Here is a 55,701-nt window from a genome sequence, read left to right as displayed (position 1 = left end):
CTGCCGCTGCTCGACATCTTCACCATGGGCGACCCCGCGACCGACGACGGCGCGGTGCGCCGCTGGCTCCAGCTCATCGCCGGTTTCACCGGGTTGGCCGTCCTGCCGATGGTCGTGGCCGCCGCGATGAACGCCACCGAGGCGTTCCGCACGGCGGCCGTCGGGCATCCGCCGTCGGAGGAACTCACCGACCACATCGTCCTGGTGGGCCTCGGCAAGGTCGGCACCCGCGTCCTCGCCCGGCTGCACACCACCGATCACAAGGTCGTCGTGGTCGAACGCGACCCGCACGCACGCGGCGTGGCCCTCGCGCGCGAACTCGGTGTGCCGCTGCTCCTGGAGGACGCGGCGGCCCCCGGAGCACTGGCACGGGCCCGCGTCCGGCAGAGCAAGTCGCTGCTCGTCCTGACCCGCGACGACGGCGAGAACCTGGACATCGCGATGGCCGCCCGCGAGGCGAAGCCGGGCATACGCGTGGTGATGCGGCTGTACGACGACGACTTCGCCGCCACCGTCCAGCGCACCCTGCGCGCCTCCTACCCTGACGCCCTCACCCGCAGCCGCAGTGTCTCCGCGCTCGCGGCCACCTCCTTCGCCGCCGCCATGATGGGGCGCCACGTGCTGGGGGTGATGCCGGTCGAGCGGGGCTCCCTGCTGTTCACGGTGGTGGACGTCGCCGGGCACCCCGAACTGGAGGGACGCTCCGTCCACGAGGCGTTCCGCGAGCACCAGTGGCGGGTCCTCGCGGTGGGCGCGTCGAGCGCCCGGGCGGCGTCCGCGTCGACGGAGACGCTCGCCGGGCTGCGGCTCGACCGGCAGCCGGACTTCGACTGGCGTCCCCCGCACGGCAGGGTCCTGCGGGCGGGCGACCGCGTGGTGCTCGCGACGACGCGGCGTGGCCTGGACGTCCTCATGTCGGGGGTGCAGCCGCATCAGACGGACCGGCAGGGGTGAGGGGGACCTGGCGGACGCTCAGGACCCGCCGTCGGCCAGTTCCCGGGTGTCGAAGGGCAGCCGCAGGCTGATGCGGCGGTGCACGGAGGTGAGTTCGCTCTGCAGGGGCGAGGGCGGTACGGCGAGGACGGCACACGCGGCGTGCGCACAGCAGTACCGGGCGACCGAGGGGAACAGGGCGCGGCGCACCCTTCCGCGACAGCCCGCACCGACCACCAGCAGGTCACGGTCCCGGTCGGCGACTCGGAGCAGGGCGCGCCCCGGTGTGCCGCGCACGACAAGACCCCGCCACGGGACGCCCGGCCCCGCGGGGCCGAAGGCGGCGTCGAGCGCGGCGAGGAGCCGGTCCCTCGCCTCCCGGCGCGCGTCGGGAGCCGATGACGCGACCAGCGTGTGGCGTCGGCCGAGTTCACCGTCCGGTGGCTCCCAGGCCAGCACGGCCACCAGTTCGGCGCCGTCACGACGGGCTTCGTCCGCGGCCCGGTGCAGGGCGGCCAGGCTGCCCAGCGAACCGCTCACACCGACCACGACACGTCGCCCCTCGGCAGCACCCATCACCCGATCCCCCTTTGACCCGCATGCGCAGAAACTGTGGGTCATCGAACTGTGCCCGGTGCCGTGGGACGGGGCCGTTGGCGATTGCCTGACGCCCAGGAGGCCATTCCTGACAGCCCATTGACGCGGAGGCCCGCCGCGGGGCGGCGACGGGTCTCGGCCGCGGTCGGCCACGGGGGAGGCGACGGATCTCGGCCGTGGTCAGCCACGGGGGAGGCGACGGATCTCGGCCGTGCCCCGTCACCATCGCGTCAGCGTCGCCCTGATTCCCGTCAGCGTCGCGTCAGGAGGGGTCCGGCGGCCGGGGAGCACGGGCATAGCGTCCTGGTCTGAGGAGGAACGCCGCCATGACCACTGTTCACGAACCCGCCGTCACCGCCACGGCCACCGCCGAGGAGCTGTCGGTGTGGCCGGCCTCCACCGCCGAGCCCCGCCCGGGCGACCTGACCGTCGGCGGCGTCGCGCTCGCCGAGATCGCGGGGCGCTTCGGCACACCGGCGTACGTCCTCGACGAGGGCGAGGTCCGCCGCCGCTGCCGCACCTACCGGGACGCCTTCCCCGAGGCCGAGATCCACTACGCCGCCAAGGCGTTCCTGTGCCGGGCCATGGCCCACTGGGTGCACGAGGAGGGCCTCGGCCTCGACGTCTGCTCCGCGGGCGAGCTGGAACTCGCGGTCGCCGCGGGCTTCCCCGCCGAACGGATCGTGCTGCACGGCAACGCCAAGACACCGCAGGACCTGAGGAAGGCCCTGTGGTACGGCGTCGGCCGCATCGTCATCGACAGCCCCTCGGAGATCGCGCGGATCGCCGCGGCGGTCGGCCCCGACGGCCGCCAGAAGGTGATGGTCCGCGTGGTGCCCGGGATCAGCGCGGGCGGACACGAGAAGATCCGCACCGGCACCGAGGGACAGAAGTTCGGCCTGTCCGTCTCCGACGGCTACGCCGAGCAGGCCATCGCCCGCATCCTCGGCCAGCCGCACCTCGAACTGACCGGCCTGCACTGCCACTTGGGCTCGCAGATCACCGACGTACAGCCGTATCTGGCGGCCGTGCGCCGCATGGTGGACCTGATGGCCCGCCTGCACGCACAGCACGGCGTCGTCCTGCGCGAGCTGGACCTCGGCGGCGGCCACGGCGTCGCCTACCGCCCCGGCGAACCGGCCATGGACGTCACAGGACTTGCCCGCGAGGTCCGCGCCGAGCTGATCGAGGCGTGCGCGGCGGCCGGGCTCGCCGTGCCGCGCCTGATCATCGAACCGGGCCGGGCCATCGCGGGACCCGCGGGCGTCGCCCTCTACCGGGTGGTGTCCGTCAAGCACACGGGCGGGCACACCTTCGTCGCGGTGGACGGCGGGATGAGCGACAACCCCAGGCCCGCGCTGTACGGGGTGCGCTACGCGCCCCGCCTGGTCGGCCGACGAGGCAGCGCGACCACGGCCGCGGTCACGGTCACCGGACGGCACTGCGAGGCCGGTGACGTGCTGGCCGCCGATGTCCAGCTCCCCGACGACGTGCGCATCGGCGACCTGATCGCCGTGCCCGTCGCGGGCGCGTACCACCTGTCCATGGCCTCCAGCTACAACCTGGTCGGCCGCCCGCCGGTGGCCGCCGTACGCGACGGCCGCGCCCGGCTGCTCGTCCGCCGCGAGTCCCTGGAGGACATGCGCAGCCGCGACGTGGGCCTGTAGCCCGCGCCGCCCCACGATCCACCTCCGGGCGAGCAGTCCCTTTGCCCGGCCTCGCCCGGAGGTGTCCACCGTCTTAGTCCACCGAGTCCCTTGAAACCATGTGAGGTCCCTGTGACGGCCGAGAACATCGTCGGGCTGATCGTCGCGATCGCTCTGCTCGTCTACCTGGTGATGGCCCTGATCAAGCCCGACCGCTTCTGACCTCCGGGACGGGCAGGCACAATGGGTTGGTGGACGAGCACGAGTTCGAGGGCGCAGCCGAGGTCGAAGCGGTTCCGGTGACCCGGGACGTCGATCACGGCACCGCCAAGCTGATGCCCGACGTCGACCGGGCGCGGGCCTGGCTGCTCACGGTCGACGGGGCCCCGCAGTCGTACGTCGATCTGGACGCGCCCACCCACCTGGAGTTCGAGTACGCGCGGCGCCTCGCCCACGTCCTGGACACCGTCGGCGAGCCCGGCCTGCCGCTCGACGTCGTCCACCTCGGCGGCGGCGCCCTCACCCTGCCCCGCTATGTCGCCGCCACCCGGCCCGGCTCCCGGCAGGACGTCGTCGAGGCCGACCGCGGGCTGCTGGACCTGGTCACCGAGCACCTGCCGTTGGCCGAAGGGGCCGGGGTCACCGTGCACGGCGCGGATGCCAGGGCGTGGCTCGACGAGGCGCCGGACGACAGCGCGGACGTCCTCGTCGCCGATGTCTTCGGCGGCTCCCGCGTGCCCGCGCACCTGACCACCGTCGCCTACGCCAGGGAGGCGGCACGCGTCCTGCGGCCCGGCGGACGCTATGCCGCGAACCTCGCCGACGGCTCGCCCTTCACCTTCCTCCGCTCCCAACTGGCCACCTTCGCCGAGGTCTTCGAAGAGCTCGCGCTGATCGCCGAGCCCGCGGTGCTGCGCGGCCGCCGCTTCGGCAACGCGGTGCTCGTCGCCTCGCACGACCCCCTCGACATCGCGGCCCTGACCCGGCGCGCGGCCGCCGACGCCTTCCCCGCCCGCGTCGAGCACGGTGCCGCACTGGCGCGTCTCACCGGGGACGCGAAGCCCGTACGGGACGAGGACGCGGTCGCCTCACCCGAACCGCCCGACGGGGCCTTCAGCATCGGCTGAGGCTGAGACCGGCGCAGCGGCCGCGAAGTCGGCCTCCGTGGCCTCGGACCCGCCGGTCACCTCCTTCGTACGCCGGGTCAGATTGCGTACGTCGGGGACGAACAGGACGGCGGCCGTCACCAGGATCACGAGCGCCGCGCAGCCCCACAGCGACGTGGACCTGCCGAACGCGGATTCCGCGGGTCCGGCGAGCGCCGTGGCCAGCGGGACCATCGCGATCGACCCGAACCAGTCGTACGCCGAGACCCGCGACAGCTTCTCCTCAGGGATCTCCTGGTGCATGGCCGTCATCCAGGAGACGCCGAACACCTCGACCGCCACCCCGCTGACGAACATCACCGCGACAAGACCGGCCACCGGCAGCGGCACCGCGAGCGCCGCCGAAGGGGCGGCCAGCGGGAAGACGCAGAGCGTGCCCGCGAACAGCAGCCGCCGGGGCTTCCAGCGCATCATCAGGAACGCGCCGCCGACGGTCCCCGCGCCGAACGCGCCGAGTGCCAGGCCCCAGGGCCCCGCACCGCCCAGTTCGTCGCGGGCGACCAGCGGCCCGAAGACCGACTCCGCCGCGCCCACGACCGCCACCACGACCGAGAACTGCGCCACGATCGACCACAGCCAGGGCCGCCCGGTGAACTCCCGCCAGCCGTCGCGCAGATCGGCGAGCAGCCCGCCGCCGGGTGCGCGCGGCGGAATGTGACCGACGTCGAGGAACGAGCGCAGCGCCCCCGCGACCGCGAACGCCGCGGCGTCCACGGCGAGCACCCAGCCGGGGCCGAGCGCCGCGACGAGCAGACCGCCGAGCGCGGCGCCGCCGAGGCCCGCGCCCTGCATCGCCATCCGGTACAGCGCGAACGCCCTGCCGGCCTGCTCGCCGCTGACCGACGACATCAGCATGCCCTCGGCGGCGGGTCCGAAGAAGGCCTGGCCGACGCCGCCGAGGCCGGTGAGCAGCATCATCTGCCACAGCCGCGGCTCGCCCGTGATGACGAGGACGGCGAAGGCCGCCTGCGAAAGGCAGTTGAGGGCGTTGGCGGCGACCATCACGTGGTGGCGCGGCAGCCGGTCGGCGACCGCGCCGCCGATCAGCAGGAACAGCACGAGCGGCAGCGTCCGCGCGGCCGCCACGAGTCCGACGTCCCCGCCGTCGCCGCCCGCGTCGAGCACCGCGAACGCCGCCGCGATCAACGCCCCGTGGCTTCCCAGGTTCGTCACGATCGCGGCGGCGGTCAGCAGCGTGTAGTTGCGGCCCGCCCAGGAGGGGCGGCGGCGCGGCGCGGCGGCAGGATCTGTCACCCCGGGACTATCCCCGGCGGGTGACCGACTTGCCAAACGGTTTCTCCTTGTGGCTCAGGAACCTGCGGCCCGGAATCGGGGGTGCCGTGTTCCGGGGCTCAGCGCTCGTCCGACTCGTCGGAGGCGTCGCTCCACCGGACGGTGTTGAGGATCTTCTTCACCGTGGCGTCGGGGACCTCGTCCTTGACGTCCTTGGCGCCGTAGAGGGTCCAGGCCACGTACTCACCGGCCTCGTTCTTGAAGGCGAAGGTGGTGGCCTTGCCCTCCGAGTCGCACTTGCCGGAGCCCTTGGCGCCCTTGGTGACCGTGGTGACGAGGCTGCCCTTGATGCCGGCCTTGGTGGTGTAGTCCTCGATCTCGCCGATCTTGATCTTCTTCTTGTCGGCCTTCTTCTGGCCGGTGTAGCCGCCGAAGACCCACCAGGCCGAGTCGTTGCGCGCGACGTCCTTGGTGTTCTTCGCGCCGTTCTGGCCCTTGGTGCCGACGACCGCGAGCGAGGTGTCGTCGTCCTTGCCGTCCTTGTCCTCGTCGGACGTGCACCACTTCTCTTTGTAGACGGCGGGCGCGGACATGATGATCAGCGCGCTGCCGTCGCCCTTCTTGTCGTCCTCGAAGCCGATGAGGGTGTCGGGCGACTCCAGCTTCCAGTCGGCAGGGACGTCGAAGGCGGTGCCCCACTTGGGGTTCACCACGACCTGCCAGCCGGGGATGGTCGCCTTGGACCCGTCCTCCGAGCGCTCGTTCTCGTCGCTCGCGGTCGGGCTCGGCTTCTTGGCCACGGACTTCGACGGCTTCGCCGGTCCCGCGTTCTCGACCTTGTCGTCCCCGTCGTCACCGAGGACGAGGAAGGCCGTGACACCGGCCGCCGCGATCACGGCGAGCGAGGCGACGATCGCGGTGATCTTCGTCTTCTTGTCCCCGCCACCACCACCGCCCGCGCCGCCGAGCTGCTGCGTCGGCATGGGCGGCGGTGTCGGTGCCGCCCACTGCGACTGCTCGGGCTGCGAGAAGCCGCCCGAGTGCGGCTGCGCGGGAGGCGGCGGGTAGCCGCCCGGCTGCTGCTGGTATCCCGGCTGCTGATACGGGTTCGGCTGCTGGTACCCCGGCTGCTGGTACGGGTTCTGACTCTGGTCCTGCGGGTTCTGCTCGCCCCCGGGCGGCTGCTGTTCTGGCCACATGGCCAGTAACCATAGAGGGGTGCGGGGGCCCTGTGCCATGGGCGCCCCCGGTGGGGCGGGCACGGGGCCCCCGGGCGGGCCGGGACGGCGGGTACGAAGGGGTGGAAAAGGTCAGGATTCCGTCGGATCGCCCTGGGTGCGCACGGTGCTGAGGATCTTCATGACCGTCTCCTCCGGGATCTCGTCCTTGACCCCGGTGGCGCCGTAGAGGCTCCACGCGACGTATTCGCCCGCGGCGTTCTTGAAGCCGAAGGTGATCGCCTTGCCGTCCGTGGCGCACTTGCCCTTCATGGGCGTGTTCGTGGACTTGGCACGGGCGATGCTGCCCTTGATGCCGGACTTCGTGGTGTACGGCTCGGCCTTCTCCTCGGGGCCGAGGCTCTTCTTGTCGGGCTGGGTGTAGACGCCGTAGATCCACCACGCGACCTGATTGACCGCGACCTCGTCGGTGTTCTTCGCGCCGTTGGCGCCCTTGGTGCCCACGGCGGCGAGCTCGTGGTCCTCGGTCCTGCCGTCCTTGTCGTCGTCGGCGACGCACCACTTGGACTTCAGGTACGCCGGTGCTGACATGGTCATGAGCGGCTTGCCGGTCTTGTTGTCCTCGATGGCGATCGCCGAGCCGGAATTCTGGATCTCCCACTCCGGCGGTACGTCGAAGGCGGTGCCCCACTTGGGGTTCACCACCACGTGCCAGCCCTTGATGGTCGGCTTGAGGTCGTTGTCCGGGCCGCGCCCGCTGTCGCCGCCGTCGTGGTCGTCGGGCGTGGCGCTCGGCTCCTTCGAGGCGGTCCCGGCGGGGGAGTCGGCCTTGGTGTCCTTGTCGTCCTTGTCGCCGCCGAGCACCAGGAAGCCGGTGACGCCCGCGGCCACGACCACGGCGGCCGCCATGACGATGGAGACGATCTTGACCTTGTTGCTGCCGCCGCCGTCGCCCCGGCCACCGCCGTCACCCGCTCCGGGCACGCCCGGAGCCTGCGCCCATCCCGCGGGCACGGTCGGCGCGCTCCACTGACCGGGCTGTCCGGGCTGGCCGGGCTGACCAGGTTGGCCGGGCTGACCAGGTTGGCCGGGTGCTCCCGGCGCGGGCTGCTGCTGGTACGGGTTGGGCGCCTGGTATCCGGGCTGCTGATAGGGATTCGGCTGCTGGTACCCCGGCTGCTGGTACGGGTTCTGCCCCTGACCCTGGTTCTGCTGGTCCTGCTGGTTCTGCTCGCCCCCGGGCGGCTGCTTTCCTGGCCACATGGCGGGCAACGATACGGGTGCCCCGCCGACAAGATCACAGCCACCCCGGGCGTGAACTGCACGGCCGCGCCGAGCCCTTCGGCCCTACGGCGTCTCAGTCCTTGGGGACGTCGTACTCGCGCACCGTCGCGAGGATCTTCCGCATGGTCGCGTCGGACACCTCGTCCCGTACGCCCTTGGCGCCGTGGAAGGACCAGGAGGCGAACTCACCGCCCGAGTCCTTGAAGGCGAACACGGTGGCCTTGCCGTCGGACGCGCACTTCCCCTGCTTCTTCACACCGGCCGAACTGGCGCTCACCAGGCTGCCCTTGAGGCCCGACTTGGTGGTGTACGACTCCACGGGGCCGGTCGTGACCTTCTTCTTGTCGGGCTGCGTGTACGCGCCGTAGACCCACATCGTCGCGTCGTTCCGCGCGGCCTGCTCGGTGCTCTTGACGCCCCGGTTGCCCCTGGTGCCCGCGGCGGCGAGGTACGTGTAGTCCTCGACGCCGTCCTTGTCGTCGTCGCTCGCGCACCACTTCTCCTTGAGGTACGCGGGGGCGGCGAAGGCGGCGAGGTACGTCTCCTTCTCGTCGCCCTCCTCCACGACGCCGCCCGCCCAGTCCTTCGACTGCGGGGCCCACTCGGCGGGCACGTCGAAGGCGATGCCGCGCTTGGGGTTGGTGACGACCTTCCAGCCGGGCACGGTCGGCTCCGGCTCGCCGTCCCCCGCGCGGGGGTTGGAGTCGTCGGAGGCGGTCGGGCCGGGCGATCCGGACGCGGACTTCGTCGGGTCCGGCTTCGCCGTGTCGTCCTCGTCGCCGCCGAACACCAGGAAGCCGGTCACGGCCGCGGCGACCACGACGGCACCGGCGGCGACCAGGGCGATCAGCTTGGTCCTGTTGCCGTTGCCACCGCCGCGCGGCGGTTCGGGCGGCGTGGCCCTGGGACCGGCGGGCTCGGTCGGCGCGTTCCACGGAGCCTGCTGGCCATGGGCGCCGGGCTGCGGGTGGCCAGGCTGCTGATACCCGGGCTGCGGGTGCCCAGGCTGCTGATACCCGGGCTGCGGGTGCCCAGGCTGCTGCTGTCCCGGCTGCGGATACCCCGCCTGCTGGTATCCGGGCTGCTGGTACCCCGGCTGCTGGTACGGGTTCTGCCCCTGATCCGGCTGCTGGTACGGGTTCTGCCCCTGACCCTGCTGGTTCTGCTGGTCACGCTGGTTCTGCTCGCCCCCGGGCGGCTGCTGTCCTGGCCACATGGGCAGCCACGATAGGCGACGGTGATCCGCCGGGAGCCAGGCCCTGGCCAAGAAACGCTACCCGTGGGTAACATCAACGTCATGAGCGCAGACCAGATGTCGATCGGCGAGATGCTCGCCGCCACGGTTCCGATGGCCAGGACGCTGAACCTCGAGTTCCGTGAGACCGCGCCGGACAAGGCCGTGGTGGCCCTGCCCGACCAGAGCGACTACCACAACCACGTCGGCGGGCCGCACGCCGGCGCCATGTTCACGCTGGGCGAGTCCGCGAGCGGGGCCATCGTGCTCGCCGCGTTCGGCGCGCAGCTCTCGCGGGCCGTGCCGCTCGCCGTCAGCGCCGAGATCTCGTACAAGAAGCTGGCCATGGGGCCCGTCACGGCCACGGCGACCCTCGGCCGCCCCGCCGCCGACGTCATCGCCGAACTCGACGAGGGCAGGCGCCCCGAGTTCCCGGTGGCCATCGCGATCCAGCGCGAGGACGGCGCCGTGACCGGCGAGATGACGGTGGTCTGGACCCTGCGGCCGAACGACCCCAGCTGACCCAGCACCGCCGATGCCCGGGACGCAGCAGTACGCGTCCCGGGCATCGTGCTGTCCGGCGTCTTTCTGTTCAACTCATTGACACGAGTCATCCGCAGTCATAGTTTTCCCGCCGCCCCCCGTGGTGTCTAACGGTGCGTCAAGTCTGATTTGTCGCATAGTGCGTTCACAGGTCGAATGCCCGGCCCATCGTTGGCACGTGTACACGCTTCGCTTCGCAAGGTCGTGTCCGCGCACAGAAGGCACAGAAGGAAGTGACGGCTCATGTCCGACTCCGTGTCCCGGCGAGCAGCCCTCGGGCTGGTCGGCGGCGCGATCGCCGTGGCCGCCGCGGCCACCGCCGGTCTGGCGGTCCCCTCGCACGCTGCGGCCCGCGCGCGACAGGGCCCCGGTGCGGGCCGCCGCGTCGAGTCCCTCATCGGCAGGCTCACGCTCGACGAGAAGATCTCCCTGCTGCACGGCGCGGACGACCCCAAGCGCCTCGGCCAGGCGGGCTATGTGCCCGGGGTGCCGCGTCTCGGCATTCCGCCGCTGCGTCTCGCCGACGGTCCCGCGGGTGTCCGCGTCACCGCCCACGCCACCGCACTGCCCGCGCCCGTCCTGCTCGCCGCCGCCTTCGACCCCGAACTCGCCCGCCGCTACGGCCGGGTGATCGGCCGTGAGGGGCGCGCCCTGGGGCAGGACGTGCTGCTCTCGCCGATGGTCAACCTCATCCGCACCCCGTACGCGGGCCGCAACTACGAGACGTTCGGCGAGGACCCGCTGCTCGCCGCCGATCTGGTGGCCGAGGAGATCAAGGGCATCCAGGGCGAGGGCCTGATCGCCACCGTCAAGCACTTCGCCCTGAACAACCAGGAGAAGGACCGCATGTCGGTCGACGTGCGGGCGGACGAGCGGACCCTGCACGAGACGGAGCTGCGCGGTTTCGAGGCGGCCGTCGCCGCCGGTGCCGGGTCCGTCATGGGCGCCTACAACAAGGTCAACGGCACCTTCGCCTGCGAGAACAAGGCGCTGCTCGGCGACATCCTGCGCGAACGCTGGGGCTTCGACGGCTGGGTGATGACCGACTGGTTCGCGCAGCACAGCACCGTCGCCGCGATGTCCGCGGGCCTCGACATGGAGATGCCCAACGACTTCTCCTTCGGGGCCGCCCTGAAGCGGGCCGTCGCGGACGGCAGCGTCCCCGAGGCGCAGGTGGACCGTTCCGTGCGCAGGATCCTCGGCGTCATGGACCGGTTCGGGCTGCTCGACGGGAGCGCCCCGCGGCGGCCGGACCGCGATCCGAAGGCCGGTGCCGCCGTCGCCCTCGACGTGGCCAAGGCGGGCGCCACCCTGCTGCGCAACGCACACGGCCTGCTGCCGCTGACCGGCGCCGCGGCCCGCGACATCGCCGTCATCGGGCCGACGGGGAAGCACCCGTTCGTCAGCGGCGGCGGCAGCGCGCACGTGGTGCCCGACCACGCCGAAGCGCCGCTGGACGCCATCAAGTCCCGTGCGGGGCGCGGCGCCCGCGTCACCTACGCCCTGGGCGAGGACCTCTACGGCAAGGCGCTGCCCGATGCCGCGCTCACGCCCGGCTTCGACCCGGAGGGGCAGGAGGTCGCCGCCGGGAAGGAGTGGACGTACGAGGGGACGCTCACCGTCGAGGAGAGCGACGAGTGGACGTTCGTCGTGCACTACTCCGGAGAGCGGCCCGCGGTGGAGCTGGACGGGGAGGAGCTTTTCCCGCACCTCCCGGGCGTCGGCGAGTTCTTTACCGGCGGTCTGACGTCGGCGGCGCCCGACGGGCTGCGCGTGCGCCGCTCGACGCAGCCGCTTCCGCGCGGCGGGCACCGGCTGCGGATCCGTGCGAAGGGCGGCGACAAGGGGCAGACGTTCCGGCTCCGCCGTGTCACCGGGGCCACGCGCGCGGCCGATGTCGCCGAGGCCGTACGGGCGGCGCGCGGTGCGCACGGCGTCGTCCTCTTCGCGTACGAGGACGCGACGGAGGGCTCGGACCGCACGGCGCTCGCCCTGCCGGGGCATCAGGAGGCGCTGATCAGGGCGGTGACGGCGGCCAATCCGCGGACCGCGGTGGTGCTGAACACCTCGTCGGCCACCGCCATGCCGTGGCTGGAGCGGACCGCCGCCGTGCTGCAGATGTACTACCCCGGGCAGGAGGGCGCGGCCGCCACCGCCGCCGTCCTGTTCGGGGACTGCGACCCCGGCGGGCGGCTCACCCAGACGTTCCCCGTGGACGACGGGCACCATCCGACGGCCGGTGACCCGCGCCGCTATCCGGGCGTCGACGGTGTGGAGGAGTACACGGAGGGCGTCCTGGGCGGCTACCGCTGGTACGACGCCGAGGGGGTGCGGCCGCTCTTCCCCTTCGGGCACGGGCTCTCGTACACCACCTTCGCCTACGCGGACCTGACGGTCCGGGGAGCCGGACGCGACGGCGTCGCCGCGGAGTTCACCGTGCGCAACACCGGGAAGCGCGACGGCGTCACCGTCGCGCAGGTGTACGTCGGCCCGTCTCCGGACCTGAAGCAGACGCAGGCCGAGCGGGTGCTCGGCGGCTACCGGCGGATCGTGCTGCGCGCGGGGGAGCGGCGGCGCGTGACCGTCCGGGTGACCGGGCGGACCCTCTCCGCGTGGGACACCACGCGGCATGACTGGGTGCTCGGCACCGGTCGCAGAACCATCCAAGTAGGCACCAGCGCACGTGACTTGCCCCTCTCGGGCACCGTCTTCGTCAAGGGAGCCAGATCATGAGGAGAAGCCGGATACGACGCGCCGCGTCGGTCGCCGCCGTCCTGGCGGCGGCCGCCGCGGCCACCCTGGTGCCGCAGTCGGCCCAGGCGCGGGACGACACGGCCGCCGCGGACCGTACGCTCGTGCGCACCGACGCCGGTTGGGTGCGCGGCCGGTCCACCGCCGAGGGGCGGCAGTTCCTCGGCATTCCGTACGCGGAGCAGCCCGTCGGCGCCCTCCGCTGGAAGGAGCCGCGGCCCGCCGAGCCCTGGGACGGTGTGCGCCGCGCCACCGAGTTCGGCAACCGCTGCGTACAGACGGCGAGTTGGGACCCCGGCTACGAGAACCCCAGCCACACCGAGGACTGCCTCGACCTCAACGTGTACACCCCGAAGGAGAGCGCGAGTCCCGCGCACCGGCGCCCCGTGCTGGTCTGGCTGCACGGCGGCGGGCTCACCGCGGGCGCGGGCGAGGACGTCGTGCCCGACACCTTCGCCCGCAAGACCGGCGCTGTCGTCGTCACCGTCAACTACCGCCTCGGAGCCATGGGGTTCCTCGCCACCGAAGGGCTCGACGGTGAGGCGTCCGACCGGGTTTCGGGCAACTACGGGCTGCTCGACCAGCAGGCCGCGCTGCGCTGGGTGCGCGCCAACGCCGGGCGGTTCGGCGGCGACCCGGGCCGCGTCACCATCGCGGGCGAGTCCGCGGGCGGCCGCTCCGTCTGCACCCTGCTCGCCTCGCCCACCGCGCGCGGCCTGTACCGCGCGGGCATCGTGGAGAGCGGCGCGTACGGCGACTGCGCGGGCCGCGAGCGCGAGCGGGCGGTCGGCGACGGGGCGGCGTTCGCGAAGAAGGCGGGCTGCCCGGACCCGGCGACCGCCCTCGCCTGTCTGCGGAGCAGGCCGGCCAAGGACATCCTCGCCGCGCAGGCCGGTTTCGACTGGGGCCCGGTCGTCGGCGGCGCCTTCCTTCCCGAGCAGCCGAAGAAGGCGTACGAGAACGGGAACGCGGCCCGGGTGCCCGTGCTGAACGGCGCGAACAGCGACGAGGGACGCCTGTTCGCCTTCTCGCAGTTCGACGGGCAGGGCACGCCGCTCACCGCCGAGGGGTACGGTCCCGCGCTCACCAAGGCGTACGGATCCGCACTCGGCGGCCGCGTCCTGAAGGAGTACCCGCTCGCCGCGCACGCCTCGCCGACGATCGCCTACGGCGCCGCCGTCGGCGACCGCATGTTCGCCTGCACCGCCCTGCGGATGAACAAGGCCCTCGCGGCCCGCGGACCCGTCTACGCCTACGAGTTCGCCGACCGCACCTCGCCGCCCTTCGCCTCGCTGCGCGACCTCGGCACGGACTTCGACTTCGGTGCGACGCATGTGAACGAGGTGCAGTACCTCTTCAAGCACTTCGGCCTGGAGTCTCCGCTCAATGCCGAACAGCGGGTGCTCTCGCGGCAGATGGTGCAGTACTGGGGTTCGTTCGTCCGCGACGGCGTGCCGCTCGCACAGGGCGCGCCCGCCGCGCCCGACCAGCGCACCCGGCCGGGGCGGGTGTTGTCCCTGCGGACCGCGTCGGCGGGCGGTACGGCGATCAGCGCGACCGTGCACGGCGAGCACCGGTGCGGCCTGTGGGACGCCGTTCCTGCGGACTGAACGGCGCCGGGTAGGCTGCCCGTCTCATACGCGGAGCACTACGGAGGAACCGGCGTTGCACGTCCAGGAGTGGCTGGAGCACGTACCAGCCGTCAGCATCTACGCCCTGGTGGGCTTCGTCATCGGCCTCGAAAGCCTCGGCATCCCGCTGCCCGGCGAGCTCGTCCTGATCTCCGCGGCGCTCCTGTCGTCCCAGCACGGCGACATCGACCCCGTCGTCCTCGGGGCGTGCGCGAGCGCGGGCGCCGTCATCGGCGACTCCATCGGATACGCCATCGGACGCAAGGGGGGACGGCCGCTTTTGGCCTGGCTGGAGCGGAAGTTCCCCAAGCACTTCAGCGCGGCGAACGTCGCGAGCGCCGAGCGGTCCTTCCAGAAGTGGGGCATGTGGGCGGTCTTCTTCGGCCGCTTCGTCGCCCTCCTGCGGATCTTCGCGGGACCGCTCGCGGGCGTCCTGCGCATGCCGTACTGGAAGTTCCTGATCGCCAACGTCCTCGGCGGCATCATCTGGGCGGGCGGCACCACCGCCGTCATCTACTACATCGGCGTGGTCGCCGAGGACTGGCTCAAGCGCTTCTCCTACCTGGGGCTCGCCGCGGCCGTCCTGATCGGTCTCACCTCGATGCTGATCGTCAGGCGCCGGGCCAAGAAGGCGGCGGCCGAGGCGGACGGCGCCGCGGCCGCGGTGGCCGAGCGGCAGCCCGTCCCGGCCACCGACTGACTCACTCCGCAGCGTGCGCGGCGCGGTGGGCCTTGGCCAGCTCGACGTACATCGTGCCGTTCAGCGAGATGCCCTCGCGCTCCTCGTCGGTGAGCTGCCTGCGCACCTTGGCGGGCACGCCCGCGACGAGCGAGCCCGGGGGCACGTGCATGCCCTGCGGCACGAGGGCCTGCGCGGCGACCAGTGAACCTGCGCCGATCACCGCGCCGTTGAGGACGGTGGCGCCCATGCCGATCAGGCAGTCGTCCTCGACCGTGCAGCCGTGCAGGACGGCGTTGTGGCCGACCGAGACGCGCTCGCCGATCGTCATGGGGAAGCCCGGGTCGACGTGGAGGCTGCAGTTGTCCTGGATGTTGCTGTCGGTGCCGACGACGATCGGCCCGCAGTCGGCGCGGAGCACCGCGCCGTACCAGGTGCTGGCCCCGGCGTGCAGCGTCACCTCGCCGAGCACGACGGACGTGGGCGCGGTGAAGGCGTCCTGATCGATCTTCGGATCCTTGCCGCCGATGCCGGTGATGAGTGCCTCGTGGCCCATCGACTCGCTCCCTCTTCCGTACGTCCGTGTGGCGTCGCGCCTGACGGCACCGTACGGGACGCCGGGGCGGGCGCCGCGGTGTGGGGTGAAGATCACAGGGCGGGGGCCTGCGGCGTCCTGTGGCACTGAGTAACGTGAGCGGGTGCCGAAGAACAGGAACGCGTTCTCATCCCTCGCCGCAGCGCGGCGCCGCCTCGCGCAGCGCGCCGTCCACGCGGGCTGGGCATGGGTGCAGCGGACCGGTGCGGTGACCTCGGCGCGTCCCGGGCGGCTCCGGTTCGGGGCGATCGGCGAGGGCACGAAGCTCGCCTTCCCGCAGGGCACGGTCTTCGGTGAGCCCTGGATCAGGCTCGGCGACCACTGCATCGTCGGGGAGCACGTCACGCTCACCGCGGGGATGATGCCGGACCTCGACCTCGGTCCCGAGCCGATCCTGCGGATAGGCAACGGCGTCGTGCTCGGCCGCGGCAGCCACGTCATCGCCGACACCACGGTCTCCATCGGCGACGACTGCTACTTCGGCCCCTACGTGTACGTGACGTCCACCAACCACTCGTACGACGACCCGCACACGCCCATCGGGAAGCAGTGGCCGCGGATGGAGCCGGTGGAGATCGGGCCCGGCTGCTGGATCGGGACCGGGGCGGTGATTCTGCCGGGGGCGCGGATCGGGCGCAATGTCGTCGTCGCGGCGGGGGCGGTGGTGCGGGGGGAGGTCCCCGACCATGCGGTGGTCGCGGGCGCACCGGCTCGTGTCGTGCGGACGTGGAGCGCGGAGGCGGGGTGGCAGCCGCCGCTGCGTACGCCTGCGCCTGTGCCGATTCCTGACGGGGTCACGCCGGAACAGTTGCTGGCCCTCGGGGAGTTGGGGGAGGGCTGAGTCGCCCTTCCCTGCGGGTGCGCGGGGGCTGGGCGCGCAGTTCCCCGCGCCTCTGAAGGGGGCGTCGACGCGCCTCGCAGTACAGTGTGTTGAACCGTTGGGAACCTTCGGGTGCACCATACCGTGGTTCAGTACAGTGAACTCTGTCATCCAAAATATTGGACGGAATGTGTCGGACCTCGACCAGCTGACCCAGTCGCTCGCGCGCAACCTCAAGCGCTGGCGCAATGAAAGGGGCTTCACCCTCGACGCCCTCGCGGCCCGCGCGGGCGTCAGCCGCGGCATGATCATCCAGATCGAGCAGGCCAGGACCAACCCCAGCGTCGGCATCACGGTGAAGCTCGCGGACGCGCTCGGCGTCAGCATCACCACCCTCCTCGACTACGAACAGGGCGCGCACGTCCGCCTCGTGCCGCCGGAGCAGGCGGTGCGCATGTGGTCGACGGAGGCGGGCAGCAGCACCACGCTCCTGGTCGGCACCGAGGCGCGCGGCCCCTTCGAGCTGTGGTCGTGGCGGCTGATGCCCGGCGAGGGCAGCGACTCCGACGCCCATCCGTCCGGCACCGTCGAGCTGTTGCACGTCTCGGCGGGCGAACTCACCCTCGTTGTCGACGGCATCGAGCACCCCGTCCCCGCGGGCACCGCCGCCACCTTCGAGGCCGACGTGCCGCACTCCTACCGCAACAAGGGCGCCGAACCGGTCGAGATGACGATGTCGGTCTCGGTGCCGCCCGCCCACGCGGCCTCCTACTGAGGGCTGTTAGCGTGCCGCCATGCGTGCTCCCCTCGGTGATTTCGACGTCGTCCACCCCGCCCCCGAAGTCCTCGACCAGCTGGTCGCGCCCGTCGCGGCGGCCATACGTGACTGGGGCGGGCCCGTGCCCGCCGACGAGCTCGTGCATGTCGACACCGACCCGCAGTGGGCCGACACCGCCACCTTCCTGGAGCACTACGGCCCCGAACTGCTCGACCAGTCGGCGAACTGCGTCGTCGTCGCGGGCAAGCGCGGCGGCGAGACCACGCTCGCCGCGTGCGTCGTGCTCTCCGGGACACGCGTGGACGTGAACGGCGCGGTGCGCCGCCAACTCGGCGCCCGCAAGGCGTCGTTCGCCCCCATGGAGACGGCCACCGGCGAGACCGGCATGGAGTACGGCGGCATCACGCCGATCGGACTGCCCGCCGCGTGGCCCGTGCTCGTCGACTCGGCTGTGACCGACCTGCCGTACGTCCTGGTGGGCAGCGGCAGTCGGCGCGGCAAGCTGATCGTGCCGGGCAAGGCGTTCGCCGGGCTGCCGAACGCGGTGGTCATCGAAGGGCTCGGCGTCGCCTGAGGCCGACCGCCCGGGACGGCCGCGCTATCCCGGGACGGCCGCGCTATCCGGGGCGGCGCCACAGCCGGACCCGGTACGAGTAGTGCTCGGGCAGGAAGACGCTGATGGCGAGTTCGACGGGCCGCCCCGCCGTGGAGACGTACAACCGGTCGATGCGCAGCAGCGGATGGCCCGGCGGACAGTCCAGGCGGGCGGCCGCCGCGGGGTCCGCCGACGTCACCGTCACGCTCTGCTGCGCCTCGGCGACCGGCTCCGGCAGCCGCCCGTCGAGCAGACCGAGCACCGTCGCACCGCCGCACGCGCCCTCCTCCGTCAGCTCGGGCAGCCCGGCGAGCAGGCGGCCCACCTCGGGCGGCAGGAACACCGTCGTCAGACAGAACGGCGTGTCCTCGCGCAGCCGCAGGAACGCGACCGTGTCCACCTGGTCGGCGCCGAGCCGCAGCCGTCCCGCCGCGTCCACGTCGACCAGCCGGCGCAGCGGCGACGCAAGCCGGGTGGCCGTGTCCGCCGGCAGCGCCATGAGGTCCTCGGCCGAACCGAACTGCCCTGCGCGGCGGTCGATCCGGTGCGCGGCGAACGTGCCGCGCCCGGGCGCCCGGTCCACCAGGCCCTCCGCGACCAGCTCCTGGAAGGCGCGCCGCACCGTCTGCCTGCTCACCCCGTGGCTCTCGGCGAGGGCGGCCTCCGTCGGCAGCCGTACGCCCTCGGGGAATTCGTGCCGCAGGATCGCCTGGCGCAGCTCGCGCGCCAGACGGGCGTAGGCGGTGTCAGCGCGCATGGCCGATGCCCCCGCGCTCAGTCGTCCAGGCCGCCGCGCGCGACGAGCTGGCGGGCGATCACCGTGCGCTGGATCTCGTTGGTGCCCTCGCCGACGATCATCAACGGCGCGTCGCGGAAGTAGCGTTCGACGTCGAACTCCGTGGAGTAGCCCTGGCCGCCGTGGATGCGGACCGCGTCGAGGGCGATCCGCATGGCCGTCTCCGACGCGAAGAGCTTCGCCATGCCCGCCTCCATGTCGACGCGCCGCCCCGCGTCGGCCTCGCGGGCCGCGTGCAGGGTGAGCTGACGGGCGGCGGAGAGCGAAGTCGCCATGTCCGCCAGGTAGTTGCCGATCGACTGGTGCCGCCAGATCGGCACGCCGAACGACTCGCGCTCCTGGGCGTAGCGCAGCGCGTCCTCGAACGCGGCGCGGCCCACGCCGAGCGCACGCGCCGCTACCTGCAGCCGCCCCGTCTCCAGACCCTTCATCATCTGCCCGAACCCCCGCCCCTCGACGCCCCCGAGCAGTGATGCGGCAGGGACGCGGAGGCCCTCGAAGGACAGCTCGCAGCTCTCCACGCCCTTGTAGCCGAGCTTGGGCAGATCGCGCGAGACGGTGAGCCCCGGGCCGTGCTCGGCGAGCAGCACGGAGATGCCGCGGTGCCGCGGCTCGGCGTCCGGGTCGGTCTTGCAGAGCAGCGCGATCAGCTGCGAGCGGCGGGAGTTGGTGATCCACGTCTTCGATCCCTCGACGACGTACGCGTCCCCGTCGCGGCGCGCCACCGTGCGCAGCGCCTGCAGGTCGGAGCCGCCGTCCGGCTCGGTGAGCGCCATGGTCGCGCGCACCTCGCCGGTGGCCATCCGGGGCAGCCAGTGGCTCCGCTGCCCTTCGGTGCCGAAGTGCACGAGGAGCTTCGCGACGACGGTGTGACCGCCCATCGCGCCCGCCAGGCTCATCCAGCCGCGCGCCAGTTCCTCGGTGACCAGGACGTAGCAGGCGGTGGAGACGGGGGTGCCGCCGAACTCCTCGGGGACCGCGAGGCCGAAGACGCCGAGTTCCTTCATGCCGTCGATGAGGGCCTGCGGATAGGTGTTGGTGTGCTCCAACTCCCGTACCACCGGCCGTACGTGACGGTCGACGAAGTCCCGCACAGTGGTGACGATCAGCTGCTCGTCGGCGGGCAGGGCGTCCAAGGCGCTCACTGGCAGACTCCTTCCGCACGCAGCCGGGCGATGTCGTCCTGATCGCGGCCCAGCTCGCGGAGGATCGCGTCGGTGTGCTCGCCCGCGGACGGCACCGGGTCCATGCGCGGGGCGACCCCGTCCAGCCCGGCCGGTGGCAGCAGTGCCCGCACCGGGGCGTCGGTGCCGGGGACGCGGATGTCCTGCCAGCGGCCGCGTTCGGTCAGGACGGGGTGTTCGAGGAACTCGTGGACCGAATTGACGCCCGCGTTGGCGATGTTGGCGATGTCGAGCAGCCGCATCACCTCGGCGCTGCCGAGTTCGGCACAGCGTACGGAGATGATCGCGTCCAGCTCGTCGCGGTGCGCCACCCGGTCGGCGCCGGTGGCGAACCGCGGGTCGTCCGTCAGCTCGGGACGCCCGATGAACTCGGCGCACAGGGACGCCCATTCGCGCTCGTTCTGCACGGAGAGCAGCACGTCCTTGCCGTCGGACGCGGTGAACGGGCCGTACGGCGCGACCGTCGCGTGCCGGGCGCCGACCCGCGGCGGCTGGGTGCCGCCGTACCGCGTGTAGTAGGCGGGCTGGCTCACCCACTCGGCGAGCGCGTCGAACAGCGACACCTCCACGGCGGGCGCGCGGCCCGTCGTCGCACGGGTGAACAGGGCCGACAGGATGCCGCTGTACGCATACATCCCGCCCGCGATGTCGGCCACCGAAATGCCCGCGCGCACCGCCTCGTCGGGCGTCCCGGTGAGCTGGAGGAGACCTGTCTGGCACTGCACGAGCAGGTCGTACGCCTTGCGGTCGGCCCAGGGCCCGTCCGTGCCGTAGCCGCTGACGGTGCAGGGGATCAGGGACGGGTGGCGGGCCTGCAGCTCCTCGTGGCCGAGGCCGAGGCGGTCGGCCGCGCCCGGCGCGAGGTTCTGCACGAACACGTCGGCCCCCGCGACGAGTTGTTCGAGGATCTCCCTGCCCCGCTCCGACTTGAGGTCGAGGGTGAGCGACTCCTTGGAGCGGTTGAGCCAGACGAAATAGCTGGCCTGGCCGTGCACCGTGGTGTCGTAACGGCGGGCGAAGTCGCCGCCGCCGGGACGCTCGACCTTGATGACGCGGGCGCCGAGGTCGGCGAGCTGGCGCGTGGCGAAGGGCGCGGCGACGGCCTGCTCCAGGCTGACGACAGTGATACCGGCGAGGGGAAGCGGGTGGGGCATCGGGGTGTCTCCCTCGCGTGGGGGTGTGCGCTCTTGGCGGTCCGTGGTCCGTGGTCGTGCGGCCTGTGCGTGGTGGTGCTGCGCCGAGTTTGTACGGCCAAATCGGGCAGCGTCAATGCCCCCTGTCCGACCGGTCGTTGGGCGGACGGGGGTTGACGGGGTGCGCGTCACGACGGAGGCTTGAGCCGGATTTGTACGGCACAAGAGGTGACCATGGAGCACACACCACCCGGGCGTCCCACCGGGCTCGCGTCGTACGTCGACGCGTGGCACCCGGCCCCGGTCACCACGCAGGACCCGCTGCCCGCCGCGCCCGCCGCCGCGCTCGGCGCGGTCCTCGATGGGCCCGACACCGCCCCCGGGCACGGCGCACCGCTGCCGCCCCTGTGGCACTGGCTGTACTTCCTCGACTGGCCCGCACAGGCGCGGCTCGGCGCGGACGGGCATCCGGCGGACGGCCACTTCCTGCCGCCGGTCCCCGACCGGCGGCGGATGATCGCGGGCGGCCGGGCCGAGTTCACCGCGCCGCTGCTCGTCGGCGCCCCGGCCCACCGCGCGAGCAGCCTCGTCGCGACGCAGGTCAAGCACGGCCGCACCGGCGAGATGGTGTTCGTGACCGTACGGCACGAGATCAGCCAGGAGGGCACGGTCCGCGTCGTCGAGGAGCAGGACGTCGTCTACCGCAGCGGCGAGGACGCGCGCCGCCGCACCCGCTTCGGCCTCGACACGGCGGACGCCCCGCCCGCGAAGGCACCCTGGCGGCTCACCCTGCGGCCCACCCCGTCGCTGCTCTTCCGGTTCAGCGCCCTGACCGCCAACGCGCACCGCATCCACTACGACACTCCGTACTGCAAGGACGTCGAGGGTTATCCCGGGCTCGTCGTGCACGGCCCGCTGCTGGTGCTCCTGATGCTCCAGCTGGTCCGCGAGAACGCCCCGGGGAGGACGGTGCGGTCGCTGTCCTACCGGCTGCACGAGCCGCTGTTCGCGGGGGAGCAGTTGGTGGCTTCGGGGGAGCCGGATGCGCCGGAGGGTGCGGCGGGCCCGGGTGCTGGCGCGGCCGTGTCGGAGGGCGCCGAGTTGCGCGTCGCGAGCCGGCGCGAGGGGCGGCACGCGGGCGCTCGGGTGACGTTCGCCTGAGGCGGTGGGCCCGGGGAGCAGGTCCGGGGCCGGGGCGGGGCCGTGGCCAGCGCCTGTAGCGGTCCCGACGTACGCCGGACGCACGGCCGACGCGCGCCCGAGGCGCACAGTTCAGCCGGCGCCGTCACCGTGCTGAAGGTGCGGCGCCGCCGCGGCGCCGCACCACGCGTCCGCATCCGCAGAGACACCACGCTCCGAGAACGGAACTGTCATGTCCTCGACATCGCTCGTTTCGCCGGCCACCAGCTCGTACGTCACCTCCCTCGCGGACACCACCGAACAGATCCGGGCGGCCCAGCGGCTGCGCCACCGGGTGTTCGCCGAGGAGATGGGGGCGACCCTCGACACCCCCCTGCCCGGCCACGACATCGACGCCTTCGACGACCACGCCGACCACCTGATCGTCACCGACACCTCGACCGACGAGGTGGTCGGCACCTACCGGATGCTGCCCCCGGGACGGGTCGAACGGTCCTACTCCGACGGGGAGTTCGACCTGAGCGCGCTCAGCGGACTGCGGCCGTACACCGTCGAGGCGGGCCGCTCCTGCGTGCACCCCGACCACCGCTCCGGCGCCGTCATCAACCTCATGTGGTCCGCGCTCGCCCGCTACGTCATGCTCTCCGGACACCGGTACCTGGCGGGCTGCGCCGCCGTGCCGCTGGCCGACGGGGGCCGGGCGGCGTCCAGCGCCTGGCTGCTCGGCACGGCCAAGCACGCGTCGCCGCCCGAGCTGCGGGTGCACCCGCACAACCCCTGGGTCCCCGGGGGCCCCACACCGGACCGCCCGACCTACGCCGACCTGCCGCCCCTGCTGCGCGGCTACCTGCGCCTCGGCGCCTGGGTGTGCGGCGCCCCCGCCCACGATCCGGAGTTCGGCGTCGCGGACTTCTTCGTCGTCCTCGACATGGAACGGCTCAGCGCGCGCCACCGCCGCTACTTCCTCGGGGAAGCCGGCCGGTGAACCCCTGGACGGTCGACCCCGGCTGCCCGGCGAGCTGCGCCGCCGACCCGGACCCGCGCGTGCCGCTCGGTGAACTCGCGCGCCGGTACGCCGCGTTGACGTACACCCTGACCCGGGCCGTGGCCCGGGGAGACCGGCTCGCCGAACCCACGATCCTGCGGGCCGAGGCGCGCGCGGTGCTCGGAGCGCTGGGGGTCGGGCTGGAGGTGGTGGGCGCCGAGCGGCTGAGCGCAGCAGGCGGCAGTGGCGCCGGAGGAGGCGGCGGTGGGGTGCGGGCAGGCGGCGTGGGGACGCTCGTCGTCGCCAACCACATCTCCTGGCTCGACGTCATCGCCCTGCTCGCCGTCGAGCCGGTCAGCGTCCTCGCCAAACAGGAGGTGGGTCAGTGGCCGGTGATCGGCACGCTGGCCCGGCGCGTGGGCACGCGGTTCATCGACCGGGAGGGCAGTCCGCGCCGACTTCCCTGCGCGGTCGCGGAGTTGACCGACGTCCTGCGGGCCGGTACCTCGGTTCTCGTCTTTCCGCAGGCGACGACCTGGTGTTCGGTGCCGGGCGGCCGTTTCCGGCGGGCCGCGTTCCAGGCGGCGGCCGACGCGGGCGCTCCCGTGCGTCCCGTGACGGTCGCGTACCGCCAGGGCGCAGTGCCGAGCACGGCGGCGGGCTTCCTCGGCGACGAGGACTTCACCAGCTCGCTGCGCAGGGTGGCGGCGGCCCGCCAACTGACCGTGCGGATCACGGCACATGACCCGCTGCGGGGCAACGACCGCCGTGCGCTGGCCGCCGCCGCGCGACGGGCCGTCGTGGTGGGAGGCGTGGTGCGTGAGGGGCTGTGTGAGGGGGTGACCCTTCGATAGAGGCCTCCTCGTCGCCGGTTATGGCGACCAGGCCTTCGTGCGGGCCGGACCCGGGCTCAGGAAGCCGTCCGCTCCTTGCGCCCGGATCCCGTCGAGCCCCGTACGACCAGTTCCGGCAGGAAGACGAACTCCCCGTGCGGTGCGGGCGTGCCGCCGATCTCCTCCAGCAGGGCCCGGACCGCCGCCTGGCCCATCGCCTGCACGGGCTGGCGGATCGTGGTCAGCGGCGGATCGGTGAACGCGATGAGCGGGGAGTCGTCGAAGCCGACCACCGAGACGTCCCGCGGGACGCTCAGGCCCAGGTCGCGGGCGGCCCGGACGGCGCCGAGCGCCATCATGTCGCTGGCGCAGACGACGGCGGTGCAGCCGCGGTTGATGAGGGTGGTGGCCGCGGCCTGGCCGCCCTCCAGGGTGTAGAGGGAGTGCTGGATCAGCTCCGCCGACTCCTCGTCGCTGAGGCCGAGTTGTTCGAGCAGGCCGAGCCGGAAGCCCTCGATCTTGCGCACCACGGGGACGAACCGCTTGGGGCCGACCGCGAGTCCGATGCGGGTGTGGCCGAGCGACGTCAGATGCGTGAGGGCGAGGCGCACGGCGGCGCGGTCGTCCGTCGAGACGAACGGGGCCGCCACATCGGGGGAGAAGCCGTTGACGAGTACGTACGGGACGCCCTGGGCGCGCAGTACTTCGTAGCGCTCCATGTCCGCGGTGGTGTCGGCGTGCAGTCCGGAGACGAAGATGATGCCGCTGACGCCGCGGTCGACCAGCATCTCGGTCAGCTCGTCCTCGGTGGAGCCGCCGGGGGTCTGCGTGGCGAGCACCGGCGTATAGCCCTGGCGGGTCAGGGCCTGCGCGATGACCTGGGCGAACGCGGGGAAGATCGGGTTGTCCAGCTCGGGCGTGATGAGTCCGACGAGTCCCGCGCTGCGCCGGCGAAGGCGTACGGGGCGTTCGTAGCCGAGTACATCGAGGGCGGCGAGCACCGCCTCGCGGGTGCCGACGGCCACTCCGGGCTTGCCGTTGAGTACGCGGCTGACGGTGGCTTCGCTGACCCCCGCGTGGGCTGCGATGTCGACAAGCCGTGCGGTCATGGCACTGGACTGTACCTGTCGTCGAAGGGATTGCACACCGCTTGTGAAAGCTTGCGGAAAGAGCTGTCTTGCAAGAGTCTTGCAGGCGGCTTCAACGCCCCTGAGACACCGGGCGGCCCGGTCGACGCGGAGCGATTCGCCCCGTGCGCCGCAGCTCTCGCACCTGTCAAGCGCGGTGCGGGCAACGGTCAGGACACGCAGACGTAACGATCATTGGCTCTTGCAGAAAATTGCCGCAAGGTCTTTCGGCGGCATTGCAACGCTGTTACGTTCCTGGCAACCCGGCGCCGCGTCCAGAGCGGCCAGCAGGAGGCACCTCTTCGTCTCCCCGTGATTCCGGGATCAGTTGAAGGAGTTCACATGCGGCGTGGCATAGCGGCCACCGGGCTGATCGCGGCCCTGGCCATGACAGCGGCAGCGTGCGGGGGCGACGACGAGGGCAGCGGCGGCAGCAAGGGCGGGAAGCTCTCCGGCACCGTCACCTTCTGGGACACCTCGAACGACGCCGAGAAGGGCGCGTACGAGAAGATCGCCAAGGGCTTCGAGGACCTGCACCCCGACGTCAAGGTCAACTATGTGAACGTCCCGTTCGGCGAGGCCAACGCCAAGTTCAAGAACGCCGCGGGCGGCAACTCCGGTGCCCCGGACGTGATGCGCACCGAGGTCGCCTGGACCCAGGACTTCGCCTCGCTCGGCTATCTCGCCCCGCTCGACGGCACGGCCGCGCTCGACAAGGCGGACGACTACCTGCCGCAGGCCGCCGCGAGCACCAAGTTCAAGGACAAGACCTACGCCGCGCCGCAGACCATCGACACCCTGGCGCTCTTCTACAACAAGAAGATGCTCAAGGACGCCGGGGTGGCCGTCCCGAAGTCCTTCGACGAGGTGAAGTCCGCCGCGAAGAAGATCAAGTCCAAGTCCGGCAGAACCGGCCTCTATCTGCGCGGCGACGACCCGTACTACTACCTCCCGTACCTCTACGGAGAGGGCGGCGACCTCCTGGACACCAAGAACAAGAAGGTGACCGTCGACGGCCCCGAGGGCGCCAAGGCCTTCGCCGTGATGAAGGACCTGGTCGACTCCAAGGCGGCGGTCACCGACGCGAGCGACGGCTACAACAACCAGCTCAACGCCTTCAAGGACGGCGACGTCGCGATGGCCCTCGACGGCCCCTGGTCCATCGAGGGCGCCCTGAAGGGCAAGGAGTTCAAGGGCGACAAGGACAACCTCGGCGTCGCCCCCGCCCCGGCGGGCAGCGTGCGCCAGGGCGCCCCGCAGGGCGGCTGGAACCTCGCCGCGTACGCCGGGTCCAAGAACCTCGACGCGTCCTACGAGTTCATCAAGTACATGAGCTCCGCCAAGGTGCAGCAGCAGACCACCGAGCAGCTCAGCCTGCTGCCGACCCGCACCTCCGTCTACGACGTGAAGTCCGTCAAGGACAACCAGATGGTGCAGTTCTTCAAGCCCGCCGTGGCCAAGTCCGTGCAGCGGCCGTGGATCCCGGAGGCCAACGCGCTCTTCGAGCCGATCCGGCTGCAGCTGGAGAAGGTGCTCAGCGGCAAGTCCTCGCCCGAGAGCGGCGCCAAGGGCATCGGTGACGCCTACCGCAAGCTCCTCAAGGACTACAAGTAACAAGGAGGGCTGACCGACCCATGGCTGTCGAGTCCGGCCGGTCGGTGGCGAAGGCCGCGGATGCCAGCAGCATCCGCGGCCGCGGCCCCCGGTCCGGCAAGAACCCAGGGCGGCTGCGCAGGACGCTCGCCACCCACTGGTACGCGTGGGCCATGGTCGCCCCCGTGGTGATCGTGATCGGCGTGATCGTCGGCTATCCGCTGGTGCGCGGCATGTATCTGTCGACGACCAACGCGAACGAGGCCAACGTCGAACGGCACATCGGCGTCAACGACATCCCGGCCACGTACGAGTCCGTCGGTCTCGACAACTACCGGGCGATCCTGTCCGACGGCGTCTTCTGGGACCGGCTCACCTGGACCGTGGTGTGGACCGTCTCCTGCGTCGCGCTGTCCTTCGTGCTCGGTCTCGCGCTCGCCACCATGCTCAACCGCAGGCTGGCGGGGCGCTCCTTCTACCGGATGGCGCTGATCCTGCCCTGGGCGGTGCCCGCCTTCGTCTCCGTCTTCACCTGGCGGCTGCTCTTCAACGAGAAGAAGGGCCTCCTCAACAAGATCCTCGAAGGCGGCGGCATCGACGCGGTCCCGTGGCTCAACGACCCGACCTGGGCGAAGCTTTCGGTGATCACCGTCAATGTGTGGCTCGGTGTGCCGTTCATGCTGGTCGCCATGCTCGGCGGTCTGCAGTCCATCCCCGGCGAGCTGTACGAGGCCGCGGAGATGGACGGCGCGAACGCCTGGCAGCGCTTCCGCCACATCACCCTGCCGGGGCTGCGCTCCGTGGCCAGCACCGTGATCCTCATCAGCGGCATCTGGACCTTCAACATGTTCCCGGTGATCTTCCTGCTGACCAGGGGAGGACCGGGAGACGCCACCGAGATCCTGGTGACGTACGCCTATCGGCTCTCGTTCGTCGTCAGCCCACGCGACTTCGCGGGCTCCGCGGCCTGGGGCGTACTCATCCTCGCCCTCCTGTCGATCATCGCGGTGGCCTACCGCCGCGCGCTCCGCAAGCAAGGAGAGGTGTGGTGAGCACCCTGAACACGAAGAAGCGGAAGGTCACGGGGCGCGACGAGCGCGGGCCGCTGGCCTCGGTCGCCCTGCACGCGACCCTGCTGCTCGCCGCCGTCATCGCGGTGGGGCCGCCGCTGTGGCTCCTGGTCACCTCGTTCAAGCCGGAGAGCGAGGCCTTCTCCACCGAGCTGGTCAAGGACTTCACCCTCGGCAACTACGACCACGTCCTGAACGACACCGAGTTCCCGAACTGGCTCCTCAACTCCCTTGTGGTGGTGGGCCTGACCACGGTGATCGGCGTCTTCATCGCGGCGACGACCGGTTATGCGGTGAGCCGCTTCAAGTTCCCCGGCATGCGGCCGCTGATGTGGCTGCTCCTGATCACCCAGATGTTCCCGGTCGCGGTGCTCATCGTGCCGCTGTACAACCTGCTGGCCAACCTAGGCCTGCTCAACCAGCCCATCGGGCTCGTCGTCACCTATCTGACGATCGCGGTGCCGTTCTGCGCCTGGATGATGAAGGGCTACTTCGACACCATCCCGGTCGAGATCGACGAGGCCGGGCGGGTGGACGGACTCAATCCGTTCGGCACCTTCTGGCGGCTGATCGTGCCGCTCGCCAAGCCGGGCCTCGCCGTCACCGGGTTCTACAGCTTCATCACCGGCTGGGCCGAAGTCGCCTACGCCTCCGCGTTCATGACCGGCGAGGAGAACCTCACGCTCGCCGGGGGACTGCAGACCTTCGTCAACCAGTACACCAGCGACTGGGGTTCGCTGACGGCGTCGGCCGTGATCGTCGCGGTGCCCGCCGCCGTGATCTTCGGCTTCGCCCAGCGCCACCTCGTCTCCGGTCTGACGGCGGGCGCGACGAAGTCCTGAGGCCTCCCGCCGCACCCACCCCACTCGATCTCCCCAGGGAAGACATGACCCAGCATCTCGCTGCCCCTGCCGCCCCCACCACCCAGACGCACCCGGACTGGTGGCGCGGCGCGGTGATCTACCAGGTGTATCCGCGCAGCTTCGCCGACGGCAACGGCGACGGCATGGGCGACCTGGCGGGCATCCGCAGCCGGCTGCCGTACCTCAGGGACCTCGGCGTCGACGCCGTCTGGCTCAGCCCCTTCTACGCCTCGCCGCAGGCCGACGCCGGATACGACGTCGCCGACTACCGCGCCATCGACCCGATGTTCGGCAGCCTCCCGGACGCCGACGCGGTCATCCGCGACGCCCACGAGCTGGGCCTGCGCATCATCGTGGACCTGGTGCCCAACCACTCGTCGGACCGGCACGACTGGTTCAGGCGCGCGCTGGCCGAGGGCCCCGGATCCCCGCTGCGGGAGCGCTACCACTTCCGCCCCGGCAAGGGCGCCGACGGTGAACTCCCGCCCAATGACTGGGAGTCCATCTTCGGCGGCCCCGCCTGGACCCGGGTGCCCGACGGCGAGTGGTACCTGCACCTCTTCGCGCCCGAGCAGCCCGACTTCAACTGGGAACACCCCGCCGTACAGGACGAGTTCCGCTCGATCCTGCGCTTCTGGCTCGACATGGGCGTGGACGGCTTCCGCGTCGACGTGGCCCACGGCCTGGTCAAGGCGGCCGGGCTGCCCGACATCGGCAGCGCCGACCAGCTCAAGCTGCTCGGCAACGACGTCATGCCGTTCTTCGACCAGGACGGCGTGCACGAGATCTACCGCAGTTGGCGCCGGGTGCTCGAAGAGTACGCGGGTGACCGGATCCTCGTCGCCGAGGCGTGGACCCCGACGGTCGAGCGGTCCGCCCACTACGTACGCCCCGACGAGATGCACCAGGCCTTCAACTTCCAGTACCTGGGCACCTCGTGGGACGCGGAGGAGCTGCGCGAGGTGATCGACGCGTCGCTCGACGCGATGCGGCCCGTGGGCGCCCCCGCCACCTGGGTGCTCTCCAACCACGACGTGACCCGGCACGCGACCCGGCTCGCCAACCCGCCGGGCCTCGGCACCCAGCTGCGGACCGCGGGCGACCGCGAACTCGGTCTGCGCCGCGCCCGCGCCGCGACCCTGCTGATGCTGGCACTGCCCGGCTCCGCGTACCTCTACCAGGGCGAGGAACTCGGTCTGCCCGACGTCACCGATCTGCCCGACGAGGCGCGCCAGGACCCGTCCTTCGTCCGCGCCAACGGGCAGGACGGCTTCCGGGACGGCTGCCGGGTGCCCATCCCGTGGACCACCGACGGATCGTCGTACGGCTTCGGGACCGGCGGCAGCTGGCTCCCGCAGCCCTCCGGTTGGGGCAAGCTGAGCGTGCAGGCACAGACCGGCGACCCCGGCTCGACCCTGGAGCTGTACCGCAGCGCGCTCGCCGTGCGCCGCGCGGAACCGGGGCTCGGCGCGGGCGGATCCATCGAGTGGCTCGACGCCCCCGAAGGGGTGCTCGCCTTCGCCCGCGAGGGCTTCGTGTGCACCGTGAACACCACCGCGGGGACGGTACGGATCCCGGCCCCCGGCCGGGTCCTGCTGGCCAGCGAGGAGGCGGAGGTCGAGGGCGGTGCCGTGCGCCTGCCCGCCGACACCGCCGTCTGGTGGGCGGTGTGACGGCTTCCGGTACGCCGCGGGACGCCAAGGGCGGCGCCCCGCGGCTCCTGGACATCGCGGCGCAGGCCGGCGTCAGCGAGGCCACCGCGAGCCGGGTGCTCAACGGCAAGGCGGGGGTCGCCGCGGGCACCAGGCGCCGGGTGCTCGCCGCCCTCGACGTCCTCGGCTACGAGCGCCCGACCCGGCTGAGGCGGCGCAGCGCGGGCCTGGTCGGCCTGGTCATCCCCGAGCTGACCAATCCGATCTTCCCCGCCTTCGCGCAGGTCATCGAGCAGGTGCTCGCCGGGCACGGCTACACCCCGATGCTCTGTACGCAGATGCCGGGCGGCGCCACCGAGGACGAGCTGGTCGAGCAGCTGGAGGACCGCGGCGTCAGCGGCATCATCTTTCTGTCGGGGCTGCACGCCGACATGACGGCCGACACCACCCGCTACCGCGAACTGGCCCGCCGCAAGGTGCCGTTCGTCCTCGTCAACGGATACAACGAGGACATACCGGTGTCCTTCGTCTCGCCCGACGACCGCGCGGCCGTCCGCATGGCGGTGCGCCATCTCGTGGACCTCGGGCACGAGCGGATCGGCCTGGCGATCGGCCCGACGCGGTACGTCCCCTCGCGGCGCAAGGCGGAGGGGTTCACGGCGGCGCTGCACGGCATGCTCGGCCTGGCACAGGGGGAGGCCGAACGGCTCGTGCAGCGCACCCTGTTCAGCGTCGAGGGCGGGCAGGCCGCGGCCGGTGCCCTGCTCGACCTGGGGTGCACGGCGATGGTCTGCGGCAGCGACCTGATGGCGCTCGGCGCCGTGCGGACGGTGCGGGAGCGCGGCCTCACGGTGCCCGGCGACGTCTCCGTGGTCGGCTTCGACGACTCCCAGCTCATCGCGTTCACCGATCCGCCGCTGACCACGGTGCGCCAGCCGGTGCAGGCGATGGCGACCGCGGCGGTGGGCGCACTCCTGGAGGAGATCGACGGAAACCCCGTGCACCGCACGGAGTTCGTCTTCCAGCCCGAACTCGTGGTGCGGGGCTCCACGGCGCAGGCGCGACGCTGAAACTAGCACCGGTGCAATCCCTTGCGGAAGGCTTCGCACCCCGTGATTCCCCTGGGTTTCCGGGCTGTGTCCAGAGGGTTGACCCAGTGCTGGGGGCGCCCTACGGTCCAACCTGCAACAACTTGTGCTGACTTGCTGAAAGCGCCTTCACCACGCAGGAGGTACCCATGCCAGGCCGCCCCATCAAGCGCCGCAGATCCGTCGCGACCGCGCTCGCCCTGACGGTGGGGGTCGTGGGCAGCGTGTTCGCCGGGGCTCCCGGGGCCCAGGCGGCCCCGCCCGGCGGCAAGGACGTCACGGCGGTCCTCTTCGAGTGGGACTTCGTATCGGTGGCCAAGGCCTGCACGGATCAACTCGGCCCGGACGGCTACGGATACGTCCAGGTCTCGCCCCCGCAGGAGCGGATCAAGGGCGAGGCCTGGTGGGCCGCCTACCAGCCGGTGAGCTACCGGATCGGCACCCGGCTCGGCGACCGCGCCGACTTCAAGAACATGGTCGACACCTGCCACTCGGCCGGGGTGAAGGTCGTCGCCGACGCGGTGATCAACCACATGACCAACGCCAACGGCACCGGCTCGGCGGGCTCCACCTTCACCAAGTACGACTACCCCGGCACGTACTCCGGCGCCGACATGGACGACTGCAGGGCCGACATCAGCAACTACCAGGACCGCTGGAACGTCCAGCACTGCGAACTGGGCGGCCTGGCCGACCTGGACACCGGCGAGGAGTACGTACGCGGCCGCATCGCCGCCTATCTGAACGACCTCCTCTCGCTCGGCGTGGACGGCTTCCGCGTCGACGCCGCCAAGCACATCCCCGTCGACGACCTGAAGAACATCAAGTCGCAGCTCACCGATCCAGGTGTCTACTGGAAGCAGGAGACCCTGTACGGCGCGGGCGAGGCGGTGTCGCCGAGCGAGTACACCGCCACCGGTGACGCCCAGGAGTTCCGGTACGCCTGGGACCTGAAGCGGGTCTTCACCAACGAGAAGCTCGCCTACCTCAAGAACTTCGGCGAGGGCTGGGGCTATCTGCCCAGCGGCTCGGCCGCGGTCTTTGTCGCCAACCACGACACCGAGCGCCACGGCCAGACCCTCACCTACAAGGACGGCGCCGACTACACCCTCGCGCACGTCTTCATGCTGGCCTGGCCCTACGGCTCCCCGGACGTCCACTCCGGTTACGAGTTCGTCGACAACGACGCCGGATCGCCGGGCGGCGGCCGGGTGAAGTCCTGTTACAGCGACGGATGGAAGTGCCAGCACGCCTGGCCGGAGATCCGCTCCATGGTCCCGTTCCGCAACACCGCGAGCGGCACGGCCGTCACCGACTGGTGGGACAACGGCAACGACACGATCGCCTTCGGCCGCGGCGACAAGGCGTACGTCGTCATCAACCACGAGGGCTCCGCGGTCGACCGCACCTTCCAGACCTCCCTCGCGGCGGGCACGTACTGCGATGTGCAGAGCGGAAGGAGGGTCAGCGTGAACGGCGCGGGCCAGTTCACCGCGTCCGTCGCCCCGAACACCGCCCTCGCGCTGCACACCGGGGCCAAGGGCTGCTGACACCCCCTCGTACTCCTCAGGCCGTCCCCTCAGGCCGCCCCCTCAGGCCGTCCCCCCCAAGCCGTACCCCTCAAGGAGAAACTTCCGTGACCGGCTCCCCGCGCCGCACCGCAGTGACCGTGGCCCTCGCCCTGCTCGCCGCCACCGCGCCCCTGACGGCGACGGCGACGGCGACGGCCGTGCCGCTCGCCCCGGCGCCACCGTCCGCCGCGGCCGCGCCGGGCGACGGCATCGACCTGAGGAAGGCGAGGGCCCAGTGGATCGACCGGGACACCCTCGCCTGGGACACCGGCACGGGCACCGTCCACGACCTTCTGTACGCTCCCCACGGCGGCCTCACCGTCGAGGACGGCGACATCGGCGGGACGGCCCACCGGCTGCGCCTCACCCCTGTCGACGGCGGCCTCACCGACGCGCAGCGGGCCAAGTACCCGCACCTCAAGGCCTATGCCGCCTTCACCGTCGACCGCCGCGACCGCGACCGGGTCCGCACCGCCCTCACCGGCCAGCTCGTCGCCACCGGACGGTCCGCCGACGGGACCCTGCGGGCCGCGACCGGCGTACAGACCCAAGGCGTGCTCGACGACCTGTACGGCGCGGCCGCCACCAGGGCCACGCTCGGCCCCCGGTTCGAGCGCGGCCGCGTCACCCTCGCCGTCTGGGCGCCCACCGCGCAGAAAGTCTCCCTCGACATCGGCGGCCGCACCGTCGCGATGCGCCGCGACCCCGCATCCGGTGTGTGGTCGGCGACCGGGCCGGGGAACTGGTCGGGCAAGGCCTACCGGTACGTCGTGAAGGTGTGGGCGCCGAGCGTCCGCAAGGTCGTCACCAACCAGGTCACCGACCCCTACTCGACCGCCCTCACCGGCGACTCGGAGCGCAGCCTCGCCGTCGACCTGGACGACCCGAAGCTCGCCCCCAAGGGCTGGTCCACGGTGCGCAAGCCACGGGCGACCCCGCTGCGCGACGCACAGATCCAGGAGCTGCACATCCGCGACTTCTCCATCGCGGACCGCACCTCCAAGCACCCCGGCAAGTATCTGGCGTTCACGGACACGACGTCCGACGGCATGAAGCACCTGCGCCGCCTCGCCCGCTCGGGCACGTCGTACGTGCATCTGCTGCCCGCCTTCGACATCGGCACCATCCCCGAGCGCGCGGACGAACAGGCCACCCCCGACTGTGATGTGACGTCGTACGCCCCCGACTCGGACGAGCAGCAGGCGTGCGTCACCAAGAGCGCGGGCAAGGACGCCTACAACTGGGGTTACGACCCGCTGCACTACACCGTCCCGGAAGGCTCGTACGCGAGCGACCCCGAAGGCACCCGCCGCACCGTCGAGTTCCGCGAGATGGTGCAGGGCCTGAACGGCTCGGGCCTGCGCACGGTGATGGACGTCGTCTACAACCACACCGTCGCGAGCGGCCAGGCCGACAAGTCCGTCCTCGACAAGATCGTGCCCGGCTACTACCAGCGCCTGGCGGCCGACGGCACGGTCGCCACCTCCACCTGCTGCGCCAACACGGCGCCCGAGAACGCCATGATGGGCAAGCTCGTCGTCGACTCGATCGTCACCTGGGCCAGGGAGTACAAGGTCGACGGCTTCCGCTTCGACCTGATGGGACACCACCCCAAGGCCAACATCCTCGCCGTCCGCACGGCCCTCGACGCGCTGACCGTGGCGAAGGACGGCGTCGACGGCAAGAACATCGTCCTGTACGGCGAGGGATGGAACTTCGGCGAGGTCGCCGACGACGCCCGCTTCGTGCAGGCCACCCAGAAGAACATGGCGGGCACCGGCGTCGCGACCTTCTCCGACCGCTCCCGCGACGCGCTGCGCGGCGGCGGCCCCTTCGACGAGGACCCGGGCGTGCAGGGCTTCGCCAGCGGCCTGTACACCGACCCCAACTCCTCGAAGGCGAACGGCACTCCGGCCGAACAGAAGGCCCGCCTCCTGCACTACCAGGACCTCATCAAGGTCGGCCTGTCCGGCAATCTCGCCGACTTCACCTTCACGGACTCGGCGGGGCGCAGGGTCAAGGGCGCGGACGTCGACTACAACGGCGCCCCCGCCGGATACGCGGCGGCCCCCGGCGACGCCCTCTCCTACGCCGACGCGCACGACAACGAAACCCTCTACGACGCGCTCGCGTTCAAGCTGCCCAAGGACACGAAGGCCGCCGACCGCGCCCGTCTGCAGGTCCTCGCGATGGCCACCGCCTCGCTCTCCCAGGGCCCCGCGCTCTCGCAGGCCGGCACGGACCTGCTGCGCTCCAAGTCCCTCGACCGCAACTCCTACGACAGCGGGGACTGGTTCAACGCCGTCCACTGGAACTGCCGCGCGGGCAACGGCTTCGGACGCGGTCTGCCCCCGGCCGCCGACAACAAGGACAAGTGGCCTTACGCCAAGCCCCTGTTGGCCACCGCCGCGACCCTGACCCCCGGCTGCGCGGAGATCGACGGCGCGTCGGCCGCGTACCAGGACCTGCTGAAGATCCGGACGACCGAACCGGCCTTCTCCCTCGCCACGGCCGCGCAGGTTCAGTCGGCGCTCTCCTTCCCGCTGTCGGGCACCACGGCCGAGACGCCCGGTGTCATCACCATGAAGCTCGGCGACCTCATGATTGTGTTCAATGCGAGCCCGCAGGCGCAGCGGCAGCGTGTCGGCGCGGTGGAGGGCGAACCGTACGCCCTCCACCCCGTGCAGGCGTCCGGCGCCGACCGTGACGTCAAGTCATCGACGTACACGAGGAGTTCAGGAACCTTCACGGTTCCCGCGCGCACGGTCGCAGTCTTCAAGCGCGGCTGACCGGACCGGACGGGGGCGGCCGGCGCGGACCGTGCTGTTGTGGAGCGGCGCGTCGGCCAGCCGCCGCCAGATCACGGCGGTCCGGCGGGCGAAGCGGACGGCGGGCTTGTGGGCGAAGAGGATGTACGCCATGAGGCACCTCCCAAAGGGCGGCGCGGCAGCGGCAGTTGACGCCGGAATGCGTACGGCGTGCGTCAGCGTGCAGGGCGACGCAGGGACGTCAGCGCGTACCGCGAGGAGACGGGTGAAGGGTGTTCTTGAGTCGACGACGACTCGGACTCGGACTCTGGTCCATGTTTCCCGCCTCCTCTCTCTTTCGGTACGGATCGGCTTCGGTACGGATCGGCATGCCTCGATACGGCGCGGCGCCACTCGATCCCGACGGAATGCTCCCCAACGTAGACGGAGGGCGGCCGAAGGGGCAGGGGCGAAGGTCCTGAAGCTGTCAGCCGGCCGCCAGGACCGCGACGCCGAGCGCCGTGAGTTGCTCGATCACCGCGTCGTGGGGATCGGCGTCGGTGATCAGTCCGCTGATCTTCTCCCAGGGCAGGACGCGGAACCGCGAAGCCGTGCCGACCTTCTCGGACGAGGCGAGGATGTAGGTGTCCGCGGCCCGCGCGGACAGGGCGCGCTTCATCGCCGCCTCCTCGGCGTCTCCCGTGGTCAGTCCCGCCTCGGGGTGCACGCCGGTGACCCCGAGCAGACAGAGGTCGGCGGAGACGTTCTGCGCGGCCTCGACGGCGGCGGCACCGCACGTGACCGCCGAGTGCTTGAAGACGCGGCCCCCGAGCAGGAAGAGCTCCGTCTGCGGGTGGTCGAGCAGGGCCGCGGCGATCGTCGGGCTGTGGGTGATCACGGTGCAGGCGAGCTCCTTCGGGAGCGCGCGGGCGACGGCGAGGGCGGTGGTGCCGCCGTCGAGGATCAGCGCCCCGCCCGGCCCGACCAGTGCGGCGGCCACCGCAGCGACCTTCCGTTTGCCGTCCGGGGCCACGGTCTGCCGGGCGTCGTAGTCGGCCAGGGCCGGGGACACGGGCAGCGCACCGCCGTAGACCCGCTGGCACAGCCCCTCGGCGGCGAGATCGCGCAGATCGCGGCGCACGCTGTCCTCGGAGATCCCCAGCTCGGCGGCGACGTCCTTGGCGACGACCTTTCCCTGGTGGGCGAGCAGACCCAGCAGGTGGTCGCGCCGTTCGGCAGCCAGCATTCACGTTCCTTCCTGTTCTTGCACGATTCTGCATGTACCTTAGCGCCTGTGACCGACAAACCCCTGCTCATCCTGATCGCAGGCCCCTACCGCTCCGGCACCGACGGCGACCCGGGGGCCATGGCGCCCGTCCACCACGACGTGTCCGAGATCCCCCGCCGCACACCGCAGGAGACCGCATGACGGGCCGCCCCGGCGTCGACACCCCCGACCACCGCGGACGCGCCGGTCTCGACCGGGCCGGACGCGACCTGGACCGCAACCCCGACGTCCGCGTCCGCGACGTCGAACTCACCTCCCAGGGCTGGCACGTCCTGCGCCGCACCACCTTCGACTACCGCCGCCGCGACGGACGCTGGGAATCCCAGCAGCGCGAGACCTACGACCGCGGCAACGGCGCCGTCGTCCTGCCCTACGACACCGCACGCGGCCGCGTCCTGCTCACCCGTCAGTTCCGCTACCCGGCCTACGTCAACGACCACCCCGACGGCATGCTCATCGAGGCCGCGGCGGGACTGCTCGACGCGGACGACCCGGCCACCGCGATCCGACGCGAGAGCACCGAAGAACTCGGCGTCACCCTCGGCCCGCTCACCCACGTCCTCGACGCCTACATGAGCCCCGGCTCCGTCACCGAGCGCCTCCACTTCTTCGCCGCCCCCTACACCCCCGCCGACCGGACCGGCGCCGGTGGCGGGCTCGAGGAGGACGGCGAGGACATCGAGGTCCTCGAACTCCCCTTCACCGAGGCCATCGCCATGACCCGCGACGGACGCATCACCGACGGCAAGACGATCCTGCTCCTGCAGTGGGCGGCCCTGAACGGCCCCTTCGCCCCCCAGCCCCACCGGTGAAATCGACGTCCCCCGGCACGCCGCCCGCCCTGAAGCCCGCGCGCGGTCGCCGTGTCAGTCCGCCTCGTAGGCCGTTCTGGCCTCGACGATCTCTGGTGCGTGGGTGCGGGCCCAGTCGCAGGCGGTGTCCAGCGGTCCCAGCAGCGAGCGGCCGAGCGCGGTCAGCGCGTACTCCACACGCGGCGGGTTCTCGTCGTGGACGGTCCGGGTCAAGAAGCCGTTGCGCTCCATCGAACGGAGGGTCTCGGTGAGCACCTTGGGCGTGATCCAGTGCAGCGGGACACGCAGTTCGGAGAACCGGCGCGGGCCCGTCTCCAGGCAGCGCAGCACCATCGCGGTCCACTTGTCGCCGACCCGGAACGGCTGGGCGCGGTCGGAGCATCGGGGATCGTCGAACATCGCTGCGTCCAAGGGCTCGCTCACCCGCCCGACGGTAGCCCAGTACCTTTGCAGTAACCAGGCACCCCTGTCCTACGGTCCCTGCCATGAACAACGACATCATCATTTTCGGAGCAGGCGGACGGGTCGGCCGGGCGGCCGTGGCGGAGGCGGTTTCCCGCGGCCACCGGGTGACAGCGGTGGTCCGTGACCCCGTGAAGCATCGGGATCTGGGCGGCGAGCGGGTCACCGTCGTGCGGGGAGACGTGACCGATCCGCACGCGGTGGCGGCACTGGCCGTAGGTCATGACGCGGCCCTCAACGCGTCGGTTCGCCTCGACATCGGCTCGGAGGAGTTCTTTGCCGCGGCGGCGAGTGCGCTGATCACGGGGTTGGGCGAGGCGGGGGTACGGCGGCTGCTGACGTTGGGCATCGCGACGACACTGGAGACGTCCCCGGGCATACGGATCATGGACGGGCCGGAATTCCCGGAGGCGTGGCGGGCTTTCGCGCAGGGGCACGTCGCGGAATACGAACTTCTCTCCCAGGCCGGTCCGGAACTGGACTGGCTGATGGTCGTGCCGCCGCTGGACCTGAACGCGGACGCCGAACCCACCGGCGGCTACCGGACGGCGATCGGGACGGTGCTGGACGGTCCGGGCCGCATCTCGCACGCGGATCTCGCGATCGCCGTACTGGACGAGATCGAGACACCGCGCCACAGCCGCGTACAGCTGGCCGTAACGGCGGCTGCGCCCCACAGTTCTGGCGGGGCGTGACGCCCGCCGGGCTTGCCATGGACTCTGCCGACGAGACGACAGCGGTTCCGTGCCGTACGTCCGTAGCATGAGGAGGGTGACGGTCCGGAAGCGGCACCGGGCGACTCCGCCCGGGTGGCGGTGGCGGTGGCGGTGGCGGGCGGTGGCGGGCGGTGCTGGTGCTCGCACTGCTGGCCGGACTCTTGGGCATGCACGCCCTGGGGCCCATGGCGATGGCGCGCCCGCATCCCTCGCACGACCACGCGGTCATGACCGTAGCCGCTCAAGAGCCGCTCAAGACCCGTGCTGTGCCGACGGACAGTGCGGCGAACACGCCCGCCATGCCGATGCGGTCTGCGCGTCCGGTGCCGTCGACGCCGGGTATCACCCTCCCGCCCCGGCACCCTCCCGCCCCGGCACTCTCCCGCGGCGGGACAGCCGCTCTGCCCGGACCGTCATGGCGTGACGTGCCGGTGGTGCCGGAGGGGGCTCGGGCCCCGCCCGATCCGGCCGATCTTCAGGTGCTGCGGACGTAGGACGACGCCCTGCCGCGGGTTCCGCCCGGAGAGGAGCGGAGCGCGCTGCGGCATACGGCTGTGTCCGCGACCCCTGCCGCCGCGCTCGCCCTGGCCGCCTGCGGCAACGACGGCGGCGGCACGTCCGCGCCCAAGGACAGCGTCTCGGCGAGCGCCGGGGACACCGCGGGTGCCCACAACGATCAGGACGTGTCCTTCGCCCAGGGCATGATCCCTCACCACCGGCAGGCCCGGCAGATGGCGCGGACGGCCGCCGGTCAAGCCTCCTCCGCGCAGGTCAAGGAGCTAGCCTCGCGCATCGAGAAGGCCCAGGACCCGGAGATCAGGACGATACGAAGTTCCTGACCATGATGGTCGAGGCCATCATCACCGGCCAGAACGCCGAGATCACGGCGATGAACAAGCTGCTCGGCAACGGCTGACGGCCTGTGCGAGGGGCTCGGGCCGTGCCGCTTCGCACAGCCCGGTCCTTCAACGGCGTGCGCGGGGGCTCCATTTGAGGGCGGAGCCCCTTGCCCGCCTCAGGTGAGCGAGGCCAGGGCCGCGTCGAGGCGCCTGGTGGCTTCGGCGGCGACCGGTTCGAGGGCGGGCAGGCCGGTGAGGACGACCATCGTGGCGGGGTCGAGAGCCTGGACCGTGGTGGTGTCGCCCTCGGCGCGGACGACGACGTTGCAGGGCAGCAGCAGGCCGATGGTGCGGTCGGCATCGAGGGCCTGGTGCGCGAGGGCGGGATTGCAGGCGCCGAGGATGAGGTAGTCCTCCATCTCCTCGCCCAGCTTGGCCTTGAGCGTCGCCTGTACGTCGATCTCGGTCAGGACGCCGAAGCCTTGCTCGGACAGGGCTTCGCGGACGGCCTTCACGGTGGCGCTGAAGTCGCTGTCCAGGCGGACAGTGCGGTCGTACGGCATGAGGACTCCTGTTCGGTGTGCGGCGTGATGGGTCAACTCTCCCGCCGGGCACGCTTGGTGAGCAGGGTCACGGCGTCCTGGATGGAGCTCACTTGGTGGGCTCGCGGTTGTAGAGCTTCTTGGCCCACAGATAGCCGCCCAGAGCGATCAGGGCGCACCAACCGGCGGTCAGGATCGCGCTGTTGTCGATCGGGGTGCCCATCAGCAGCCCGCGCAGGGTCTCGATGAACGGGGTGAACGGCTGGTAGTCGGCGAACCACTTCAGCCCACCGGGCATCGAGTCGGTGGGGACGAACCCGCTGCCCATCATGGGCAGGATCATCAGCGGGGTCAGCATGTTGCTCGCGGTGGCGACGCTCTTGGCGACCATGGCCAGTGCGACCGAAAGCCAGGTCAGCGCGAGGATGATCATCACGAGTACGCCGATCGCGCCGAGCCATTCGCCGAAGTCCGCGGTCGGCTCGAATCCCACGAGGAGCGCGACCCCGATGACGGCAGTGATGCTCAGCAGGGTCTGGATCAGGCTGCCCAGCACATGACCGGTGAGCACCGAGACCCGGGCGATGGCCATGGTGCGAAACCGGGCGACGATGCCCTCGGTCATGTCGATGGACACCGAGATCGCCGTGCCCTGGGCCGCCGTCGCGACAGTCATCAGGATGACGCCGGGGACGACGTAGTTCGTGTAAGCGTCCCGGCCGCCCGACGGTCCGCCGAGGCCGGTGCCGAGGATGCCGCCGAGCACGTAGACGAACAGCAGCAGAAAGACGACCGGAACTCCGGCGGCCGTCAGGATGAGCGTCGGATAACGCAGCATGTGCCGCAACTGGCGGCGCAACATGGTCGCCGAGTCGGCGAAGGCGTGGGCAACAGTGAGGGAAACGCTGCCGGAAGCGTTGCCGGAAACGTTGCCGGAGACGGTGCTCATCGGGCGGGCTCCTGTTCCGTGACCGGGTTGCCCGTCAGGGCGAAGAAGACGTCATCGAGATCGGGGGTGTGGACCCGCAGTTCGTCCACGGCGAGCGAGGAGTGGTCCAGCCGGTCCAGCAGCGCGCGCAACGACCGGACATCGCCCTTGCTGGGGATCTGCAGGGTGCATGCCTCGTCGTTGCGGGACACCACGTCCAGCATCCGGGCCGCCTGGTCGTAGCCGCGCGGGTCGGCGAAGCGCAGGGTGATGTGACCGCCGCCGACCTGCCGCTTGAGCTCCTCCGGCGCGCCTTCCGCGACCAGCTTGCCCTGGTGCAGCACCGCGATCCGGTCGGCGAGTTCGTCGGCCTCCTCCAGGTACTGGGTGGTGAGGAAGATCGTGACGCCCTCGTCGGTCACCAGGCGCCGGATGATCTCCCACATGGTCCGCCTGCTGCGCGGGTCGAGGCCGGTGGTCGGCTCGTCGAGGAAGATCACGCGGGGCCGGCCGACCAGCGTCATCGCGAGGTCCAGGCGGCGGCGCATCCCGCCGGAGTACGTCGCCGCGGGCTTGCGGGCCGCGTCCACCAGATCGAACCGCGCCAGCAACTCCTCGGCACGCGGCCGCCGTTCCCGGCGGGGCAGGCGGTTCAGGTCGGCCATCAACTGCAGGTTCTCCTCGCCGGTGAGGAAGCTGTCCACCGCCGAGAACTGGCCGGTGACGCCGATCGCGGCACGGACCGCGTCCGGCTCCCGGACCACGTCATGGCCGACGACCCGCATGTCACCGGCGTCGGCGCGGAGGAGCGTGGACAGGATCTGCACCACGGTGGTCTTGCCTGCGCCGTTCGGGCCGAGCAACGCGAAGACGGATCCCGCGGGGATGTCGAGGTCGATGCCGTCGAGCACCACGTGGTCGCCGTAGGCCTTGCGCACTGCGGTCGCCGCGACCGCGCGTCGACCGGGATCGGTAGTCATGGGTGTCACCTCCGCTGGTGGAACGGCGCCGCAGCGCCTTTACAACTCGGCGAAAGTTACGTTGCATTCACGCAATCGTCAATCATGTGCAGGTGAAGCAATCGAGTAAGTGCAGGTCATATCCATTGAATCGTTGCATGACTCATGCCGACTAATGCAACGAAGTGCGTTGCATTAAGCTGGCTTCGACGTCATTGACAGTGGAGGACGCCCGATGCCCGGTGACAGACTCACCCTCCAGGACCGGCAGCGGATCGCCGCGGGGCTGCGCGAGGAGCTGACGTACGCCTCCATCGGCCGCCGCATCGGGCGGCCGACCTCCACGGTCACGCGCGAAGTGATGCGCAGCGGCGGCCCGCGCGGCTACGACGCCGAGGCGGCCCACCGGGCCGCCACAGGGCACACGCGTCAGCGCAAGACCACTCCGCCGAAACCGACACCGTCACCATCACCACCACCAGGAAGTGCCCACCTAGGCGGGCGCGATCCACGGCTCGTGGACGAAGTGGGCGCGCAGAGCGTGGAATTGATGATGCAGGCGGGGCTCCCGCAGATGATGGCCAAGGTGCTCGCCGCGCTCTTCACCACCGACAGCGGGAGCCTCACCTCCGCGGAACTCGTGCGACGCCTGCACGTCAGCCCCGCTTCCATCTCCAAGGCCATCGGCTACCTGGAAAACCAGGCGCTCATCAAACGTGAGCGCGACCCTCACAGCCGCGCCGAACGCTACGCCATCGACGACGACGTGGCGTTCCACTCCATCATGGCCAGCGCGCACGCCCAGACCCAGATCGCCGAAGCGTGCAGGATCGGGGCCCGGAATCTGGGCGTCACCACCCCCGCCGGTGCCCGCCTGGAGAACACCAGCCAGTTCCTGCTCCATGTCATCGACGACCTGGTTCGCTCGGTCGAGCACTGGCACAAGGTCTACCCCACCCACTCTCCGGAGGCGTCCACGACCGACGACTGAACGGATAACGGGCCTCCCGGCAGGGGCCGGGCCGCCCCCCCCCGTGGCGGCGGCCCGGCCCCTGCCCCGGCTCAGCGCAGCCGGGTCGCGGCGTACGCCTCGATGGCGGCCCGCTGGTAGGCGGCCAGGCCCGGCGCGATGGCTTCGTACGCCGCGTGCCAGTGCTCGTTCTCCACGCAGGTGCGCCCGATCGCGCGGTACTCCTCGGCGCTGGCTGCCCGGATCCGGGCCAACGTCCGGTACTGGGTGTCGATCTCGGCCTGCACCTCATCGGCGTCGGCGGGCAGGCCGGTGGCCAACAGCTCGGCGAGCCGGATCATCTGCGCCGTGCGCTCGCGCTCGTCGGCCTCGCTCTCGGCCTCACTCAACGCCGCGGCGTGCCGCTCGACGGCCCCGACCAGCTCCGGGTAACCGTGCAGGGCCTTCATGCAGTGGGCGGACCGGATGCCCTCGAACAGGTTCTCCGGCCGGCTGATGGTGATCATGTCTGTGCCGTCCTTCCTGGACTGCTCCAGTTCGGTGATCGTGCGGGCGACGGTGCCGGCCAGGGCATCCAGCCGGTCGCGCTCGGCGAGCAGCCGCCGGTAATGGCACCGCAGGGCCGCCAGCTCGTCGACCTGCGCGGCCAGGATCCGGCCGATCTCGGGCAGCCCCAGGCCCAGCTCCCGCAGCACGAGAACCTGCTGCAGCCGCAGCAGTTGGCGCTCCTCGTAGTAACGGTGGCCGTTGGCCCCGATCCGGGCGGGCGGCAGCAGACCGATCTCGTCGTAGTGCCGCAGTGCCCGGGCCGTCACCCCCGACATCCGGGCGACCTCCGCGATCGGCCAGTCCATCGCCGCCTCCCTCGCACGCGGTTCACCGGGCCGGATTCTCCGGCCCTGCCCAGGACGGTAGAGGCTTCCGCTGCGGCAGCTTCAAGCCCTGCTCCCAGGTTCCCAGGGCGGCATGCCGGGACACGAGCGTCGGGCTGGCTAGGCGGCGGCCTGACGTACTAAGGCAGCCGCTTGAAGTTGTCCCCGAACGTCCACCCCTTCGACCCGTCCCAGTTGATGGACCACGTCATCAGGCCCTTGAGGGCGCCGCCGTATTTGTTCCAGGCCTGGGTGACCAGGCTGGGGGCCATGTAGCCGCCGCCGGCGCCGGGTTGGGCGGGGAGGCCGGGGACCTGTTTGTCGTAGGGGACCTTGATGGTGGTGCCTTGGATGACGAGGCCTTTGTTGAGGCAGTCGGTCTGCTTGGTGAAGCCTTCGACGGTGCCGGCGGAGTAGGAGTCGCCGGAGCAGCCGTACATGCTGCCGTTGTAGTACTGCATGTTGAGCCACCACAGGCGGCCGTTGTCCGCGTACTTCTTGATGATGGGCAGGTACGCGCCCCAGATCGAGCCGTAGGTGACGCTGCCGCCGGTGACGTATGCCGTCTCCGGGGCCATCGTCAGGCCGAAGTTCGGGGGCATCTTGGCCAGGACGCCGTCGATGATGCGGATGAGGTTGGACTGGGAGGACGAGAGCTGGCTGATGTTGCCGCTGCCCACGAGGCCGGTCTCGATGTCGATGTCGATGCCGTCGAAGTTGTACTTCTTCAGGATCGGCACGATCGTCTCGACGAACCTGTCGGCGACGGCGGGGGAGTTGAGGTCGATGCCGGCCGCCGCGCCGCCGATGGACATCAGGATGGTGGCGCCGTCCGCCTTGGCCTGGCACATCTCGGCGGGCGTCGCGACCTTCACCGTCGAGTCCATGCCGTCCTCCCACAGGACGGTGCCGTCGGAGCGGATGACGGGGAAGGCCGCGTTGATGACGTTGTAGCCGTGTTCCTTGATGCGGCTGTCGGTGATGGGGGTCCAGCCGAACGGCGGGTGCACGCCGTTGGACGCGCCGTCCCAGTTCTCCCAGTACCCCTGGAGCACCTTGCCCGCGGGCTTCGACTTGACCTCGCAGGTGTCGGCCTGGGAGGCGTCCGGTGCCGCCGCGGCGGCCGGTAGTTGTGCGACACAGAGCAGTGCCAGGGCGGACCCCAGCAGGCGGAACGTCCGACCGATCACGCTGTGCTCCTCGGGTGCGGAGGGGGGAGGCGGGGAGACGTGCGTGGTGCGATGCGTCACGGTAGGCAGGACCAGACCAAGCGTCAATAGGTCTGTACCAAAGAGAGGGCTTGGTCTCAGGCTTGGGCTTGGGCTCGGGCTCGGTGTCAGGGGAGGTGTTCAGTCGTCCACCGGCAAGCCCCGGGACTCCTTGATCCGCTTCATGATGATCTGCGAGTTGACCTCGGTGACTCCGGCCAGCGTGGTGAGACGTTCGATCCAGAGGCGTTCGTACGCCGAGAGGTCCGCGACCGCGATGCGGATCAGGCAGCCCGGGCTCCCGAACAGGCGGTACGCCTCGATGACGTCCGGGACGTCCTGCAGCGCCGCCTCGAACGCCTCGACCGTCTCGCGGTCCCTGCGCACCTCGATGGAGACGAGCACCTCGAAGCCCCGGCCGACGGCCTCCGGGTCGACGACCGCGCGGTATCCCTGGATCACGCCGTCCTGCTCCAGCTGCCGCACCCGGCGCATGCAGGGCGAGGCGCTCAGGCCCACGCGCTGGGCCAGCTCCTGGTTGGTCAGCCGACCGTCGTTCTGAAGCTCGCGCAAGATACTGCGATCGATGTCGTCCATGGCGCAATTATCCACCTCAGATATTGCGAGGGCGGCCGATCTTGGCAAACACATTGCGCAGTGTTCGAACTATCCTTGCGCGGGGCCCGAGCGTAGCCGCGGAGGCCGGTGGTTCTCTGGATTCATGGGAGGTAAGCAGAGGTGGAAGCCGTGGAGGCCATGGAAGCCGTGGACGCGCAGGCACGCCGGATCGTCGTGATCAGCACGGGCGGGACGATAGCCAGCCGCTGGCAGGGCACCGGCTTCGCCGCCGACGCCCCCGGCCGCGAGGTACTGGCCACGGCCTCGATACCCGGCGGCATCACCTCCGAGGTCATCGACCTGTTCAACGTGAACAGCCCGCGCCTCACCTCCGCCCAGCAGCTCACCCTGCTGCGCACCGTGCACGAGGTGCTCGCCGACCCCGGCGTCGACGGCATCGTCGTCACCCACGGCACGGACACCCTCGAGGAGTCCGCCTTCCTGCTCGACCTGCACCACGACGACCCGCGCCCCGTCGTCTTCACCGGGGCCCAGAAGCCGCTCGGCGCCGAGGGCGGCGACGGGCCCGGCAATCTGTACGACGCGCTGCTCACCGCCGCCACCGTGCGCGGACTCGGCGTCCTCGTCGTCTTCGACGGCAAGGTGCACGCCGCACGCGGCACCGTGAAGACCCAGACCCTGGCCGCCGACGCCTTCGCCGACCCGTCGGGGCCGCGCGTCGGCAACGTCGGCTTCGGCAAGGTCTCCGTACTGCACCGCCCGGAGCGCCCGGCGCCGCTGCCGCTGCCCGCCGCCGGGATCACCGGCGGGTCCCTGCCGCGCATCGACATGGTCATGCACCACGTCGACGCCGACCCGCTGTTCCTGGAGGCCGCCGTCGAGGCGGGCGCCCAGGGCATCGTCCTGGTCGCCACGGGCGCGGGCAACGCCACCCCCGAGTTCGTCGCCGCGGTCGCCGCCGCCATCGAACGGGGCGTCGTCGTCGCCCTCACCACCCGCGTCGCCGCAGGGCCCGTCACCGAGATCTACACGCACGGCGGCGCCGTCGACCTCTCCGCCGCGGGAGCGGTCCTCACCGGCACCCTGCGCGCGGGCCAGGCCCGTTCGGCGCTCCTCGCCGTGCTGCTCGCCGCGACCGGGCAGGAGGCGCGCACGACGGAACTGCGGCGTGTCCTCGGCGCGCCCGCGGACACCGTGACCGCCGTCGCCGATGGCCGGGCGGCCTAGGGCCTCTCCGCCCTGACCGCCCCGCCCGCCACGCACGCTCACGAACAGAACCCGCTCGCCACGAGCGCTCCACGAACAAAGCCCGCTCGCCACGAACGCCCCACGGACAGAAACAGAAAGACCCCCCATGACTGCCGCCCCCCTGACCACCGAGCCGACCGGTGCCCACCGACGCGAGCACGACCTCCTCGGGGACCGTGACGTCCCCCCCGACGCCTACTGGGGCATCCACTCCCTGCGCGCCACGGAGAACTTCCCCATCACGGGCATCCCGATCTCCGTGTACCCGCACCTGATCGACGCGCTCGCCGCCGTCAAGGAGGCCGCCGCCCGCGCCAACGAGGAGCTGGGCCTGCTCCCCAAGGCGAAGGCCGACGCCATCGCCGCCGCCTGCCGGGAGATCAGGGAGGGGCGGCTGCACGACCAGTTCGTCGTCGACGTCATCCAGGGCGGCGCGGGCACCTCCACGAACATGAACGCCAACGAGGTCGTGGCCAACCGCGCGCTGGAACTCCTCGGGCACCCCAAGGGCGCGTACGACCAGCTGCACCCCAACGAGGACGTCAACCTCAGCCAGTCCACCAACGACGTCTACCCGACCGCCGTGAAGATCGCGACGATCACCGCGGCGCACGGGCTGCTCCGCGCCATGGCAGTCGTGCAGGACGCGTTCGCGGCCAAGGCCCTGGAGTTCCGCGACGTCCTGAAGATGGGGCGCACCCAGCTCCAGGACGCGGTGCCCATGACGCTGGGCCAGGAGTTCTCCGCGTACGCCGTGATGCTGGACGAGGACCGCAGCCGCCTCGCCGAGGCCGTGGAACTGGTCCACGAGATCAACCTCGGCGCCACCGCCATCGGCACCGGCCTCAACGCCCCCGCCGGATACGCCGAGACGGCCCGCAGGCACCTCGCCGACATCACCGGGCTGCCGCTCGTGACCGCCGCGAACCTCGTGGAGGCGACGCAGGACTGCGGCGCGTTCGTGCACCTCTCCGGCGTCCTGAAGCGGATCGCCGTCAAGCTCTCCAAGAGCTGCAACGACCTGCGGCTGCTGTCATCCGGGCCGCGCGCCGGGCTCAACGAGATCAACCTGCCGCCGGTGCAGGCGGGTTCGAGCATCATGCCGGGCAAGGTCAACCCGGTCATCCCCGAGGTCGTCAACCAGGTCGCCTTCGAGGTGATCGGCAACGACGTGACCATCACGATGGCCGCGGAGGCCGGGCAGCTGCAGCTCAACGCCTTCGAGCCGGTGATCCTGCACTCGCTCGCCAAGAGCATCACGTCGCTGCGGGCGGCCTGTCTCACCCTCGCCGAGCGCTGCGTCTCGGGCATCACCGCCAACACCGAGGTGCTGCGGGCCTCGGTGGAGACGTCCATCGGGCTCGTCACCGCGCTCAATCCGCACATCGGGTACACGGCGGCGACCGAGATCGCGCGGGAGGCGCTTCGCTCGGGGCGGGGGGTGGCTGAACTCGTCCTTGAGAAGGGGTTGTTGCCGCCTGAGCGGTTGGCCGAGTTGCTCACTCCTGAGCGGATCGCCGGCGCGGGTGGCTGCGCCGCCTGAGCGGGTGGGGTCGGCCTTCTTCCGCGGGCCGTCTGTGGCTGGGCGCGCAGTTCCCCGCGCCCCTGACGGGGCGCCCCTGACCGGGCCCGGCCCCTCAGCGTCGCGTCAGTACGTCCAGCGCCGCCTGCGCCGTGAACTCGGCGTGGCCGCCGCGGAACAGGAGTTCCGCGGCGGCGAAGGCCGGGTCGTCGGCGTGGGCGGAGACGTAGGGGATGGCGATGCAGCGCATGCCCGCCGCGTGGGCCGCCCTCGCGCCCGGGGCCGCGTCTTCGAAGACGACGCAGTCGGCGGGGGCCGCGCCGAGCAGGTCGGCCGCGGCGAGGAAGACGTCTGGTGCGGGCTTGCCGTGCGGGACTTCTTCGGCGGAGACGAGGGTCGTCAGCTGGGCGTCGAGGCCCGTGCCGGAGAGGATCGCCTCGATGGCCGCGCGCGAGGAGCCGGACGCCACGGCCATCGGGACGCCCGCGTCGTGCAGGCGCTCCACGAGCTTGCGCATCTCGGGGTAGACGTGGGTGTCGGCGCGGGCCAGGGCGAGATAGCGGCGGTCGAGGTCGGCGAGCAGTTCCGGGACCGAGGCCTCGATCCCGTACTCCTTCTTCCACACGGCGAGCGTCTCGTGGGAGCTGATGCCGACGTACTGCTCGTTGTCGGCCCAGGTGTACTCCCGTCCGGTGAACTCGGCGAGCAGGGCCCGTGACGCTTCGTAGTAGTTGGGCTCGCTGTCCACGAGGGTGCCGTCGAGATCGAAGATGACCGAGGTGCCGCTGGAAGTGCTCATGGCATCCAGCATGCCAAACGCGCAGTTCACGGCCGTGTGGCCGCGGCCCTGCCGATCGACTCGACGAGCGGAAGGACGCGGTGCGGCACCCGCTCGCGCAGGGCCATCTCGGTCCGGGTGCGCACCACGCCCGGCAGCTGGATCAGCTGCTGGATCACGTCCTCCAGGTGGCCGTTGTCCCGGGCGGCGACCCGGGTCAGCAGATCGCCGCCACCGGTGATCGAGTGCGCCTCGATGATCTCGGGCACGCCCGCCAGCGCGTCGCCCACCTCGTCGAGGTGGCCCTGGGTGACCTCGATGTGCACGAAGGCGAGCACCGGGTGACCGAGCGCGGCGGGGGAGAGGGAGGGACCCGTGCCGGTGATGACGCCGTCCCGCTCCAGACGGTCGAGCCTGGCCTGCAGGGTGCCGCGGGCGATGCCGAGCAGCCGCGCGTATTCGCGCACGCTCGTGCGGGGCTGTTCGAGGAGCAGCCGCAGGATGCGGGTGTCCAGTTCGTCGACGGCCATGGTCGGAAGGTTCTCCCAGGTGGGCGGGGCTGATCGCAGGTGACTGTAGTCGCTGTCGGGCGCCTGCGAGCGGCCCCGCCGCCGAGGGTTACGGCCGTGCCGCGCCGGCGATGAACTCGTCCCACGTGGCCACGGACCCGGCGGGCGGTGCCTTGATCGCGGGGACGGAGCCGAACTGGGAGTACTCCTCGTTGATGACCTCGCGGCCCTTCTTCCCGGTCCCGGTCTCCCGCGACTTGAGCACGAGGTCGTCCTTGCCGACCCAGACGTCGATGACCACCGAGGACATGCCCTGCTTCCTGGCGGACTCGACGTAGATGTCGCGCAGCGTCTTCGACAGGGCGGAGCCGTTGTAGGAGGCGAGGTCGTCGAGGACGACCTTGCCGCGGTAGTGGTCGGCGGGGTGGCCCCCGACCTTCTCCTCGGCGACCCACTTCGTGGACTTCGTCGCCGCGAGCGCGCCGGTGAACTCCGCGAGATAGCCCGCGGCGCGCGGGGTGCCGCCACCGCCGATGTCCATGCTGTACCAGCTCTTGCCGGGGACCTTGTCCGACTTCACGTACGTCTTGCCGCCCATGGAGAGCATGTGGCTGATGCCGTCCGGGCTGGCCGACGACTTCGTCACCTCGGCCTTGATGACCGAGGCCGCGGGCTTCTTCTGGTAGAGCATCTCGGACCGGTCCGTGCCGCCCTGGCCCGTCTGGACCGTCTTGTACGACGACTGCGCCGCGCTCTTCTTCGCGGCGGCCGTCAGGACGGCGCGGGCTTCGGTCCGCTGCTCGTCCTGTGCGCTGCCGCCCTTGTCGTGGCCCTTGTCGTCGCTGCCGGAACCGCCGCTGTCGCCGCAGCCCGCCAGCACCATCGTGAGCGCCGCCCCCACGGCCGCCAGCACGATGCCCCTCCCCTTGACCTGCACTGTTCTCGTTGCCCTCCGGTTGTGCCAAATGTTCAGCGATCTTAACCGGCAACGGTGTGGGGGCGGCGCGGGCGGCTACTTGGGGGTCACCCAGACCTGCCGCTTGTTCGTGTTCGCCGTGTACAGCTGGACCTTGGTGCTGTCGGCGGTGGAGCCGCCGGTGACATCGAGGACCTTGCCCGACGCGACGTGCACGATCTGGCCCTTGGCATTCACCGACCAGCGCTGGGACGCCTCGCCGTTGCAGTCGGAGAGGCTGATCTTGTTGCCGTTGGTGCCGGCGTTGCGGTAGTTGTCCAGGCACTTGCCGAGCGCCCGGAACGTGCCGTCCTTGCCGAGGATCCACGACTGCGCGACGCCGCCGTTGCACTTGTAGAGCTGGATCTGCGTGCCGTTGGCGGCCTTTCCGCCCTTGACGTCGAGGCACTTGGCGCCGATGCCGGTCACCTTGCCCTGCGGGGACACCGCGGCACCGCCGCCACGGGCCAGGTGGCGCAGGCCCTGCATGTCGTACTGCTGGACGTAGGTGCCCGCCCGCTTGTCCTGGTACGCGTTGGTGGGCGTGCACATCACGGGGAACTGGCCGGAGTCGGTGCCCTTGACGCAGTCGCCGCGGGTGGCGCTGCGGTTGGCGTGCGCGAGGCCCATCGTGTGCCCGAGTTCATGGCTGATGTGGTTGCGCAGGTACGTCTCGCCCATGGAGGGCGCGGGCTTGCCGTCCGCGGTGAAGAACTCGTCGTCGATGTAGGCGTGCCCGCTGGTCACGGTGTCGGCGACGGACGACGAGTAGAGGCCGCAGCTGAGGTTCTTGGTGCCGGAGCCGTCACGGACGATCTTCCAGCCGCTGTTGCCGCCGTCGGCGGGCGGTACGCAGGGGCGGTGCAGCAGGCCGACGACGATCTCGCCCTTGGGTCTGACGTGGTCCCAGCCGACCGGGTTCGTGTCGACGGTGATCGGCAGGCTCGTGACGCGCCGCAGATCCGCGGCCGACCGCTTCACATAGGGGGCCAGCCAGTCCACGGCCTTCTTGTCGTAGAACTTGATGGTGTAGCCGGTGCCGAGGTACTTGGACGCGCCGCCCGAGTTCCAGCCCACGCCGTGCGGGGCAGCGGCGGCGGCACGCTTCGGCGAGGCGGCCGCGGGCGCGGGCTTGAGGGTCATGACCCCGTCGTCGAAGGACGTTCCGTCCGTACGGGAGGCACCGAAGTCGGCGTGACCCGCCGCCGGGTCGGCGGGAGCGGCGGCCGAGCGCGTGGCCGGTGTGTCCTTGCCGCCGGTCCCGAAGGCGGCGGGCGACAGCTGGACGCCCGCCACGACGGCCGCCGCGGCGCCCACGGTGGCCAGCACGATGCGGCGCTTGCGTGCGCCGCGCTTGCGTATGGAGCTCAATTCCCCGTTGTCCTCTCGCTGTAGAGCATGTGCCGACCCCGGGCCGCCGCGAGGGCGTCCGGGGCCGAACAGATGATAGGCGTGAAGTGCGGGGCGGATGTTGCCAGTTGGGGCGTCCATGGACAACGCCCTTGCCGGATGCGGCCGGTGGGCGCGTCAGTGCGCGTTCTCCGTGGGGCGGAGGTTCTTCGGGATCTTCGCCCAGGTCAGTGCCGCGGCCGCCAGCGGCAGTGCGGCCGCCATCAGGAACGTCGGCGTCATCCCGGAGGTGAACGCGTCCGCGGCCCGTGTCAGCAGGGCGGTGCCGGCCGGACCCGTCAGCTCGGACGCCACCCGCGCGGCCTCGCCGACCGAGTCGCTCACGGCCGCCGCGGTGTCGGCCGCGAGGCCCAGGTCCGGCAGGTTCACGCGGTACAGCGCGGTGGCGATGCTGCCGAGGACGGCCACGCCCATGGCGGCGCCGAGTTCGTAACAGGTCTCCTCGACGGCCGCTGCGCCGCTGACGTCCTTCGCCGGGGTGGACGCCATCAGCGTCACGGAGGCGGCGGTCGTCGCGATGCCGACACCGAAGCCGAGCACGGCGAGCGCCACGGCGATCTCGCCGTAGCCGAGCGGACCCGACTGCTGGAGCAGCCAGGGCAGCGCGAGCCCCGCCGTCATCAGGAGCAGTCCGCCGCCCATGACGTGCCGGATCGGCAGCCGGTGCATCAGCGCGGGCGTGATCAGCGAGGTGATGACCAGGCCGAGCGGCGCGGGCAGCAGACGGATGCCCGCCTCCAGGGGCGTGTAGCCCTGCCCGTACTGGAACCACTGCGTGATCAGGAACAGGGCCGAGCCCAGCGCGATCATGCCGAGGAAGATCGAGGCGGCGGCGATGGAGAACGGCCGCGACGCGAACAGGCGGACCTGCAGCAGCGGGTGTGCCAGGCGCAGCTGGCGGCGGACGAACACGGTGAGCGTCACCGCGGCCACGACGAGCAGTGTCCAGGCCATGGGGTCGGCGGGACCGCCCTTGCCGAGCTGCTTGATGCCGCCCGCGAGGGCGAGCATGCCGACGACGGACTGACCCACGCCCCACCAGTCCCAGCGGCCCTCGCGCGGCTGGTGGGACTCGGGCAGGATCCACAGGCCGAGCGCGATGATCACCAGCGCGACCGGGATGTTGATCAGGAACGCGGCATGCCAGCCGCTGTGCTGGACGAGCATGCCGCCGACGACCGGGCCGAGCGCCATGCCGCCGCCGAAGACCGCGGACCACACGGCGTACGCGAAGGCGCGCTCGCGGGCGTCGGTGAAGACCTTCCGCAGGATCGACAGGGTGGCGGGCATGATCGCCGCGCCACCGGCGCCGAGCAGCGCGCGGGCGGCGATGACCTGCCAGGCGGCGGTCGCGAAGACGGCGAGCAGGGAGGCGAACGCGAAGACCCCGAAGCCGATCAGGAGCAGGCGCTTGCGGCCCCAGCGGTCACCGAGGGCACCCGCGGTGACGAGCAGGCCGGAGAGCACGAGGGCGTAGATGTCGATGATCCACAGCTGCTGCACGGAGCTGGGCCGCAGATCGGCGACCAGGGAGGGGAAGGCGACGTTCAGGATCGTGGTGTCCATGGCGATCAGCAGCAGGCTGCCGGAAAGGATCGCGAGGACGGCCCAGCGCCGAGGATCACGCTGCGGGGTCATGGCGGAACACTCCAATTTCGAATGAGACATAAATGTCTCACATGAAACGGAGAGGTGTCTAGTCGAGAGTGCCCGAGATCCAGGAAGGAGCGCAGGTCAGGCGCGGCGGCCGGGGTACGTCACAGCACGCGCCGCAGGGCGTCGGGCGTGAGGTCCGCGAGGGTCGGATAACCGTCGACGGCCATGAGCAGATCGGCCTCGGCGAGCAGCGAGCGCAGCACGTGCGTGACGCCGTCGGCCCCGCCGATGCCGAGCCCGTAGGCGTACGGGCGGCCGACGCCCACGGCGGTCGCGCCGAGCGCGAGGGCCTTGACGACGTCGGTGCCGCTGCGGATGCCCGAGTCGAAGAGGACGGGAAGGCCGTCGGCGGCCTCGACCACCTCGGGGAGTACGTCGAGCGCGGGCAGCCCGCCGTTGGCCTGGCGGCCGCCGTGGTTGGAGCAGTAGACGCCGTCCACCCCGCCGTCCCTGGCGCGGCGCACGTCCTCGGGGTGGCACAGGCCCTTCACGACCAGCGGCAGCGAGGTGAGCGAGCGCAGCCAGGGGAGGTCGTCCCAGGTCAGTGGGTTGCCGAAGAGCTGCACCCACTTCAGGATCGCGGACTGCGGGTCCTGCTCGGGCGCGGCGCCGAGCTGGGCGCGGAAGACCGGGTCGCTGGTGTAGTTGGCCAGGCAGTGGCCGCGCAGCTGGGGGAAGTTGGCGGTGCTCAGATCGCGCGGCCGCCACCCGGTGACCCAGGTGTCCAGGGTGACGACGATCGCCTTGAACCCGGACTTCTCCGCGCGCCGCACCAGGCTCTCGGCGAGTTCCCGGTCGGTCGGCGTGTACAGCTGGAAGAAGCCGGGCGTCTCACCGAACTCGGCCGTGACCTCCTCCATGGGGTCGGCGGACAGCGTCGAGGCGATCATCGGAACCCCGGTCCGCGCGGCCGCCCGCGCCGTCGCGAGATCGCCGTGCCCGTCCTGCGCGCAGATGCCGAGGACGCCGATCGGCGCCATGAACAGCGGCGACGGCAGCGCAAGCCCGAACAGGTCGACGGACAGGTCGCGTTCGGACGCCCCGACGAACATCCGCGGCACGAGGCCCCAGCGCTCGAACGCGGAGACGTTCGCGTCCTGCGTCCGCTCGTCCCCGGCGCCGCCCGCGACGTACGAGACGACCCAGGGCGGCAGCGCGGCGTGCGCGCGGGCCTCCAACCCGGCGTACGTCATGGGGTACTTCGGCACGACCCCGCGCAGTCCGTCGAGGTAGATCTCGTCCTGGTAGTCCTTGTACGGACGGGGCGTCTGTGTCATGGACCAGCATGCTGCCAGGGAACGCCGAGCACGTACATGTACACGTAGTCCGCGACGCCGATTGGCGATCAGCGCAGGCGGGCATCACCGGGGGACAGGAACGGCCGCGCAAGACATGCCGCGGCCCCGGCGGCGACTTCGGTCGCGCGTACGCCGGTTGTCCCAGGGAGGGGAAGTGAGCTGCCATGCGTGCGCACGGGCGCGCCCATCGGCTTACCGCATGTGTGGAGTACGCGCTGCCTCCAGAGCCCGCATCCGCAGGCCGGGCGCGGAAGTTGACCTCGGCGTTCCTCGCCAGGTCCCATCGCCGCAAGGCGGAAGTGACCGCCGAGCGGGTGGACGACGTCACGCTCATCGTGTCCGAGCTGGTCACGAACGCCGTCCAGCACGCGCAGGGCGGCTGCCGCCTGCGCGTGGAGGTGGCGGGGAACCGGGTGACCGTCGAGGTGCGTGACGCGAGCCCCGTCCACCCCCGCATCCGGAGATCGAACGTCGTACGGGAAAGTGGCCGGGGTCTCGCGATCGTGCGCCAACTCGCCCACCGCCTGGAGGTCGTGGGCACACCACGGGGCGGCAAGACGGTGCGTGCGGTCCTGGTGGGGTGAGCCGGCCCCGGGCCGCGCGGGGAGAACACGGGGCGCGGGGCCGGGGCGTCAGACGCCCGCGGGGGCTTCCCGCGTACGGTCCCGTACGGCATCGGAATCCGCCTGCGCGACGGGCGGCGCG

The 55,701-nt window shown here is 71.4% G+C and carries 53 protein-coding genes and 2 pseudogenes (2 of these 55 cut by a window edge); 30 read left to right on the top strand and 25 right to left on the bottom strand.

Features of this window, described 5'->3' with window-relative positions:
• Window positions 1-954, top strand: the 3' portion of a protein-coding gene (locus tag ACFWZ2_RS15295) for an NAD-binding protein (RefSeq protein ID WP_384545671.1). It extends 951 nt beyond the left edge of the window; only the last 954 of its 1,905 coding nucleotides appear in the window; the start codon falls outside the window, past its left edge; it ends in the stop codon at window positions 952-954.
• Between the two features lie 18 nt (window positions 955-972).
• Here ACFWZ2_RS15295 and ACFWZ2_RS15290 read toward each other — a convergent pair whose 3' ends face one another.
• Window positions 973-1,509, bottom strand: a complete 537-nt coding sequence (locus ACFWZ2_RS15290) for a universal stress protein (protein ID WP_384545670.1) — start codon at window positions 1,507-1,509, stop codon at window positions 973-975.
• Window positions 1,510-1,856: 347 nt separating this feature from the next.
• On the opposite strand from ACFWZ2_RS15290, the gene lysA reads away from it, so the two are divergent.
• From lysA to ACFWZ2_RS15275, 3 genes are all read left to right on the top strand, one after another.
• Complete coding sequence (gene lysA, locus ACFWZ2_RS15285; RefSeq protein WP_384545668.1) at window positions 1,857-3,197, top strand: diaminopimelate decarboxylase; 1,341 nt, start codon at window positions 1,857-1,859, stop codon at window positions 3,195-3,197.
• A 111-nt stretch (window positions 3,198-3,308) separates the two neighbouring features.
• Window positions 3,309-3,398 (top strand): K(+)-transporting ATPase subunit F, encoded by a 90-nt coding sequence (gene kdpF / locus ACFWZ2_RS15280; RefSeq protein ID WP_384545666.1) that lies wholly within the window; start codon window positions 3,309-3,311, stop codon window positions 3,396-3,398.
• A 113-nt stretch (window positions 3,399-3,511) separates the two neighbouring features.
• A complete protein-coding gene (locus ACFWZ2_RS15275) occupies window positions 3,512-4,303 on the top strand; it encodes a spermidine synthase (RefSeq protein ID WP_384545701.1) in 792 nt (263 codons plus the stop codon).
• Here ACFWZ2_RS15275 and ACFWZ2_RS15270 read toward each other — a convergent pair.
• From ACFWZ2_RS15270 to ACFWZ2_RS15255, 4 genes are all read right to left on the bottom strand, one after another.
• Window positions 4,265-5,596: an MFS transporter gene (locus ACFWZ2_RS15270; RefSeq protein WP_384545665.1), complete on the bottom strand. Its 1,332-nt coding sequence runs from the start codon at window positions 5,594-5,596 to the stop codon at window positions 4,265-4,267. The genes ACFWZ2_RS15275 and ACFWZ2_RS15270 overlap by 39 nt on opposite strands.
• A gap of 98 nt (window positions 5,597-5,694) precedes the next feature.
• A complete protein-coding gene (locus tag ACFWZ2_RS15265; protein ID WP_384545663.1) occupies window positions 5,695-6,774 on the bottom strand; it encodes a hypothetical protein in 1,080 nt (359 codons plus the stop codon).
• Between the two features lie 111 nt (window positions 6,775-6,885).
• The gene (locus ACFWZ2_RS15260) at window positions 6,886-8,016 is read right to left on the bottom strand and encodes a hypothetical protein (RefSeq protein ID WP_384545661.1); all 1,131 of its coding nucleotides are present in this window, start codon (window positions 8,014-8,016) and stop codon (window positions 6,886-6,888) included.
• A gap of 94 nt (window positions 8,017-8,110) precedes the next feature.
• Window positions 8,111-9,253, bottom strand: coding sequence for a hypothetical protein (locus ACFWZ2_RS15255; RefSeq protein WP_384545659.1), 1,143 nt, complete (start codon window positions 9,251-9,253; stop codon window positions 8,111-8,113).
• Window positions 9,254-9,349: 96 nt separating this feature from the next.
• On the opposite strand from ACFWZ2_RS15255, the gene ACFWZ2_RS15250 reads away from it, so the two are divergent.
• The 4 genes from ACFWZ2_RS15250 (at window position 9,350) to ACFWZ2_RS15235 (ending at window position 14,896) form a co-directional block, all read left to right on the top strand.
• Window positions 9,350-9,793, top strand: a complete 444-nt coding sequence (locus ACFWZ2_RS15250) for a DUF4442 domain-containing protein (protein ID WP_384545699.1) — start codon at window positions 9,350-9,352, stop codon at window positions 9,791-9,793.
• Window positions 9,794-10,057: 264 nt separating this feature from the next.
• The gene (locus ACFWZ2_RS15245; protein WP_384545657.1) at window positions 10,058-12,547 is read left to right on the top strand and encodes a beta-glucosidase; all 2,490 of its coding nucleotides are present in this window, start codon (window positions 10,058-10,060) and stop codon (window positions 12,545-12,547) included.
• Window positions 12,544-14,175 carry a carboxylesterase/lipase family protein gene (locus tag ACFWZ2_RS15240; RefSeq protein ID WP_384545655.1) on the top strand — a complete coding sequence of 544 codons (1,632 nt, stop codon included), beginning with the start codon at window positions 12,544-12,546 and terminating at the stop codon, window positions 14,173-14,175. The genes ACFWZ2_RS15245 and ACFWZ2_RS15240 overlap by 4 nt, the downstream gene beginning before the upstream one ends.
• Window positions 14,176-14,230: 55 nt before the next feature.
• Window positions 14,231-14,896: a DedA family protein gene (locus ACFWZ2_RS15235; RefSeq protein ID WP_384545653.1), complete on the top strand. Its 666-nt coding sequence runs from the start codon at window positions 14,231-14,233 to the stop codon at window positions 14,894-14,896.
• A 1-nt stretch (window position 14,897) separates the two neighbouring features.
• Here the strand turns inward: ACFWZ2_RS15235 and ACFWZ2_RS15230 are convergent, their stop codons facing one another.
• Window positions 14,898-15,431, bottom strand: coding sequence for a gamma carbonic anhydrase family protein (locus tag ACFWZ2_RS15230; RefSeq protein WP_384545651.1), 534 nt, complete (start codon window positions 15,429-15,431; stop codon window positions 14,898-14,900).
• A gap of 142 nt (window positions 15,432-15,573) precedes the next feature.
• On the opposite strand from ACFWZ2_RS15230, the gene ACFWZ2_RS15225 reads away from it, so the two are divergent.
• From ACFWZ2_RS15225 to ACFWZ2_RS15215, 3 genes are all read left to right on the top strand, one after another.
• Entirely contained in the window at window positions 15,574-16,311 is a 738-nt protein-coding gene (locus ACFWZ2_RS15225) for an acyltransferase (protein ID WP_384545650.1), read from the top strand.
• A 169-nt stretch (window positions 16,312-16,480) separates the two neighbouring features.
• Complete coding sequence (locus tag ACFWZ2_RS15220; protein ID WP_384545648.1) at window positions 16,481-17,065, top strand: helix-turn-helix domain-containing protein; 585 nt, start codon at window positions 16,481-16,483, stop codon at window positions 17,063-17,065.
• 19 nt (window positions 17,066-17,084) lie between these two features.
• Entirely contained in the window at window positions 17,085-17,642 is a 558-nt protein-coding gene (locus ACFWZ2_RS15215) for a YbaK/EbsC family protein (protein ID WP_384545647.1), read from the top strand.
• Window positions 17,643-17,685: 43 nt separating this feature from the next.
• Here ACFWZ2_RS15215 and ACFWZ2_RS15210 read toward each other — a convergent pair whose 3' ends face one another.
• The 3 genes from ACFWZ2_RS15210 to ACFWZ2_RS15200 are packed head-to-tail and all read right to left on the bottom strand — an operon-like array spanning window position 17,686 to window position 20,797.
• Complete coding sequence (locus ACFWZ2_RS15210; RefSeq protein ID WP_384545645.1) at window positions 17,686-18,420, bottom strand: GntR family transcriptional regulator; 735 nt, start codon at window positions 18,418-18,420, stop codon at window positions 17,686-17,688.
• A gap of 17 nt (window positions 18,421-18,437) precedes the next feature.
• A complete protein-coding gene (locus ACFWZ2_RS15205; RefSeq protein WP_384545643.1) occupies window positions 18,438-19,604 on the bottom strand; it encodes an acyl-CoA dehydrogenase family protein in 1,167 nt (388 codons plus the stop codon).
• Window positions 19,601-20,797, bottom strand: coding sequence for a CaiB/BaiF CoA transferase family protein (locus tag ACFWZ2_RS15200; protein WP_384545641.1), 1,197 nt, complete (start codon window positions 20,795-20,797; stop codon window positions 19,601-19,603). Before ACFWZ2_RS15200 ends, ACFWZ2_RS15205 begins: the two co-directional genes overlap by 4 nt.
• A gap of 213 nt (window positions 20,798-21,010) precedes the next feature.
• Here ACFWZ2_RS15200 and ACFWZ2_RS15195 point away from each other — a divergent pair, with 213 nt between their 5' ends.
• The 3 genes from ACFWZ2_RS15195 to ACFWZ2_RS15185 all read left to right on the top strand — a co-directional run bounded on the left by ACFWZ2_RS15195 (window position 21,011) and on the right by ACFWZ2_RS15185 (window position 23,755).
• Complete coding sequence (locus ACFWZ2_RS15195; RefSeq protein WP_384545639.1) at window positions 21,011-21,937, top strand: hypothetical protein; 927 nt, start codon at window positions 21,011-21,013, stop codon at window positions 21,935-21,937.
• Between the two features lie 211 nt (window positions 21,938-22,148).
• On the top strand, window positions 22,149-22,901 hold the full coding sequence (locus tag ACFWZ2_RS15190) for a GNAT family N-acetyltransferase (RefSeq protein WP_384545637.1): 753 nt from the start codon (window positions 22,149-22,151) through the stop codon (window positions 22,899-22,901).
• On the top strand, window positions 22,898-23,755 hold the full coding sequence (locus ACFWZ2_RS15185; protein ID WP_384545635.1) for a lysophospholipid acyltransferase family protein: 858 nt from the start codon (window positions 22,898-22,900) through the stop codon (window positions 23,753-23,755). Before ACFWZ2_RS15190 ends, ACFWZ2_RS15185 begins: the two co-directional genes overlap by 4 nt.
• A 56-nt stretch (window positions 23,756-23,811) precedes the next feature.
• Here the strand turns inward: ACFWZ2_RS15185 and ACFWZ2_RS15180 are convergent, their stop codons facing one another.
• Window positions 23,812-24,843, bottom strand: coding sequence for a LacI family DNA-binding transcriptional regulator (locus ACFWZ2_RS15180; protein ID WP_384545634.1), 1,032 nt, complete (start codon window positions 24,841-24,843; stop codon window positions 23,812-23,814).
• Window positions 24,844-25,203: 360 nt separating this feature from the next.
• Between ACFWZ2_RS15180 and ACFWZ2_RS15175 the strand changes: the two genes are divergently transcribed.
• The 7 genes and pseudogenes from ACFWZ2_RS15175 (at window position 25,204) to pulA (ending at window position 35,487) form a co-directional block, all read left to right on the top strand.
• Window positions 25,204-26,475, top strand: coding sequence for an extracellular solute-binding protein (locus ACFWZ2_RS15175; RefSeq protein ID WP_384545632.1), 1,272 nt, complete (start codon window positions 25,204-25,206; stop codon window positions 26,473-26,475).
• Between the two features lie 20 nt (window positions 26,476-26,495).
• Entirely contained in the window at window positions 26,496-27,506 is a 1,011-nt protein-coding gene (locus ACFWZ2_RS15170) for a carbohydrate ABC transporter permease (RefSeq protein ID WP_384545630.1), read from the top strand.
• A complete protein-coding gene (locus ACFWZ2_RS15165; RefSeq protein ID WP_384545628.1) occupies window positions 27,503-28,366 on the top strand; it encodes a sugar ABC transporter permease in 864 nt (287 codons plus the stop codon). The genes ACFWZ2_RS15170 and ACFWZ2_RS15165 overlap by 4 nt, the downstream gene beginning before the upstream one ends.
• A 44-nt stretch (window positions 28,367-28,410) precedes the next feature.
• Window positions 28,411-30,060, top strand: coding sequence for a glycoside hydrolase family 13 protein (locus ACFWZ2_RS15160; RefSeq protein WP_384545627.1), 1,650 nt, complete (start codon window positions 28,411-28,413; stop codon window positions 30,058-30,060).
• The gene (locus ACFWZ2_RS15155; RefSeq protein ID WP_384545625.1) at window positions 30,048-31,109 is read left to right on the top strand and encodes a LacI family DNA-binding transcriptional regulator; all 1,062 of its coding nucleotides are present in this window, start codon (window positions 30,048-30,050) and stop codon (window positions 31,107-31,109) included. The genes ACFWZ2_RS15160 and ACFWZ2_RS15155 overlap by 13 nt, the downstream gene beginning before the upstream one ends.
• Before the next feature lie 167 nt (window positions 31,110-31,276).
• A pseudogene (locus tag ACFWZ2_RS15150) lies at window positions 31,277-32,674 on the top strand (alpha-amylase family protein); the annotation flags it as partial.
• An 89-nt stretch (window positions 32,675-32,763) separates the two neighbouring features.
• Window positions 32,764-35,487 (top strand): pullulanase-type alpha-1,6-glucosidase, encoded by a 2,724-nt coding sequence (gene pulA / locus ACFWZ2_RS15145; RefSeq protein WP_384545623.1) that lies wholly within the window; start codon window positions 32,764-32,766, stop codon window positions 35,485-35,487.
• A gap of 445 nt (window positions 35,488-35,932) precedes the next feature.
• Here pulA and ACFWZ2_RS15140 read toward each other — a convergent pair whose 3' ends face one another.
• Window positions 35,933-36,691 carry a DeoR/GlpR family DNA-binding transcription regulator gene (locus ACFWZ2_RS15140; protein WP_384545621.1) on the bottom strand — a complete coding sequence of 253 codons (759 nt, stop codon included), beginning with the start codon at window positions 36,689-36,691 and terminating at the stop codon, window positions 35,933-35,935.
• A 48-nt stretch (window positions 36,692-36,739) separates the two neighbouring features.
• Between ACFWZ2_RS15140 and ACFWZ2_RS15135 the strand changes: the two are divergent.
• Together ACFWZ2_RS15135 and ACFWZ2_RS15130 are read left to right on the top strand one after the other, a co-directional pair.
• A pseudogene (locus tag ACFWZ2_RS15135) lies at window positions 36,740-36,817 on the top strand (DUF4406 domain-containing protein); the annotation flags it as partial.
• A gap of 53 nt (window positions 36,818-36,870) precedes the next feature.
• Window positions 36,871-37,545, top strand: coding sequence for an NUDIX domain-containing protein (locus ACFWZ2_RS15130; protein ID WP_384545619.1), 675 nt, complete (start codon window positions 36,871-36,873; stop codon window positions 37,543-37,545).
• 54 nt (window positions 37,546-37,599) lie between these two features.
• On the opposite strand, the gene ACFWZ2_RS15125 is transcribed toward ACFWZ2_RS15130, so the two are convergent.
• Window positions 37,600-37,968, bottom strand: a complete 369-nt coding sequence (locus tag ACFWZ2_RS15125) for a winged helix-turn-helix transcriptional regulator (RefSeq protein ID WP_384545617.1) — start codon at window positions 37,966-37,968, stop codon at window positions 37,600-37,602.
• 62 nt (window positions 37,969-38,030) lie between these two features.
• Here ACFWZ2_RS15125 and ACFWZ2_RS15120 point away from each other — a divergent pair, with 62 nt between their 5' ends.
• From ACFWZ2_RS15120 to ACFWZ2_RS15110, 3 genes are all read left to right on the top strand, one after another.
• Window positions 38,031-38,702, top strand: coding sequence for an NAD(P)-dependent oxidoreductase (locus ACFWZ2_RS15120; RefSeq protein WP_384545615.1), 672 nt, complete (start codon window positions 38,031-38,033; stop codon window positions 38,700-38,702).
• Window positions 38,703-38,769: 67 nt separating this feature from the next.
• A complete protein-coding gene (locus tag ACFWZ2_RS15115) occupies window positions 38,770-39,147 on the top strand; it encodes a DUF6153 family protein (protein ID WP_384545613.1) in 378 nt (125 codons plus the stop codon).
• Window positions 39,148-39,277: 130 nt separating this feature from the next.
• On the top strand, window positions 39,278-39,562 hold the full coding sequence (locus tag ACFWZ2_RS15110; RefSeq protein WP_384545611.1) for a DUF305 domain-containing protein: 285 nt from the start codon (window positions 39,278-39,280) through the stop codon (window positions 39,560-39,562).
• 176 nt (window positions 39,563-39,738) lie between these two features.
• Here the strand turns inward: ACFWZ2_RS15110 and ACFWZ2_RS15105 are convergent, their stop codons facing one another.
• The 3 genes from ACFWZ2_RS15105 to ACFWZ2_RS15095 form a co-directional block, all read right to left on the bottom strand.
• Window positions 39,739-40,125, bottom strand: coding sequence for a DUF302 domain-containing protein (locus tag ACFWZ2_RS15105; protein ID WP_384545609.1), 387 nt, complete (start codon window positions 40,123-40,125; stop codon window positions 39,739-39,741).
• An 88-nt stretch (window positions 40,126-40,213) separates the two neighbouring features.
• Entirely contained in the window at window positions 40,214-41,053 is an 840-nt protein-coding gene (locus ACFWZ2_RS15100) for an ABC transporter permease (protein ID WP_384545607.1), read from the bottom strand.
• Window positions 41,050-42,012, bottom strand: a complete 963-nt coding sequence (locus tag ACFWZ2_RS15095) for an ATP-binding cassette domain-containing protein (RefSeq protein ID WP_384545606.1) — start codon at window positions 42,010-42,012, stop codon at window positions 41,050-41,052. Before ACFWZ2_RS15095 ends, ACFWZ2_RS15100 begins: the two co-directional genes overlap by 4 nt.
• 214 nt (window positions 42,013-42,226) lie before the next feature.
• On the opposite strand from ACFWZ2_RS15095, the gene ACFWZ2_RS15090 reads away from it, so the two are divergent.
• Window positions 42,227-42,982 (top strand): helix-turn-helix domain-containing protein, encoded by a 756-nt coding sequence (locus ACFWZ2_RS15090; protein WP_384545604.1) that lies wholly within the window; start codon window positions 42,227-42,229, stop codon window positions 42,980-42,982.
• A 71-nt stretch (window positions 42,983-43,053) separates the two neighbouring features.
• Here the strand turns inward: ACFWZ2_RS15090 and ACFWZ2_RS15085 are convergent, their stop codons facing one another.
• The 3 genes from ACFWZ2_RS15085 to ACFWZ2_RS15075 form a co-directional block, all read right to left on the bottom strand.
• Entirely contained in the window at window positions 43,054-43,815 is a 762-nt protein-coding gene (locus ACFWZ2_RS15085; RefSeq protein ID WP_384545602.1) for a MerR family transcriptional regulator, read from the bottom strand.
• Between the two features lie 158 nt (window positions 43,816-43,973).
• Window positions 43,974-45,023: a chitinase gene (locus tag ACFWZ2_RS15080; RefSeq protein ID WP_384545600.1), complete on the bottom strand. Its 1,050-nt coding sequence runs from the start codon at window positions 45,021-45,023 to the stop codon at window positions 43,974-43,976.
• Window positions 45,024-45,182: 159 nt separating this feature from the next.
• Window positions 45,183-45,638, bottom strand: a complete 456-nt coding sequence (locus tag ACFWZ2_RS15075; RefSeq protein ID WP_384545598.1) for an Lrp/AsnC family transcriptional regulator — start codon at window positions 45,636-45,638, stop codon at window positions 45,183-45,185.
• A 159-nt stretch (window positions 45,639-45,797) separates the two neighbouring features.
• On the opposite strand from ACFWZ2_RS15075, the gene ACFWZ2_RS15070 reads away from it, so the two are divergent.
• A complete protein-coding gene (locus tag ACFWZ2_RS15070; protein ID WP_384545697.1) occupies window positions 45,798-46,847 on the top strand; it encodes an asparaginase in 1,050 nt (349 codons plus the stop codon).
• 127 nt (window positions 46,848-46,974) lie between these two features.
• A complete protein-coding gene (gene aspA, locus ACFWZ2_RS15065; protein ID WP_384545596.1) occupies window positions 46,975-48,411 on the top strand; it encodes an aspartate ammonia-lyase in 1,437 nt (478 codons plus the stop codon).
• A gap of 94 nt (window positions 48,412-48,505) precedes the next feature.
• Here the strand turns inward: aspA and ACFWZ2_RS15060 are convergent, their stop codons facing one another.
• From ACFWZ2_RS15060 to ACFWZ2_RS15035, 6 genes are all read right to left on the bottom strand, one after another.
• Window positions 48,506-49,189 carry an HAD family hydrolase gene (locus tag ACFWZ2_RS15060; RefSeq protein WP_384545594.1) on the bottom strand — a complete coding sequence of 228 codons (684 nt, stop codon included), beginning with the start codon at window positions 49,187-49,189 and terminating at the stop codon, window positions 48,506-48,508.
• Between the two features lie 26 nt (window positions 49,190-49,215).
• A complete protein-coding gene (locus tag ACFWZ2_RS15055; protein WP_384545593.1) occupies window positions 49,216-49,698 on the bottom strand; it encodes an Lrp/AsnC family transcriptional regulator in 483 nt (160 codons plus the stop codon).
• 88 nt (window positions 49,699-49,786) lie between these two features.
• Complete coding sequence (locus ACFWZ2_RS15050; protein ID WP_384545592.1) at window positions 49,787-50,590, bottom strand: hypothetical protein; 804 nt, start codon at window positions 50,588-50,590, stop codon at window positions 49,787-49,789.
• A 99-nt stretch (window positions 50,591-50,689) separates the two neighbouring features.
• Window positions 50,690-52,003 carry a ricin-type beta-trefoil lectin domain protein gene (locus ACFWZ2_RS15045; RefSeq protein ID WP_384545590.1) on the bottom strand — a complete coding sequence of 438 codons (1,314 nt, stop codon included), beginning with the start codon at window positions 52,001-52,003 and terminating at the stop codon, window positions 50,690-50,692.
• 156 nt (window positions 52,004-52,159) lie between these two features.
• Complete coding sequence (locus ACFWZ2_RS15040) at window positions 52,160-53,680, bottom strand: MFS transporter (RefSeq protein WP_384545589.1); 1,521 nt, start codon at window positions 53,678-53,680, stop codon at window positions 52,160-52,162.
• Window positions 53,681-53,799: 119 nt separating this feature from the next.
• Window positions 53,800-54,975: an alpha-hydroxy-acid oxidizing protein gene (locus ACFWZ2_RS15035; RefSeq protein WP_384545587.1), complete on the bottom strand. Its 1,176-nt coding sequence runs from the start codon at window positions 54,973-54,975 to the stop codon at window positions 53,800-53,802.
• Window positions 54,976-55,160: 185 nt separating this feature from the next.
• Between ACFWZ2_RS15035 and ACFWZ2_RS15030 the strand changes: the two genes are divergently transcribed.
• Entirely contained in the window at window positions 55,161-55,580 is a 420-nt protein-coding gene (locus tag ACFWZ2_RS15030; RefSeq protein ID WP_384545585.1) for an ATP-binding protein, read from the top strand.
• Between the two features lie 48 nt (window positions 55,581-55,628).
• Here the strand turns inward: ACFWZ2_RS15030 and ACFWZ2_RS15025 are convergent, their stop codons facing one another.
• Window positions 55,629-55,701, bottom strand: the 3' portion of a protein-coding gene (locus tag ACFWZ2_RS15025; protein WP_384545584.1) for a serine hydrolase domain-containing protein. It continues 1,550 nt past the right edge of the window; only the last 73 of its 1,623 coding nucleotides appear in the window; its start codon lies beyond the right edge, outside the window — the gene reads right to left on this strand; it ends in the stop codon at window positions 55,629-55,631.

The organism is Streptomyces sp. NPDC059002 (assembly GCF_042740435.1).
Lineage (GTDB): Bacteria > Actinomycetota > Actinomycetes > Streptomycetales > Streptomycetaceae > Streptomyces.
The sequence above is the reverse complement of the archived record's forward strand: the minus strand, read 5'-3'. Positions and strand labels throughout refer to the sequence as shown.

Bases quoted from the DNA above. Each gene is read 5' to 3' on its own strand.
- ACFWZ2_RS15240 (WP_384545655.1), top strand. From the start codon at position 12,544: ATGAGGAGAAGCCGGATACGACGCGCCGCGTCGGTCGCCGCCGTCCTG.
- ACFWZ2_RS15190 (WP_384545637.1), top strand. From the start codon at position 22,149: ATGTCCTCGACATCGCTCGTTTCGCCGGCCACCAGCTCGTACGTCACC.
- ACFWZ2_RS15130 (WP_384545619.1), top strand. From the start codon at position 36,871: ATGACGGGCCGCCCCGGCGTCGACACCCCCGACCACCGCGGACGCGCC.
- ACFWZ2_RS15035 (WP_384545587.1), bottom strand. From the start codon at position 54,975: ATGACACAGACGCCCCGTCCGTACAAGGACTACCAGGACGAGATCTAC.
- ACFWZ2_RS15265 (WP_384545663.1), bottom strand. From the start codon at position 6,774: ATGTGGCCAGAACAGCAGCCGCCCGGGGGCGAGCAGAACCCGCAGGAC.
- ACFWZ2_RS15070 (WP_384545697.1), top strand. From the start codon at position 45,798: ATGGAAGCCGTGGACGCGCAGGCACGCCGGATCGTCGTGATCAGCACG.
- ACFWZ2_RS15170 (WP_384545630.1), top strand. From the start codon at position 26,496: ATGGCTGTCGAGTCCGGCCGGTCGGTGGCGAAGGCCGCGGATGCCAGC.
- ACFWZ2_RS15200 (WP_384545641.1), bottom strand. From the start codon at position 20,797: ATGCCCCACCCGCTTCCCCTCGCCGGTATCACTGTCGTCAGCCTGGAG.
- ACFWZ2_RS15140 (WP_384545621.1), bottom strand. From the start codon at position 36,691: ATGCTGGCTGCCGAACGGCGCGACCACCTGCTGGGTCTGCTCGCCCAC.
- ACFWZ2_RS15105 (WP_384545609.1), bottom strand. From the start codon at position 40,125: ATGCCGTACGACCGCACTGTCCGCCTGGACAGCGACTTCAGCGCCACC.
- ACFWZ2_RS15160 (WP_384545627.1), top strand. From the start codon at position 28,411: ATGACCCAGCATCTCGCTGCCCCTGCCGCCCCCACCACCCAGACGCAC.
- ACFWZ2_RS15030 (WP_384545585.1), top strand. From the start codon at position 55,161: ATGCGTGCGCACGGGCGCGCCCATCGGCTTACCGCATGTGTGGAGTAC.
- ACFWZ2_RS15175 (WP_384545632.1), top strand. From the start codon at position 25,204: ATGCGGCGTGGCATAGCGGCCACCGGGCTGATCGCGGCCCTGGCCATG.
- ACFWZ2_RS15255 (WP_384545659.1), bottom strand. From the start codon at position 9,253: ATGTGGCCAGGACAGCAGCCGCCCGGGGGCGAGCAGAACCAGCGTGAC.
- ACFWZ2_RS15115 (WP_384545613.1), top strand. From the start codon at position 38,770: ATGAGGAGGGTGACGGTCCGGAAGCGGCACCGGGCGACTCCGCCCGGG.
- aspA (WP_384545596.1), top strand. From the start codon at position 46,975: ATGACTGCCGCCCCCCTGACCACCGAGCCGACCGGTGCCCACCGACGC.
- ACFWZ2_RS15090 (WP_384545604.1), top strand. From the start codon at position 42,227: ATGCCCGGTGACAGACTCACCCTCCAGGACCGGCAGCGGATCGCCGCG.
- ACFWZ2_RS15215 (WP_384545647.1), top strand. From the start codon at position 17,085: ATGCGTGCTCCCCTCGGTGATTTCGACGTCGTCCACCCCGCCCCCGAA.
- ACFWZ2_RS15210 (WP_384545645.1), bottom strand. From the start codon at position 18,420: ATGCGCGCTGACACCGCCTACGCCCGTCTGGCGCGCGAGCTGCGCCAG.
- ACFWZ2_RS15120 (WP_384545615.1), top strand. From the start codon at position 38,031: ATGAACAACGACATCATCATTTTCGGAGCAGGCGGACGGGTCGGCCGG.
- ACFWZ2_RS15260 (WP_384545661.1), bottom strand. From the start codon at position 8,016: ATGTGGCCAGGAAAGCAGCCGCCCGGGGGCGAGCAGAACCAGCAGGAC.
- ACFWZ2_RS15100 (WP_384545607.1), bottom strand. From the start codon at position 41,053: ATGAGCACCGTCTCCGGCAACGTTTCCGGCAACGCTTCCGGCAGCGTT.
- ACFWZ2_RS15245 (WP_384545657.1), top strand. From the start codon at position 10,058: ATGTCCGACTCCGTGTCCCGGCGAGCAGCCCTCGGGCTGGTCGGCGGC.
- lysA (WP_384545668.1), top strand. From the start codon at position 1,857: ATGACCACTGTTCACGAACCCGCCGTCACCGCCACGGCCACCGCCGAG.
- ACFWZ2_RS15180 (WP_384545634.1), bottom strand. From the start codon at position 24,843: ATGACCGCACGGCTTGTCGACATCGCAGCCCACGCGGGGGTCAGCGAA.
- ACFWZ2_RS15075 (WP_384545598.1), bottom strand. From the start codon at position 45,638: ATGGACGACATCGATCGCAGTATCTTGCGCGAGCTTCAGAACGACGGT.
- ACFWZ2_RS15040 (WP_384545589.1), bottom strand. From the start codon at position 53,680: ATGACCCCGCAGCGTGATCCTCGGCGCTGGGCCGTCCTCGCGATCCTT.
- ACFWZ2_RS15195 (WP_384545639.1), top strand. From the start codon at position 21,011: ATGGAGCACACACCACCCGGGCGTCCCACCGGGCTCGCGTCGTACGTC.
- ACFWZ2_RS15250 (WP_384545699.1), top strand. From the start codon at position 9,350: ATGTCGATCGGCGAGATGCTCGCCGCCACGGTTCCGATGGCCAGGACG.
- ACFWZ2_RS15060 (WP_384545594.1), bottom strand. From the start codon at position 49,189: ATGAGCACTTCCAGCGGCACCTCGGTCATCTTCGATCTCGACGGCACC.
- ACFWZ2_RS15275 (WP_384545701.1), top strand. From the start codon at position 3,512: ATGCCCGACGTCGACCGGGCGCGGGCCTGGCTGCTCACGGTCGACGGG.
- ACFWZ2_RS15095 (WP_384545606.1), bottom strand. From the start codon at position 42,012: ATGACTACCGATCCCGGTCGACGCGCGGTCGCGGCGACCGCAGTGCGC.
- ACFWZ2_RS15055 (WP_384545593.1), bottom strand. From the start codon at position 49,698: ATGGCCGTCGACGAACTGGACACCCGCATCCTGCGGCTGCTCCTCGAA.
- ACFWZ2_RS15290 (WP_384545670.1), bottom strand. From the start codon at position 1,509: ATGGGTGCTGCCGAGGGGCGACGTGTCGTGGTCGGTGTGAGCGGTTCG.
- ACFWZ2_RS15230 (WP_384545651.1), bottom strand. From the start codon at position 15,431: ATGGGCCACGAGGCACTCATCACCGGCATCGGCGGCAAGGATCCGAAG.
- ACFWZ2_RS15085 (WP_384545602.1), bottom strand. From the start codon at position 43,815: ATGGACTGGCCGATCGCGGAGGTCGCCCGGATGTCGGGGGTGACGGCC.